Consider the following 57671-nt stretch of genomic DNA (forward strand, 5'->3'; position numbering starts at 1 on the left):
CCCAAAATGCTGCTAGCGCTAAACTCAGAGTTGGTAGCGATCGCACTATTGGCGCTTCTATAAATACTGGTACTGATACCAAAAACACTGCCGCCGCAAACACTAACCAAGTTTGTCTGTCAGAAATAGATAAAGGGAGAGACGGAGAAAAAGAGAGTGTAGATTCCAATTGCCTGATACCTTTCTGCCCAGTATCAGCTAAATCCAACTCGGTATCAATAGAAGGGGTAGAAGCGGCGTAAGACGACAGTGTATTATTAATCAAAGTTTTTAATATTTGTTACTAAACTTTATCTTATTTAAGATATCACACTTTTAAATCCCCCCCTGGGGCATTGTAATTATACTGAAATTTCTGCGATCGCTGGTGTCAACCAAAGAAAACATTCTTGTATTATGTACAAAACTCCTCTGTAGTTCCTTTTCAGGAGTGTAGGGAACATGCCCATTGGTGTCAACTTAAGCTGGAAATAGCTTATCTGTTGGCTTCCATACCCGCCCGGAAATAAATGAGTAATGAGTAATGAGTAATAAGTAATACCCATTACTCATTACTTATTACTTGTTACTTCAAAAATAAATTTTCGGGCTAATAGCTTAAGTCTACTGAAGTAGACTGGAGATTTTTGGCGATATTTAGTCATCTTCAGATGACTTTAGCTATGAGACGGGAATTTCAATTCCCGGCGGACAAGCGGTTTCACGTTAAATTGACACCAATGGACATTCCGTGCCCCTACTCGTGATGTAATGTTGTACCGCATCTGAATGGGAACCGCTATAGTCCGCTAAATATTAAAGTTTGATGAATTTCCAAAATTGCGTTGACTTATTGAGGTGGGTGTAAGAACATGGTCAGCGTCTTCGATGATGTTATTGATCGGTAAAATTGAATTTTCTAGAAGATTAGGTGCAATAAAGAGTATAGAAAGCAACATCATCAGCTAAACAATGTTCACAATGATCTCTAGAACGGGAAAAAGGTATTAATTGTATATGGAGTTGATCCAAGCTTTCATTTTGGGTATTGTTCAAGGTATTACAGAGTTTTTGCCAATCAGCAGCACTGCACATCTTCTGATTGTGACAAAGGTATTGGGTTGGAAAGAACTAGGATCTAAAGATTTTGTTGATGCAATTCAATTTGGCAGTGTCGTAGCAATTGTATTTTATTTTTGGTCGCTGATTTCTAGTATTGTCAAAGGTGGAATTGAAGCACTAAAAGATCAAGATTGGCAACGAGAAGAATGGAAAATTCTTGTAGGTATTGTAGTAGGAACAATGCCCGCCTTAATTTTCGGCTTTCTTTTAAAAGACGTTCTACCGGAGAGTGCATTAATTATTGCCATCATGTCAATCATCATGGCACTTGTACTAGCTTTGGCAGAAAAAATTGGCACTCGTAAGCGAGGTTTCGATTCATTGCAGATTCGTGATGGTATTTTAGTTGGATTAGGCCAAACACTTGCTTTGATTCCGGGCGTTTCTCGTTCTGGTTCGACGTTGACGACTGCCTTATTTTTAGGATTAGAACGCGATACAGCAGCGAAATTCTCATTTCTGTTAGGGTTTCCAACTCTTACCATTGCTACCCTCTATAAAAGCCTGAAAATCTTTAAGTTGTTTCAAGCCCATCAATTGCCAGATAACATTGTCGGGCTGTTAATTGTAGGGATTATTTCAACCTTTATTTTTTCCTACCTATCAATTGCATTTTTGATCAAATACTTACAAACCAAAAACACTTTGATTTTTGTTTGGTATAGATTAGCATTCGGTAGTTCTATCTTACTAGCGATCGCAACAGGTTGGAAAGGATAATCAATTGGTCATTGGTCATTAGTCATTGCTCGTTTGTATGCAATAGAATCTGACCTTGCTTCTTTTTAGGAGAGAGGCTTTAAATTTTAACCCCCTTCACTTATAGAGAAGGGGTTATTCTTGTTCGGTCTGTATTGAAATCAACACAGAAGCGCTATAATGCCCAATGCCCCATGCCCCATTCCCCATGAATACCATTCATCCTGCCCGAATTACCAAAGTTCTTCCAGAATCAATAGCCGCAGAGATTGGCTTTGAAGCCGGGGATGCGATCGTTGCAATCAATGGCACACGTCCCCGTGATTTAATTGATTATCAGTTCTTGTGTGCTGATGAAGTCTTGGAATTAGAAGTTTTAGACGCTGCTGGTAAAACTCATAACCTAGAAATTGAAAAAGATTACGACGAAGACTTGGGGTTAGAATTTGAAACTGCCTTATTTGATGGCTTAATTCAGTGTAATAACCGCTGTCCATTTTGCTTTATTGACCAACAACCACCAGGTAAACGTACCAGCTTGTACTTAAAAGACGACGATTACCGTTTGAGCTTTTTGTACGGCTCTTATCTTACCCTGACCAACTTACCAGAAAGAGAATGGCAGCGCATTGAACAAATGCGCTTGTCTCCGTTGTATGTTTCTGTTCATGCTACAGAACCGGAAGTGAGAATTAGACTGCTGAAAAATCCCCGTGCGGGACAAATCTTGCCACAACTCAAGTGGTTTCAAGAAAGGCGACTACAAATTCATGCTCAAGTAGTTGTTTGTCCTGGTATAAATGATGGCAAACACCTGGAACAAACTCTCAAAGATTTAGCGTCCTTTCATACTGGTGAAGTGCCTGCGGTGGCATCGGTGGCAGTTGTGCCAGTTGGGTTGACACGGTTTCGTCCTCCAGAAGATGAACTCACACCCGTAACTAGAGAAAAAGCTCAAGAAGTGATTTCTCAAGTGCAAATGCTCTCACGGCAATTTCGCCAAAAGTTCGCCTCCAGCGTTGTTTGGTTAGCCGATGAGTGGTTTTTGATTGCAGGTGAGGAATTACCCAGCGAATCTGAATATGAAGAATATCCCCAAATTGATAACGGAGTTGGTTCAATTCAATTATTTATCAAGCAATTTGCCACCGTTGCAGCAGAATTATTGCCGCCAAAAGTTTATCCTCAGAGAAAATTCACTTGGGTAGTGGGCAACGCTGTAGAAAAAGCATTTCAACCAATTTTGAAACGCTTAAATATTGTTGAAGGTTTAGAAGTCAATATGCGTGCTTTATATAGTGATTACTGGGGACAAACTATCAGTGTAACTGGGTTACTCACTGGTCATGATTTGCTTTTAAACTTAGAAGGTCAAGATTTAGGTGATGGTATTCTACTGCCGAATGTCATGTTAAAAAATGGTGAATTAGTATTTTTAGATGATATGAGTATTCAGGAATTAGCTAGCAGACTAAATACAAACATTTTTCCAGTAGCAGGAGTTGAAGATTTAATTAAAACATGTATTTTCAATTCTGCTCAGGTGTAGTTATCAAAGATCCGTTGTTCTTCGGAGGTAATTTATTGTTATGCTAGATGATAAATAAGAAGTCATGCCTAAGAAATAATCCACTGAGGAGTCAGTAGTGAAGAATCAGGAAAAGTATCACGAAAAGGCAAATCTAAAAATAAAAAAAGCCGGATTCTTCATTTTAAGTTTTAATTTTTTAATTTTAAATAGTTTTAATATTTTGCCAGTAATGGCAGCGACCGAAGAACCTGCATTGAGCGTAGTCTATGGTCAAGAAAATGCGAATCAATGGAAAGGAATAAGCGATCGCTTACAGGCAATCGGGGTGAAATATTGTGTAATTCCCCTAAATGATGTCAAGAGTAGTGCAGATTGGGGCGATCGCCGGGTATTATTTTTGCCAAACGTTGAGACATTGACACCAACCCAAGCGATCGCCCTAGAAGAATGGATGAGTAAGGGAGGGCGTTTGATTGCCAGTGGCCCTGTAGGTAGTCTGTCATCGCCAGGAGTACGACAGTTATTGCGATCGCTCTTGGGAGGTTATTGGGGATTCAGTCTCAGTGATACACAGCAGATTCAAGCCGCAAAAACCAATATTCCAGAATGGGCAAATAAAACTGGACTCTTTGGCAAAGTTCGCGGCGGCGTTGTGATTCCTAACGATATGGGTGCTGAATCTCCTGCTGTTTGGAATTCCAAAGATAATCCTGCCGCAGTCGTGACAACTGAGCGTTCCACCTTTTTGGGCTGGCGCTGGGGAACAGATGCAGCCTCAGCCGCCGATTTAGATAATGCCTGGTTAAAAGCTGCTCTCAATCACTATTTGACAGCACCAGCGCCATCAGATCGGATGAAAAAAATAGCTGAAGGTTCCCAAAACTGCTCTACGACTTTGGCGGCTGTACCCTCCGGGCAGGCAAGCAGGGGAGCAGAGGAGCAGGCAAGCAGAGGAGCAGAGGAGCAGAGGAGCAGTTTATCTCCCCCATCTCCCTTATCCCCTCCTTTGAAAACTTCCACCGCTCCTATACCTAGAGCGCTGCCTATAGTCAAACCTCCAAGTTCTCAAGAGGCTATTGATCAGTTGGAACAAGCAGTGCGTCTAGATGTTGCACCCAACTCCAATGAGCCGATTGACAACAATCAAGCGATCGCCCTCCAGCAAGAGCTAGAAAATCTGATTGGTCGGGTAGAAAGCGCTCATTTAGCTGTGTTGGCCGATGCGGCTAATGTTGGTGAAGTGATATCTGAGCAAAAGCAGACTTCTAGACATCTACGCAATTACGCCCCCCAATCTGTCAAAGAGCAGCCGACGCAATTGGCCTCAACTAAATTGGGGGGGCTAGTCATAAGTAAAGACCAAGCCTTGGCACAGGTAAGGGTAATTGCCAAAAATTTACCCCTATTGATTGCTCAAAAAAACTACGCTTTGGCTCGTCAGCAATGGCTAGTTGCTAAAACGACTTTGTGGCAGCAGTTTCCTGTTGATCGGAGATTGGCTCAACCAGAAATTCGGGCAGTTTGGTTAGATCGGGGGACGATTGTTCGTGCTGGTAACAAAGCGGGACTAGCCCAGGTTTTTGATCGCCTCGCTCAAGCCGGAATTAATACTGTCTTCTTTGAAACCGTCAATGCTGGCTATACAATTTATCCGAGCCAAGTGGCAAAAGAGCAAAACCCATTAATTCATGGGTGGAACCCACTAGAAGAAGCAGTGAAATTAGCCCATGAGCGAGACATGGAATTACACGCTTGGGTTTGGACTTTTGCTGCTGGCAATCAACATCATAATGAAATTCTCAACCTCAATCCTAATTATCCAGGGCCAGTACTGGCGGCTCATCCCGATTGGGCAAACTACGATAACCTTGGCAACATGATTCCCGTTGGGCAAACTAAGCCATTCTTCGATCCCGCTAACCCGGAAGTGCGGCAGTACTTGCTCAAACTGTTTGAGGAAATTGTCACTAAATATAACGTCGATGGACTACAGCTAGACTACATTCGCTATCCTTTCCAAGATCCATCAGCAGGTCGAACCTACGGCTATGGCAAAGCTGCAAGAGCGCAATTTCAGCAACTTACTGGTGTAGATCCAGTGACTATTTCTCCTAGCCAAGCAGACTTGTGGCAAAAGTGGACAAAATTTCGCACCGAGCAAGTTGATAGCTTTGTCGCCCAAGTATCAGAACAGTTGCGAAAAAAGCAACCGAATTTAATTTTGTCTGTTGCTGTATTTCCTTTGCCAGAACAAGAACGGATTCAGAAAATTCAACAAAACTGGGAAACTTGGGCAAGGCGGGGGGATGTAGATTTAATCGTTCCCATGACTTATGCTCTAGATACTTCCCGCTTTCAACGACTGGCCCAACCCTGGATTGCTTCTAAACAACTAGGAGCTACTTTGTTAGTACCGGGAATTCGCTTACTTTCTTTGCCAACAATCGGGGCATTCGATCAACTCCAGTTGGTAAGAGACTTGCCAGTTAGTGGTTATGCACTCTTTGCCGCAGATAATTTTAACAACGATCTCCAAAAACTTTTTAGTAGCACCCAAGGTAGGATTCAATCTACAACAACTGAACCGATTCCTCAACGCCAGCCTTTTCAAACTGCCGCCATCCGTTACACCGCCCTGCAACGTGAATGGAAATTTGTTTTTCAAAATGACCCACTACAAAGGCCTGCTCAGACAATATCAGATTTTAACAACCAGGCAGAAGTTTTACGCACTGCTTTAAATCAGCTTGCTGCTTCCCCTTCTGCTAGTAAGCTGCTAGTGGCGAAAGCCTCTCTAAGTCGCTTCCAGTCTCAATTTCGGGTATTGATGAACCAAGAAATTAAGTCAAATTCCTATCAAGTCAAAGCTTGGGAAAATCGGCTCGTAACTATAGAAAGGCTATTGCGTTACGGTGAACGACGGGTGCAGTTGCATCCTTAGTGAAGAATCAGGGGGACTGGAAAAAAAGTAGGGGTGCAGGGAGAAGAGTTTTCCCCGCGGCCTCTTTTCAATGCTCAATTTTTAACTAGCTGGATATAAGCTAGTTTGTAATTCTTAACACACCTTTTGTAGTGTTTATCTCCTAAATATTACTACTTATTTAGCGTCAAAATATTGGAAAATACTTAGATCATTGCATTGATAATATTACCCCCGAAAGTTTCTGTGAAGCACTGGCATGAATCAATTCAAAATTCAAAATGACGCTCTCTACGAGACGCTTCGCGTAGCTTGCTTCTCTATAAGAGTACGCGGACTCGCTAACGCTGCGCTAACAAAATTCAAAATTAAAGACAGCCCCACAAGGGGTGGGGTTTCAACAACCCTTGGGAAACAATGATTCTTTCTCGTCCGAACGCTACCGCGTAGCGGGACGTACCCCTACGGGGATCTTGCTACGCGGTAGCGTCTCTAAGAGTTGTACGGTTTAAAACCTCACTTCTTTTCATAAAAAATAGAAAAAACTATAGTTAAGACTAGTATTAGTTCCTTTTATGAGGTAAAGTATCGGATTTTCATTTAGAGACAATTACTCAAGTACCAATGGTTACAAGCACGCGTTATAGTACGTAAAGATACGATAAGCAAACCTACTCACCTCATTGGAGTTTCTGTGAAGGATTTGGATTTATATCGTAAGTATGATAAGAGGGTCATATAGACCAATACGCCCGTATATCACATAATCGTGTAATCGCGCTAGTAATATCGCTAATATATTAGACACTAGATTAGGAATAGCAATCACCGTAAAAAATTTGTGTAAATATCTATCAAGGTAAAATGTTTGTCACAAATATGCTGGAATTATTGACAAAATTTACCGTCATTTTTCCATTAAATAATAAAATGTAAACCGAGGTAATTATGCCCAAAATTTTAGTAATAGAAGATGAGGAAGCAGTCCGTGAAAACATTTTAGATTTACTAGAAGCTGAGGATTTTGAAACTATTGCTGCGGCTAATGGCAGAATCGGGGTACATTTGGCTATCTGTGAAGTTCCCGATTTAATTCTCTGTGATATGATGATGCCAGAAATTGACGGTTATGGCGTGCTAACAGCGTTACGCCAAGATCCATCAACGGCAACAATTCCCTTCATTTTTCTAACTGCCAAATCTGCCAAATCTGACTTCCGTCAAGGTATGGATATGGGTGCTGATGACTATATAACTAAGCCGTTCACTCGGACTGAGTTATTAAGTGCCATCATCAATAGGTTAGAAAAGCACGCCACTTTAAAAAAGTATTTGTCTCCTCAGACTGTAATTAACAACTTGTCTCCAAAAATGCAGTTGTTGGAAATTAGCTTACATCGGGCTATCAAACAACATAACTTTCAAGAATTTGAAATTTATTATCAACCAATAGTCGATATTGCTTCTGGTAAAATAGTCGCTGCTGAAAGTTTATTGCGCTGGCAAAGTCCAGAATTGGGGATGATTTACCCAACAGAATTTGTCCCGTTAGCAGAGTCTACAGGTTTAATTGTTCCTATTGGTAAATGGGTATTAAAAAGTGTATGTAAACAAATAAAAAGCTGGCGTGATGCTGGAATTAATTCATTGCTGGTTGCTGTCAATCTGTCAGCAATTGAATTTAATCAACCAGATTTTATTCATAAAATAGTCAATTTTATAGCTGTCAATGATTTAGAACCACATTACTTAGAGTTAGAACTGACTGAAAGTATGATCATGCAAGATGTAAATAGTGCGATCGCAACTATGAACAAACTGCAATCCTTGGGTGTAAAAATTGCGCTCGATGATTTTGGTACAGGCTACTCTTCTTTAATTTATCTGAAAAATTTACCTATTAACACATTGAAAATAGACCGTTATTTTATCCATAATGTTGCTAACGATTCGCAGAAGTCAGCCATTACCAAAGCATTAATTCAAATGGCTCATAATCTCAATTTAGATGTAGTTGCTGAAGGTGTAGAGACGGAATCAGAATTGGCTTTTCTGCGCCAATACAACTGTAATTATATGCAAGGTTTTCTATTCAGTCGTCCCTTACCAGCAGGAGAATTTGAAACCTTTTTGTTAACTAACAAATGCTTATATGTTTAAATGTTGGGGACTGGGGACTGGGGATTGGGGATTGGGATTGATTATTTCTCCTCCTCCCTTGCTCCCTGCTCCCTTATCGTAAATTAAAGGGTTTAAATCCCCGTCTGAAATGTCTTTAATTTTGGATTTTGTTAGCGAGTCTGCGTACTCTTATAGAGAAGCAAGCTACGCGCAGCGTCTCGTAGAGAGCGTCATTTTGAATTTTGAATTGTTAACCCTGCACCCCTGCTTATTCCCCAGTCCCCAATAATCCCCAATCCCTAATCCCCAGTAATAAAAATCAAACTTTAGACTGGGAAAATTATTAAGTCTTAAGTCTAAAGTAGAAAAGTTATGTATAGTATCTACCCCTATGAAAGTCCCTGCGCGTTTGTTGTTACCAATTTTTTTACTGACTTTGGTAGCATCATGTAACCAGACTCGCGCTTTCTCAGATAATCCTACGCCACAAACATCTGTACCTTCTACCCAACTGACACAAAATCCTACACAGCCAAAAAATATTGTCCGTACTGAAACACTTTCACCTACGCCCATCCGAATCAATCTAAAGAATTTACCAGCCCCTTTCGCAACAGGAAGTGCCTCCAAACAGCCTAAGGTTGTGCCCATTCCACAAAATCCGGTGCTGCACGTACCACGAGGCTTCACAGTAAACGTTTTTGCCGAAGGTTTAGATGCCCCACGCTGGCTAGCTTTAACTCCCAGTGGTGATGTCTTAGTAACTGAAACCGGGCAAAATCGGATTCGTTTGTTGCGTGACAGCAACGGCGATGGTATAGCCGATGTTCGAGAAACCTTTGCTAGCAGAGATAACGGACTCAATAGACCTTTTGGGATGGCTTTTACAGGTAATTCTTTTTTTCTGGGAAACACGGATGCTGTGGTGCGTTTTCCCTATACTCAAGGTCAAAACAAGATTACAGGTAAGGGAGAAAAAATTGCCGATTTGCCCGCTCAAGGTTATAACAATCATTGGACGCGCAATGTCGTTGTCTCTCCTGATGGCAATAAATTATATGTTTCAGTTGGTTCAGGAACCAATGTAGATGAAGAACCCCTACCACGGGCTTCGATACAGGTGATGAATTTGGATGGTTCCCAGCAGCAAACTTTCGCTTCCGGCTTGCGTAATCCTGTTGGTTTAGACTTTCATCCTGTAACGAAGGAACTTTATACTACTGTCAATGAACGGGATGGAATCGGTGACGACTTAGTGCCAGACTATCTGACACGCGTTAAACAGGGGGCATTTTATGGCTGGCCTTATGCTTATCTGACACCAAATAACCTCGATCCGCGCCAAAAGACGAATGATAAAAGCAAACGCCCCGATTTAGTAGCCCGTACTCAAACACCAGATGTGCTGTTCCAGGCGCACTCAGCAGCATTGGGTTTGCAGTTTTATGATGGTAAAACGTTTCCAAAAAAATACCGGAACGGTGCTTTTGCGGCTTTTCGTGGTTCCTGGAACCGCGATCGCGGCACTGGTTATAAAATTGTATTTGTTCCCTTCGATGCTAAAGGGCGATCGCTTGGCTACTACGAAGACTTTCTCACAGGATTTTTACTAAATCCTTCTGTACCAACCACTTGGGGACGACCTGTAGGTTTACTCGTATTGCCAGATGGCAGTTTACTACTAACAGAAGAAGCCAATAATCGGATTTATCGGATTCAGTATACGGGAGGTTAGGCAATTCACGCATTCAAACATTTAGAAATTTACTGATAAATACTAATACTTATCTGGTTGAGAAATTAATTATGACTCCCAATGAAAATAATACTCAGTCAAATATCAACGAATTGTCTCCACATTCAGGTACACGATACTGGGGTGAAGTAGAGGTAATCGAGGAGGGAGAAACCTATAGAATTAGTCGTGTTGAAATCAAACCCAGGCACGGCATTAAACCACAAATTCATTATCACCGCAATGAACATTGGGTTGTAGTTTCCGGTGTAGCAAAGGTGACTTGTGGCGATGCGGAAATATTACTGAATCGAAACGAATCAACTTATGTCCCCGCAGCAACCCTGCATAAAGTAGAAAATCCTGGACATATCCCGCTAATTATTCTAGAAATTCAAAATGGTGAATATTTGGGTGAGGATGATACTGAGCGCCCTTATGACTTAAATTTGGTCAAATCTGTAGCTGAAGGTTAGTAAGGGCTGGGGAGTAAGAATTTTAGATTTTAGATTTTGGATTTTGGATTAAATTTCAATCTAAAATCCAAAATCCAAAATCCAAAATTGAATTGCCCCATGCCCAATATTTAATCAAAACCACCCTTCTTGTTCCAGGGTTTCAATTAACTGCAAGCCACGGGGATCACCCACTCCTAACAGTGAGGCTTTGGCGTCTTCTCGGACTCCCAAATCTTGGTCTTCGGCAAAAGCCTGAATTAGGGCGTCGATCGCTGTGGCATAAACTACATTAGAAGGTAGTTCGCGGCACAGTTGACCAATTGCCCAAGCACTGTTACTTCGCACAGCTGCCACCGGATCTTGAACCAAGGCTTCAATTAAAGGTGGTGTTGCCCCGATCACTGCTTCATAACCCACTTCTGCCATCTGTGCTAAGGCGCTAGCAGCCCACAAACGCACTGCGGAAATGTCAGTTCTTAAGGCCTCTGCTAGGGGTGCTAAAGAACGGCGATCGCGACAGTTTCCTAAAGCCCAAACAACACCTTTACGCACATAGCCATTCCAATCGTTGTTTAGTTGAGCAATTAACGGACTCACTGCCTCTGAACTGGGGTTACGTCCGATGCCATAAGCTGCACTCACCCGCACTAAGGGACAGGTATCAGTTAACAGGCGAATCAGATGGGGGGTAGCACGCGCATCTTCAATATCACAAAAAGCACGCGCTGCTAACATTCGTTGCTGGGGCTGGGGATTTTCCAGCAAGGCTAGCATCACTTCTGGATCGGGCTTTGCCACAACTGATTCGGCAGTTAGCGGCTCTATTTTATCTAAGGGGCTTTCTAGCTCCTCCTCAATATCGAGTAGGCTTAGATCGTCTTTGTCATACATAATTTCATTTCAATCCCTTTTCAGGATTGATATATAATCCCCCGCGCCAAATAAGTTAAAACTTTATAAGTATTAGTTGCGTAATTATACACTTTCCTTCCACATCGTTGAATTTTATCTAACGATAACTTCTATAACTCAGACGCTAAAGTATGTTATCGCTATCCTTGAGTTTATTTTCTGCACTCAGGAATTTTACCATCCAGATGGATTGGGTTTGATAACCTAACTGATTGTAAAGATTCAATGCGGGTTTGTTTGATTGAAACACTTGCAGTCCAATCTGGCGATCGCCTCTTTGAATAGCCCAATTTTCCACATATCGCATCAAGGCTGTACCAATACCCCGCCGCCGATGTTCTGGTACAACGTAGAGGATAAAGATATGAGCATGGCGGTTTCCATGTACTTGATCTATGGCGTTTCCCACCCAGAGGCAGGCTACTGGGGGATGGAGGGCAGAGGGGCAGAGGGGCAGAGGGGCAGAGGAGAGAGATTCTTTATTGCTCCCTTGCTCCCCTGCTCCCCTGCTCCCCTGCTCCCCCTCCTCTTCTACCCACCACAAGGGCGTATCGCTAGAAAAGTATTGCTTAACTGTTTGCTCTAGGTGGGAAAAATCTTCATTGGGAAAGAGATCCTGGTAAGTTCGCTGCATAAATTTAAGCAGCTGCGATCGCTCCAAAAGGGAGCCACGGCGAATCATATATCCAGGTAGTAGTTGCTCAGACACTTAAATACGTTTATTGACTTAGCTGGCTAAGTTAGGTGTTGCTGGTGGTAAATCAGTGGGAATAGGTTGAGAAGTTACCTCTATCTTTTCAATTGGTGCGGGTGCTGCCATATCGGAGGGTAAAAAGATGCGGGCGCTGACTGCCACTAAGGCAAAGACAAATACTAATACTACAAGCAGTGGGGCGATGTATTGACGAAAAATAGCCATATTTTAATTGCAAAGGAAGCTACGAACTTCTATGAGAAGTTAGCTGAAGATTTGTGAAGTATTCTTGATTTATTTTAGCAATGTTATCTGCATAGGAATTGGGAAATTCAATTTTGGATTTTGGATTGAGGATTGTGGATTAAATTTCAATCTAAAATCCAAAATCTAAAATCTAAAATTCTTGCTCCTCTACTCTCGCTGGCGATCGCTCTCCAAGTCATCGAGTACTCTTTCGCAATACCAATTTTCCGGCCTTCCAGGATAAGTCTCCTTTGCCTGTTCAATTAACCGTTCGGCAGCGGCAGCGTCACCGGATAATTTAGCGATTAGCCTGTTTTTGAGATAGCTATCAGATAAACCCTCCTCTACCTGGTTTGGTATGCCTTCATTTATAGTTGATGGCCGGGACTGCTCTCTTCGCAATTGCCAAAATAAAACGTAATAAAGTGTACCAAAAATTAAAATTAGGCTGAGTGTTCCGAAAAAAGTTAGGAGGTTAAATGCTAGATATCCTAGAACTAACTGCGAGAGAACATACCCAAGTAATAAACCAGTGAGTAAGAGAATAAATGTGCCGACAGCAATAACTACTTGATTCCCCATATATCCTCTTCTTCTTCGTCAAGTCCTGGTCTGGATAATACTACCACTGGCTTTGGATTCCAAGGGGCAAAGAATGGCAATAATAGTAATCCCGGTAAAGCTGCTATTGATGTCAGTAGAAAGAATGTAGACCAGCCGGTGGCTTGTGCCCATGTACCTGCCGGAGCCGTGACAATATCTCTACTAAAAGCCTGCAAACTCGAAAGTAAGGCGTACTGTGTAGCTGAAAAGCTTTGATTACAAAGACTCATCAAAAATGCTACAAAAGCAGCAGTTTCTAAACCAGCACAGAATTGTTCTATATTAACGGCAGTTAACATTAGATAGAAGTTTTTACCTACTACTGCTAAGGCAAAGAAAGCCAAGTTGCCGACAGCCTGCATGATGGCGAATATCCAGAGCGCCCGATTAACACCAATTTTGGTCATGACTGCTCCTGCTGCCAAGGTACCAATAATAGTGGCGAAAATTCCTAGCGCACCAGGAAATGCGATGTCGGTTTGAGTGAAATGTAAACCTTTATCTAACAAAAATGGGGTGGATACATTCTTGAGTAAAGAATCTCCCAACTTGTATATCACAATGAATACCAAAATTAAAAGTCCTTGTAACCATCCCTGACGCTGGAAAAATTCAATAAAGGGTAATTTGACGGCGGCGGATAGAGTCTGAGGCGGGCGATCGCGCAGGACTGGTTCTGGTGCAAAAATAGAAATTACCAGGCCTACGAGCATCAACAGCGACATCAATAAGTAAACAGCTTGCCAAGGCATTCTGTCTGCCAAAAATAGGGTTACATAACCGGTTACTAAAATGGCAACGCGATAGCCCAATAAGTAAATAGACGCTCCAGCACCTCTTTCTTCTGCTTCCACGACATCAGTGCGGTAAGCATCAACTAAAATGTCTTGGCTGGCGCTAAAAAAGGCAACGGACACAGCAGCAATTATTAAAGGTTGTAGCCCTTGGGATGGGTGTTGTAGAGCCATGACAGCTATACTTAACAGTAATGCTACTTGTGTAATTACCAGCCAACCTCGACGCCGCCCCAAAAAAGGCGGTACAAATCTATCTAGTAAAGGCGACCAGAGAAATTTTAAAGAATAGGGTAGCTTTACTAAACTAAAAGCGGCGATCGCTGCCAAGCTGATTCCTTCTTTGGTCAACCAGGCTTGTAATGTCTGACTGGTTAAATACAAGGGCAACCCTGATGAGAAGCCAAGAAATAACAAAGCTCCCATCTTCGGGCTGCCAAAAATTCGTAGCAGCGATTTATTTACTTGCACAATCTTGAAGATTCCTTGTTATTTAATTGAATTGCAGTTATCTTGCCATAACTGCTGTCTAATTTCGTATAAGCACACAAACCTGCTAAGATTTTCTTTATTTAAGATACATAGCAGCAATGCTCTAACAGTGTGATTGTTCCTTAATTTTGCTTAATGGAATAAACCTGATGTGCCCTGATTTCTACCCGGTGTGCAGCAAGGCATTTTTCCCAACCTTCACGCGTACCAATGTCGCTTTTTTGGTTAAGCAGCCCTAATTCCTGTTCTTGCTGGGTGAGTTTAGCAAATTCTTCGTAACGAGGGTAATTGCTGGTAACAAATGTTTCTTTACGGTGCAAAATCGGTGGATTTGCTCTACTTTCGTAGTCTCGGTGAGTAATGAAGAGGGTTTTTAAATCAATACCGATGCTGGCTTTTAACGCTGGGTGGGGATCAGTGTCGAATTCAGGGTAAGACAGATAGGATATTTGCGGCTTATCAGTGTGAAATTTGATTAATGTGGCTTCATCGACACGCCCAATGGTGCGGCTAGCACAACCTTCACAAATTCGTAGTACGGGGTCAAGTGCTGCTAATGCCGAAACATGGACGTAAAGGGCACCGCGCGTGTGTTTACCAATTTTGCTTTTTTCACAAGCAGTTTTAATTACCCCAGGTTTACCTAAGCTGAAAAGCTTTTGGTCGGCTACAAGGCACGCTTCCTCGTAGCTACTAAAAAAGGCTTTGATATCGTGACGCATTTCTGGCGCTAGCTTTTGCCATGCAGGGCGTCGATCGAAGTGGGTGAGAGCGAGATAAACTTGGATATCCAGAGAACGACGGTAAGCGATCGCATCCCATTCTTCCTCGTCAGTGGCTTGTAAAACTACACCAAAGGCGCGGCGAAAGTTACCAAATTCCCTCAGTAATTCTTGTTCATTTTCCAATTCACCTTTTACGGGTAGTCTACCGCGCTTTGTAAAAAAAGCCATTAGAGGTTGCAGCTGTTCTTGATAATCTTCAAACCGCTTGATGGGGATGCGGACTCTGGGCGTAGAGGTGGTAGAAAAGAAGCGGATAGCTTTGTAACTTTCTTTTTCAGCTTCATCTCGAAAAACAAAGTAAACGCCTAGTGCGATCGGTACCGCATCGACATTTAGGACTTCATCAATATAAGTTTTGAGTTCTTCTTGTTCGTAATATTTCTGAAAAGTGTTGCGGCGTGTCACAATGCCATCATTGTAAGCAAGTTGGGTTTTGCTGGGAGCGTTAATCAGGATTTGAGCCGCGACAATTAAAACTTTCCCGGTGAGTTCCCAAGCTTGGATCAAGCTTTGACGGCGTTCCTCTGCGTCTTCAATAACGTTGAGGACATAACCCAAGTTGACAACATCGGCGGCGGTGCGTGGTACATCAGGATAGTAGTAAGGGTCCCAGCCTGCACTGGTGTAGCCTAAATTTTTGACTCGCTGGACATCACCACCGTAGCCACAACCGTAGTCAAAAAAAGTGGTGTCTGGATTGAGGATTGACCCTTCTATAGCCAATCGTACAGGGCGAGATATATCAATGCGAGCGATCGCAGCTCGATGACGCTCAATTTCTAGCGCTTCAGGCATAATACTAATTCGTAATTCGTAATTCGTAATTCGTAATTAAGACAGTTAGCAGCTAATATTCTTTCAAGGTTTAACGGCTAGTTCAATTAAATCTTCAATTTTCTTGATATTTGGATCGCCTGCTAAGTAACCAATACCGCGATGCAAATGTAAGCGGAATTGGATGGCGAGGGTTTCTTTGTCGGTGGGATAGCCGTCATTGTGACAGCGTTGCTTGAGGGCGAGGAGGAGAATATCGGACATTTCGCCACCAAAGACGCGCCAAGTCATTTCGACATTGCTATCTTGGGGAATTGGGACGGGGGAGGGTGCAGTTGATTCTGCGAGGGAACGACAAAACGCCCAACGGCATAGAATATTCCATTGGTCAATTTTGGTGCTGCGTTTAAGTTTGGTAAGTTGGTCTTTGGCTGTTTGGGAGAGTTTTATTCTTTCGATGGGGGATTCCATAATAATTCGTAATTCGTAATTCGTAATTCGTAATTCGTAATTGATTTAAACTGAGACTGTAATTTTTATTTTAGATGGGGGAAACATAGATATTAAGATTTAAAAGACAAATATGGTAACTAATAGTAGCATTACTGACCGGACAAGAAGTTTTGCGGTAAGAATTGTTAAAGCTTGTTGCTTTTTAGATGAAAAACCTGGAGTTTACCGAATTCTCTCTAAACAATTACTTCGTTCCGGGACTTCGATTGGTGCAAATGTTCGAGAAGCACAGTCTGCCCAATCTAATAGAGATTTTATCAATAAATTAGAAATTGCTTTGAAAGAAGCAAGAGAAACACAATACTGGTTGGAAATATTAATTGAATCCGAATTAGTGGATAGACAAAAATTTCAACTACTTCTCCAAGAGGCAAATGAAATTGGCAAAATTCTAGTTGCTTCTACCAAACGACTCAAAGGTAAATAATTACGAATTACGAATTACGAATTACGAATTACGAATTACCAAAAATAACCAGGTTGTATGGTTGTTTGGCGGGTAGTGGAGTCGTATTTGAGGAGATATTCGCGGGCGATCGCTTCATTTTCTCGCAGTGTTTCTACTTCTTTTTTGCCAATCTCAGTATCCGTAGATAACAAAATCACTTGATGGCTGGCGGATGGAAAGTAACGTTCAACTAAGTTACTGCGGTGAGAGGAGTCGAGCCTACCTAGTGGTGTATCGATTGCTACTGGTAGGCGGTGTCCAGAGACTTTTGCTAAACCCCAGAGGAAAGCGATCGCCAGTAGTTGTTTTTCACCTGCTGATAAACGATGTTTAGGGACAGGTTTACCATTTAAATCGTAAAGCAAAAGGCTGAAAGTCTTGGTATCAATGGTAATACGATGCACTAAGTCTGATTTATGGAGGAGATAAAGGAAGCAATTTTTAACTTCTTCCTCTAATTTATTGAGTTTTCGCAGGGTTAATTTTTCACGAAAAATCTTGAGTGTGTTTTGAACTTTCGCTGCTGACGTAATAATATGTTCGCTATTTTTATGTTTAATATTTTCTACCGTATAATCACTTAATTCTCTCTTTGATTTGGCAATAATAGTTTCTAATTCAGCTAACCGGCGGCGGATTGTTTCATAATTTGCTTTAGCTTCAACAACTTGATTTTGTGCCGTTTCTAGTGCTTGACGCAGCTTTGTATAATCTTCTGGTGCTGCTGCTGTTTGCACTTGCCTTTCTAGAGTATGAATTTCTTCTTCTTTATTTTTGAGAATAGTTAATTTCTCTTTTGCAGAAAGTTTAGAATTTTGCAAGTGATATATAAGATTATCTAGCTGACTTAAAGTTTCATCATCGGCTAATAGCCAAGGTGCTTCTGTCTGGATAGTCTTTGCATATAAACTATCTACATCTTGGATTAAAAATGATTGGATTTTATCAACTTCTCTCGGAGAAATTTCTACTTGATTTAGCCAAGTGAGTAAGCGCTGATCTCGTTCAAGTAACAAATCTTTAGAAATTTGTACCTGTTGATGGCGAAATTCTTTTTCGCCCTGTGTCTGCGCCTGAGTAAGTAAATTGGGAATTAATGCCAGAGGTAAAACATCAGCCGCCAATTCACACATTGACTGACGTACTTGTTCAATTTCCGCAGTTTTTGTATCCTGTTGTAGTTCTAGTTGATTGCGTTCGGCTGCAATCTTCCCACCTTCAGAAATGAATTTATCAAAGGCTTCTTGCTGCTTTTCTTCTAACTCTTCTACCTGATTTTTAAGAGTTTCTAATTTCTCTCCTGTTATTTGATAATCTTCTTGCTGTTGGGTTAACCTAGTTTCAATTTCCTCTAGGTTTGCTAAATCCTTACTATTACCAACTTCTTTAAGTTTACGGTTAACTAAAATATCTAAATCAACTGCTAAACGATCTGCCAATTCTAGCCCTAAAAGTCCGCGAATCGCATCTACTACAACTGGTGGTGGTGTTTCCTGTTCTGCAAGTTCTTTAACCTGTTCACCATCGAAGAGAAATAAGTTAGAAATTCCTAATGGCAGGAGATTTTCAATATATTCATCCCAGATATTAACTAAAGCATCAGGCCAGGTATCACTGTCGCCTAAAATCCCTAATGTATCTTTACCATCTTTAGGATTTTTTGTCCAACTACGCACAACACGGTATTTTATTGGCTTATCGTTTTCAATATGTTCAAAAAGTAATTCAATCCGGGTGTCTAGAACTGGATCTATTTTGTTATTAACACATTGATTGAGAAAATCGTTATAACTTAAATTACCACGGGTAGAACATTGGGCACGAGCGCCATAAAGGGCGAGACGAATGGCATCCATCAGCGTAGTTTTTCCGCCGCCATTCATCCCACCTAATAGGATGATTGGACGCGAGTTTTCTTCATCAATTTTTGGGTTAAGATTGATTACCTGTTTCCCGGTGTAGGGGCCAAAGTTTTGTAGAACGAGTTCAAGAAATATCATTGATTTTTAAGATTAACATGAGTTCGACAGCGATCGCAGAAGTAGAAAGTTTGTGATGAAAGGAATCAGATAAAATTAATTAGATGGTTTTGTCTGACGCATTGATAAAAAATATTGTCTATGAAATATAGATAATATAGGAATCCGATTTGATTTCTGAAAAAATCTAAGTATATGTAGGGTGTGTTACCACGAAGTGTAACGCACCGTATTCTGGGCTTTGGTGCGGCGCTTGGCGACAACACACCCTACGTATTCGTTCAAAAATCAAATATGAATCCTATACCATCACTAACTGTTAAGAAATGCGATTGTATCTGTCTCGGTGTTGGTAAGCGTGGCTAGATTTGCACACCTCCAGCTTGAAAAATCTGTTCTGCGGTTAAATTCAATTCTGGAAAAGTAGGAGAGACAATATGGGTATCGCCTCTAAATTGAGTAACTTGGTACTCACCATCGATTAATAGATAAATGGATATAGTAGGCAGTTTAGGATTGCCAATAAATTTCCTAGCGCCATAAGCCGCATAATCTATAATCCAATATTCGGGAATACCTATAGCTTCGTAATCAGCTAATTTTTTGTAGTAATCATCTCGCCAATTAGTACTAACAACTTCAATAACTAATGGAATAGATGTAGCTTGAGATACAGTTGATTCTTTTTTCCATAAAGGCTCATTCACTAAATTTGGTCGATTGATTATTAATATGTCTGGTGAATAAGCTGATTCACCTTCAAATGGCTTAACTAATACAGTTTTTGGAATGAAGTAAGGAAGTTTTTGTCGCCCAATTTCGATAGATATATTTAGCGCCAAAAAACCAACAACATCCTCATGATCTCCGACTGGTTGTGCCATTTCAACAATCACGCCATCATGTAATTCGTATCTCCCACCCTCAGGCCGCCAAGCTGCAAAATCTTCAAAAGTTACTAATTTGTGTATGGCTTGAATCATAGAACCTTGCTTGTTTTAAGATAACCCAACTTTCTCAAGCGTTTTTTAAGTAGTTTGGTTGACTCTCGTCTTCTATTATTCTGAGTTTTCCTTTTTAAATTTCATACTTGCCCAAGTTACCTGCTCATCACTTTCACCTTCATCGACTTCATTGATTGCTGCAACATCGCCCAAAGTCATCTGCTTCACTTTTGCAACATCACCTTGACTAACTGCTTCGCTTAATTCGCGTTTTAAACGAGCATTTTTAATCGCATCTTCTGGGGAACGGGAACTCGTATTAAAACATTTTTCTAGGGTTTCGTATATCCCTACGCGACGAGTCTTTTTGCGATACTGGCGTTCTGTATCTAACAATTTCGCCATGAGTTCCAAGTGCATCGCGTCACCTTCACAGATTTCTTCTAATACTATCCATTCATCACGACCTAGTAAGCTATAGTCAGCACCAGGACGGGGGTCTTGAAATTCTTCGCCTGTCACTTCTTGATAAATCCGGGGTAAGCTATCATCAAATTCGTGTTTTTCTTCTAGCCAAATGCGGCGAATTTCGCTCATTTCTTCGAGAGTAATTAGGGTGATGTCGCGCATATTTTCTGGCGCTGTCCGACGGGTTTTTGTTTGCGCTTCTAATAATCGTCTAAGCCAATGTTCCCGCCAATATTTAGTATAGGGGCCAGGTATTGGTACAACAGTTGTTTCCCCATCTTTATTGCGCTCAAATAGTTGGACATCTCCCCAAATTCTTCTAAAATCTCTCTTGTCCCAGTCATCTTTAATATCTAGTTCGTTACGGATATCTAATAGAGGCTGCATCCATTCTTTCTCTTCATCATTTTGGATCATCGCTTCCATCGATTTATCCTTACTAACGATTGTGCAAACCCAACAGCCAAATCGGGAATCACCACAGCTAGGAGTAGAAGTATCAACAACTAGTGGACATTCATTATCGGCTGTTGCACCTCGATACATAATAAATAAGTCTTTGTTGCTATATCCCCAAGAATTTTGCCACTGATTTAAGTAAATCCAAACTTCATCAGTACGCCAATCTTCAATAGGAAGATAAATCAATGAGTTAGGTCGGTTGGGATTAGTATTTATGTGATCGCGTACCCGCGATTCTCTATGTTTAGCCATCGTAGCAGCACGTTTCGTACTTTCAGCCTTGCGTGTACCTAAGACAAGAATTACTTCACCATTAGACCTAATAACTGCACGGATAAAGCTGTCAGATGGTTGAATTTTAAGGCGTTCAGTACACCATCTAAATCTGTTTCGCGGCGCTGGGTAGCCTTTCCCAATTAAGTTTACCCAAAAGGTATCCTTAATTGCAGGATAAAGCAAATGCGGTTCAATTGGCATTTCTTGCTCTTTAGCAGCAACTTTCATCTGTTCTAAAGAGTTACGTACCCAAATAGATACCACAGGGTTTTCTACCAGCGTATCAGTTGTAATAACATGGATTGTTTTAGTTCTCTTTTCCTGGGGGAGTGCTGCGATCGCATTCCAGATAAGCTGTAAGGTAGCAGTACTATCTTTGCCGCCCGAATAGCCCACCACCCAAGGTATCTCATCTAAACAATACAATTCTTGAATTTCAATGGTGAGAGCTTGGATGTAGTCCACTAACTCTGCTACAGTACGTACTTGCTGAACTGTCTTTTCTGGTTGTTGTGCTGTAGTCATTTCTCCTTCTCTCTGGAAACACTGGTGTAATATTCGGGCAAATAGGGCGAATTGAATAGAGCCTCTGGCACGCTGACGCGGACGCGGCTATATAGACAAAACTCATACAAGCAGGGGTAAAAAAGTTTTTAAAAACTTTACTACTAATATCCAATTTTTTGGATAATTAAACTACATAATCCTATTCTGTTTTTAAAATTTAACATGAAAGATAGCGCATCTGACCCAACGGCTGACATCGCTAGAGAGTACCTGGAACGGGAAAACAAGGAAAAACAGGTACTAGCTTTACTCCTGGAGAAGTTTTTAGGAAAAAAAGATCAGATTCTCGTGCAAAAAACCGAGATGGGTGGTACTGAGGCTTATGTTAGCTCTGTTACATTGGAATGGTTTGCAGGTCGGGTTCACTTCGCCTCTGGCTTACCTCTGTTTCAAAAAAAGTATAATTCTGAGACTGATAATGTCGAAATTGACTCAGATACTATTGATGAAATTCAGCAGCGCCCCCTTGATTGGTCACGTCAAGCACCGCTAGTCCAGTATTTAGCGGCTCGACAAAATCACAAGTTTCCGCCAGTGCTAGTAGTAATTAATCAACCGTGGGTGGATAATTCCAAAGCTGCTGAGTGGGATAGTGAAAGACGCGCCACCAAGTCTACCACCGATTTCATCCCCCTAGATAAAGACGCTAAAGTAGGTCTGCTAAATATTTCTGAGGATGATGTAACTATTTATGCACTAGATGGTCAACACCGATTAATGGGTGTACAGGGGTTGATGGAGTTAATTAAAACTCGTAAACTCCAGCGCTATAAAAAAGATAAAGGTGCTGATGACAGTTTTATTACAGTCAATGATTTGATAGAAAAGTATCAAGTAGACCTTGCTTACTTGCAAAATTTACCCAAAGAAAAAATTGGTATTGAGTTCATCTGTGCGGTAGCGACGGGGGAAACTCGCACCCAGGCGAGGCGGAGGGTGAGGTCGATTTTTGTTCATGTTAACCTGATGGCTGCACCCTTGACTAAAGGGCAACTAACACAGTTGAATGAAGATGATGGTTTTGCGATCGTTGCTAGAAAAATTGCAGTTACACATCCACTATTAGAACAACGACAAGATCGCAATCCTCGTGTTAATTGGAATAGTGCAACAGTAGCCTCCAATTCTACAGTTTTGACCACTTTGCAAGCTCTACAAGATATGTCTGAGCGATATTTGGCTCAAAAGTTCCCTCACTGGAAACCCTTGGAGAAAGGTCTAATTCCCATGCGTCCAGAGGATGAAGAACTTGAGCAGGGAATTGAGGAATTTAGAAAGCTATTTGATTCTTTAGCTAGTCTTTCTAGTTATAAGATTTTAGAACATGAGGATACACCAGCTTTGCGGCGCTTCAGCTTTGAAAAAGATGGCGGTGAAGGAAATATGCTTTTCCGTCCAGTTGCTCAAGTTGCATTAGCGCAAGCTTTGGGAATTTTGGTATTTAAAAAAGGTTTTTCCCTGTCAGATATTTTTAAGAAACTGCGGAAGTTTGACCAGCAAGGTGGTTTTAGTGGTATGGAATATCCCCAATCTCTTTGGTATGGGATTTTGTATGACCCAAATAAAAAGCGAGTGCAGGTTGCTGGACGAGATTTGGCCGCGAAGTTATTGGTTTACATTCTGGGTGGAATTCAGGAACAGATGGAACGTGCTGAACTTCGTAAGGCTTTAGCAGATGCTAGGACTGTGGAAGATAAAACTATAGGTTTTGATGGTAAGTTTGTTGAACCGAAAGCGGTAGGACTTCCACCTATCCTGTAATTATGCTTGAAATATATTTTGGCGATGCCATTGTAGCGCTTCCAGTTCTGGAAAGTGTTGCTCTGTATTTGGTAGAAGTATTGTTTCACCATCAAAATCTCTCATAGGTTTAGCATAGGGAGATGCTTCTTCCAAATCATTGCTAACTATAATTTTGTATTGCTCATCTACAGCAAACCAACCCCTATCAAATGCCCAATGATGATTTTTACAAAGAGCTATTCCATTATGAATTCTACTGTCATAGAATTGTGAAAATGGCTTGATATGTGCGCCATCAACGATGTTTTGAGTTACAGATTTAGTTACTTTCAGTCCACAAAAAGCGCACTTGTAATCATAAATATTTACAATGGCTTTCCTAAAAAAAGCATTTCTGATTACTGCTTTTCTTAATATCCATCTAGGATTAGGATCTAAATTCTTATAATCAATAGTTTTGTCTATTTCTAAGGGTACATCTTCAAAACTTTGGTTAATGTTTAAAAAACCTTCTATCGTATTACCTTCAGATGGCAGCCAAGCTGAAACAAGTGCATCAATTAATATTTGCCTAGAAATTTCATCTTGAATGAAATTAAATAGTTCATCATCCAAATGTGCATAGTCAACATCTTCCTTGAGTTTGGGAATTGTTTGCGGGCGACCACCACCATATCTAGAACTATACTGAAGATGCCAAAATTTCCCCTGATCATTTTTTAGATGAAAAAAAGGAAGGGCAAAATCACTTCCCTTAAAAATACTAGAAGCAAGTACTTCCCAATACTTATTGAAGGTATCAATCAATTCATCTGATATGGTGATACGATTATCTATTATTAAATTTTGTGTAATTAGGTCAATTATAGATAAAAGTAATATGGGTTTATTAAGAGCATCACCCTTTTTCTGAGTTTTATATACCTTAATATTAGAAAAACATTCACAATAATAAACTAAACTACGCTGATTTGCTGGCTGTTGTGCTTCACTCATTATGATGATTTATGAAAGAAATTTGCTTAAATCAAAATCCTCCTCTTGGGGGTTATCTTGAAACCTTTCAGAACTGAGAATCAATAAAATCCTTTCAGAATAATCTACTGCGCCCCGGATTTCTGATTGTAAGATTTCAAGTCCACCATTCGCATATTCTTCAAAAATATAATTACGTTTTTCGTTATTGTTTCCTTCTTCAAGAGATAAAACTTTTATATCTTGAGTTTCAGCAATTGCTATTAAATTTATTACCGTATTATATCCCCTGACTATAAACTGTTCTTGGGGTATTGGCGATGGTTCCCTTTTAGAAATCTCTCCCAAAGCCACCCGCCTTTTATGCTTTGCACCCAAAGCTGCTGCAAACACAATCACATCAGCAAAGGTTTGAAAAGGGCCTGTTCCACCATCTGAAGATGTTAAATCTTTCACCAACTCAGCCTTATCTTTAGCAACCCTGATTCTGCCAGTTTCAGCCATTGTTTTAATATATACTGTGTTGCTATTTTAACCGAAAGCTAAAAGCGATGCCTACGGCTGGCTACACATACGTACATTTTACTACATTATTTTATACTAGTATGTGGGCGATCGCTAAACAAACAAATTATCGACTAACATAGTCCATCCTGGCACTGCCGGTTCAGCTTCAGCTACCTCACCACGGCGATAAACTTGGGGTTCTTCAGGATTACTAGCACGATATACTCTAATAACTTCCTCTTTAAGTACATCTACATCCCAAACTACCAACGTACCAGCCGCAAAATAATCACGGCGTTTACTAGCCATATCTTTCTCAGCCTTATCGCCGTAATCATTTTCGCTTCTTACCTCAGCAGCAAATATAGGCGCACCATTGAGGAATCGCCCACCAGGTTTGCCAGTGTAAAATGCAGCATCAGGACTTAAAGAACGACGATTAGGAAAATTGACAATAAAACCGACATTATCAGGCAAAGCATAACCACTTTTTGTCAATCGTTCATAATCACGTAAATTAGCATAAATTTCACCACCTGCACGTCCTGGTAAAAATCCAGTTGGAGACATCAGCACCAATTTTCCATTGACAATCTCTGCTTTACAATTGTCAGGTAAGTGGTACAAATCTTCAATAGTTACTTCAATTTTAATACTCATATCTTCTCTTTGCGCCTCTGCGCCTCTGCGTGAATAATTACCCATCCCGTTCAACTGCGATAATTTCCGTATATTCAAACTCATTCGGACTTTGCTTCACCAAAGGATATTTTTCTCCACCCAACTCAATATAATCTTGTTCGCAATCAGGCTTGGATGAATAATATGTAAGCACATATTCTCTCCCAATTCTGTTTGTCATTTCTGTTTCCACTTCACCCCGCCACTGAGTCTTAGTAACTAAAACTATCAACTGATTCGCTAATTGGGGAATTGTCTTCGCAATGTGTCGCCGTGAATTCTCATCCAAACTACCGAAGGGTGAATCCATCACAATTGGGAAAGTACTACTATCAGGAATCATCATCATTTTCCGCTTCTCACTCCATTCGCGCACTTTGTCAATGATGCTGGCGATAAAGGATAAACTGAGAATCTGATTTTCACCAGTGGATGCTGCAACTGGTGCTTCTATCCCTGTGGTATTTTCTACTAATGTAAGTTCATATTTTTCACTAATTTTAGGAATGTATGGAGTTACAGAAATCTCCATAAATATCTCTTGTACTCGCTTTTCTAGTTGCAGGCGAAATTGTTGTTCTTGACGATTTCTAACTTCCGTTAACCGTTCAATTGCATCTTGAGTGGCGTTAATTCGTCGCTGTGCTAGAGTTTGCTTGTCTTCATTCAGCTTTTGCTTGGCGATTTGTTTATTTAAACCTTCAATCTCAGTTGTGAATTGAGCAATTTGCTGCTGATTTGCACCCTGTTCTCGATTCAATTCATCAATTTTACTTTCAATTTCATCTAAGCGTTTTTGCAAACTGCTAATTTCTTCATTAGCATCTTTTCGCAACCGTTCTTGAATATTGTCTAAATCGCCTTCAATTTGAGATATACTTTGCCTTAACTGATTAATTCTGGCTTGTTCTCTATCAACCTCTTCCCAAAAACCTATTGCTTGCTTATCAATTTCATCTACTTGTGCTATCATCCGAATTGCAGTTTCTTCTACCACCGAGGAACCAGCTTTATTTAACCAAGTACTCACATGAGTATGAGAATGATTACCCGCGTGTAATTCTGCACCACAAATACAGCGCTGAGAATTGAGTAAATCATTGACAAATTCCCGCGAAATTCCTGATGTTAACTCGCCGCGCTGCTTCAAATCATTGATAATTCCTCGAAACTGGGATGTAGTTTCTGACAGTAAAACTGTATAACCCCGTGCGGAAATAACTTTTTTTAGCGCTTCCTTGGTTTTTTTATATTCTTCTTGATTCGCAACTTTCTGCGATTCTAAATCCTGCCATCTTTCTTGCAATTCCTTAGCAGCACTCAATTCTCGCAAGCGGTTACTTGTCTCTTTTTTAAAAGTTTGTTGATATTCTAACTCTTCTTTAATTTCTGTTTGCCGTTTGGTAATGCGTTCACGTTCGCGTTCTAACTTTTCTTGCTGTCGTAATAGTTGTTTAGTTTCAGAATCACCAATAGCTTTTAAATCATTTTCTAGAGCTTTTTTAGCATCTCCCAAATGTCTGATAGAACGGTTGATTACTTCCACACCCAAGAAAATTTTTGTAGCTTCAGCAATTTCAGCTTTTTTATCAGAACGAACTATTTCTTCAATTCGTTCGCCGTCAAAGAAAAAATATTGATGTAAAGTAGCGGGTAAAATTTGATTAATTATATCGTCTGGTTGCTGAGTTGGTATATTCCATTTACCATCATCCGCACCAACCCACATGGTTAATTGAGTTTTACCAGCGTCAAAATCACTTTCGTTTTTATAACCCCGACAGACGCGTTTAACTCGATAGCGTTTACCTTCATGTTCCCAGCCAATCTCTACCCAACATTCTACAGCTTGACCTTTTTGAGTTTCTGCGATCGCACGCTTATTCACCAACTGCTCTATCGATGCAAATGCTGCACTAAATTTTTCATATAATACCCAAGTAAAGGCATTTAGTAAACTGGTTTTTCCAGAGCCATTATTACCATGAATAATTGTCGTGTTCTGAGCATCTCCCCCAGCCAGAATCATCTCTGGTGTCGTACCATAAAAGGAGCGAAAATTGCATAGCTTGATTGAAGTCAGCTTCATCGCACCTCCTCCTTAATAATGTCCAAAATATTATCATTTATATGGCTATTAATCTTTTTATCTAGTCTGCCTTTTTCCAGCTTCCATACCCGCTCAATAATTTGCCGTACTTCCGGCGGTGCGCTGGTAATTGGCTCCTGAACATCATCGATATTTGCCTCTTGTGACATATCGGATTTTGAAATAGACTTTTTCTATATTTTAACTTTCTCTAGTGCTGTATTTATCTCCGTAAAGCCACTCTTAGCGTTATCTTTAATTTTGAAAAAATAGTTTTTGCAAATTTATAATTTTTTTTGAAAAAACACTTTATTATTTAATCGTTCTCTGTTATTATTGATATTAATAATCTAGATAATAATGGGATGTAAGCATCTTTAAAATTTTTACTTACATCCCATTATTATCAAACTCATAATTTTATTATTTCATATTTAATGCTTCTTTTTTCAAAAGTATAAAAATTTTACAAAAGAATACAACTATATATAGCAGTCCTAAATCATTTGTAAAAATTAGATATTTCTTTCTTCCCTTTGCGCCCTTAGCGTACTTTGCGGTTCGTTTTCAAATTTTATATTTTTCACGAATCAAATAGGACTGCTATAGTTCATCATCAAATATCTAATAAACCATATCGTTTTTGTAAATCCAGTAACTTCATTCTTGCAACACCTGCGTTATCAGCCAAATCAGCAAACTCCACAAAGCGCCGTAATTCCTTTTTCAACAGATTCCGCTCAACTTCTATAGTTTCTCTATCTAAATCTGGTGGTAAAACAATCATGTCAAATATTGTCGCGCGTTCCTTAGCCGGATGAGGACGTAAAACTCGCCCCCGTCGCTGAATGAATTGGCGAGGATTACCAGAACTTGATAAAATCACCGCAGTTTGAATTGCTGGAATATCCACACCTTCATCTAAACAACGAATTGCGACTAAACCTTGCAACTCTCCACTTTCAAATTGATGGCGCAATATTTCTCTTTCTTGCAAAGTTGTTTGGGCTGTATAGGTGCTTACCTTGTAGCCTAAATCCACGCCCAAAATTTTAGCAACAGCTTTAAGTTGGCGTAGGGATGAACGTTGTCCCGCATCTTGGGAACCATCACTGCAATAAAAAAGTGTGTGAGTAGTTTCGCGGCGAGTTGCCATTAAATCCCGCAAAGCATTTAATTTATTTTCCGCCGCCCCAATTAACCTTGCTCTTTGCATCAACAACGGCTTTAAATCTTCATTGTCTTCAAAGCTTCCTGCGTCGCCATTTTCTCGATCGCGATAAAGTAGCGATCGCCCAATTCTTTTAGTTAACTTTAAATAGGCAATACTTTCGGCTTCAGTTAACTCTACCAACACCGGATAATACAGATAATGTACCAAAGCACCCTGAGCGATTGCATCCCTCAAAGTAAACTCTGGTTGGAGAACTGGGCCAAAATAATCAAATAAAGATTGCGTACCAAAATCATCAAAATACCTCTCCGGTGTGGCAGATAAAGCCAGTCTCAACCCAACACTGCGCGGTAAACTTTCCTCTAACTTGGGTGCGCCTAAATTATGCGCCTCATCCCCGATAATTAAAGTTTTGGCAGGAAAATATTTGAGTTGAGACTGAAACCCATCGCCAATTAAAGTGGAGTTCGTAGTAATCACCGTGACAAACCGTTGAGAACCAGAACGCAGATTATAAATTTCGGTGGAAAGTTGACTTTGCCAAGTGCGTAAATTCTCAAAAGCTAAAATGGGTTGCAAATTGAATTTTTCACATTCTCGCGCCCATTGGGTGACGAGATGGCGATAGGGACACACCACCACCAGAACTTGTAAATTAATCTGCTGATATAATTCACAAACGATCGCTAATGCGGTAATGGTTTTACCACTACCAGTAGCCATTTTTAGCGTCCCTCTGCCATTGTTGGTAAACCAGCTAGCGATCGCTTGGCGCTGATATTGCCGCAATTGCAGAGACGGAGGCATTCTTGGGCATCCTGGTAATGGTTGCGTGTAATAACTGCCCAAAATTTCCCTTGCAATTGGTAATTTCAAGCGGAAAGTGGGCAATTGCTGCACTGAATTTTTCGTCAGGTACATATATTAAGCACAAAGATGGTAACGAACCCTAATTAATGGGCATTGGGCATTGGGCATTGGGCATTGGTTATCCCCCATGTCTTCCTATTCCCTACTCCCTACTCCCCATTACTCAGTTGTAACCGCGCCAAACACCAATGAGTGAACCTTGCACCTGTACTTGCATAGCACTGACTTCAATGGGATTGTACTTAGGATTTGCTGGTTTAAGGGTGACGCGATCGCCTTGGCGATAAAAACGTTTTAATGTTGTACCAAATCCATCTACTCTGGCGGCGACGATAGTACCATTTTTTAAATGATTTGGTTCTGCTACTGGACGCAAAAATACCACATCGCCATCAGTAATTAAATCTTCAATCATGCTATCGCCAGCTACCCGCAAAGCGTAAGTTTGGGGAGGTAAATCGAAATTAGAAAAGTCTAAATGATCTACAGCATCAGTAAACGGTTCTATTAAACCACCAGCAGCGATCGTGCCCAAAATTGGCACACCTTGCTTCACAGGACGCAAAATCCGAATCGTTCGCGCTTGTCCTTCAGTCCATTCTATATATCCTTTAGTCCGTAAATGTTCTAAGCGACTTTGAATTGGTGCTGGTGACTTCAAATTCATCGCTTGCATCATCTGCCGAATCGAAGGCGAATGCTGGTGCGTTCTGATGTATTCTGCCAACCATTCGTAAAGTTCTTGTTGAGCTTCTGTTAGACGTTCCATAAAAAAGCGGGAAGTAATTATAAATGTCTCTAGAACATTAGTACTACAAAAAACTCCCCATAAGCAATAGAAAAATAAAAATATAAAAGGCAAAAGTAAGATTATTCTTTTTTCTTTTACCATTTTATTTTGGATTTTTTACCAACAAGTAGTCAGGAGCCAATCGCATACTCGCTATTTTGACTCCTAACTCCTAACTCCTAACTCTTTTCATTCCGCCCCTAAAAGACTTGCAAGCAAAGCTTTTTGGGCGTGCAAGCGATTTTCAGCCTGTTCCCAAACTCGTGATTGGGAACCTTCAATAACTTCTTCGGTAATTTCTTCACCGCGATGGGCTGGTAAGCAGTGTAAAACAATTGCCTCTGGTTCAGCAAGGCTCAATAGCTGCTCGGAAATTTGGTAAGGCTGGAAAATCGGCATTCGGTTATCGGCTTCTGCCTCTTGTCCCATACTTGCCCAAACATCAGTATAAAGTACAGCAGATCCCTTAGCGGCTAATTCTGGATCGTGAGTTAAAAGGACTTCAGTTTTGCTATTAGCGATCGCTCTTGCTTGTTCTACAATCCTAGAATCTGGCTCATATCCAGTAGGAGTAGCAATTCTGACATTCATCCCCACTAAAGCACAGCCCAACATCAGCGAATTAGCCACATTATTCCCATCACCCACGTAGGTTAAAGTTAACCCAGCAAGAGTGCCAAAGCTTTCTTGAATCGTCAATAAATCCGCTAATACCTGACAGGGATGTTCTGCATCAGTCAGCGCATTAATCACTGGAATCTTGGCATATTCAGCAAAAGTTTCCAAATCTTGCTGGGCAAATGTGCGAATTGCCAAAATATCCAAATATCGATCTAACACCCGCGCCGTATCCTGCAAGGGTTCCCCGCGACTAACTTGAGTGACATTGGGGTTGAGATCGATTACCTGTCCACCTAATTGATACATCGCCACGGTAAAACTTACCCGTGTGCGAGTTGAAGCTTTGGAGAACAACAACCCCAAAACTTTATTACTCTGCAACCTCAGCTGTTGTGATTTAAGTTGAGTTGCCAATTCTAGAAGTTCTTGAAGTTCCATTGGACTAATGTCCACCAGACTTAATAAATCTCGTCCGAGCAGTGCTGCCATGCTTATGATCTGTAAAAAATAATTATATATTTCTGTTCCTTTATTCAGCTGTGTAAAGAAAAAACAGTTTTGGAACTGACCAGATATTTTTGCGTCCAGTCTGAAGAAGGAGATAATTTTTTAGCAATTACAGCTAGACAAATAAATTGATTATGGTACAATTAGAAATTGTGGTTGCTAATTAGAAGTAATCGCCAAGCTTGCCAGCATAGCACAGTGGTAGTGCATCCGACTTGTAATCGGAAGGTCGCGAGTTCAAATCCCGCTGCTGGCTTTGATGACTGTACATGAAAGGGAGTAGGGAGTAGGGAGTGGGGAGTGGGGAAACTAAGAAAGCTTTTCATCGGGCGGGGTTTCAACAACCCTTGGGATACAAGGATTTTTTCTCTGACGAGACGCTGTTCGCGTTCGCGCCACTTGCACGCGTTAGCGTGTAGCGGGACGTACCCCTACGGGGATCTTGCTACGCGGTAGCGTCTCTAAGAGTTGTACGGCTTTAAACCTCAATTTCGGGGCTAATTTCTTCCCCTACTCCCTACTCCCTACTCTCTACTCCCGCCCCGAATGGTTTGTAAAAATTCCCTTAATACAGGTGTGATATTTTCTTGCCGCCACACTATAGCCGTTTCTACTAATGGTGTTTTCTCCTCCAGAGTGCGATAAACTACGCCAGCCCTCTGAAGATTTTGCAATGAAGACGGCGCGATCGCAATTCCCATTCCCCCTGATACCAATCCGATAATCGTCTGCATCTGAATCGCTTCTTGAGTCACTTTTGGGCTGAAATTTCCTTGCTGGCAAAGGCTTACGATTTGGTCGTAAAGTCCGGGGCCCAAATGGCGAGGGAACATGATAAAGTTTTCGTTTACTAGCGATCGCACTGAAATCTTTTCTTGTTCAGCTAAAGGATGAGTTTCTAACATAGCCACAATTAGAGCATCCTGCTGAATGCACTCTTGATTGAGTGTGTTGTCTTCTAAAGGTGGATGGGCAAAACCTACATGAATGCGGCTATCCTGTAGCGCTTGTTCCTGCTGAGTTGTGGTTAATTCTTGCAATACCAACTCTACTTCTGGAAACTGTTCTCGAAACCGCCGCAAAATTATTGGAAGCAAATCATAAGTTACCAAACTGGTAAACCCGATTCGTAGTAGTCCCTTTTCACCTCTTCCTATTTTTTGGGTTAGCTCAATTGCTTTTTCCAGTTGAGCCAAAAGTTGATAAGCCTCTTGCAAAAAAACTTGTCCAGCTTCCGTTAACTGCACCTGTCGCTTGGTTTTGCGCTGAAACAGTTCTACCCCCAACTGCGCCTCTAGTTGCTGAATTTGCTGGCTTAAAGGTGGTTGAGCAATATGCAGTCGCTCGGCGGCTCTACTAAAGTGCAGTTCTTCAGCGACAGCAATAAAGTAGCGCAGGTGTCGCAATTCCATTTTTTTTGATACTTTATAAGTTTCAATTCTCTATAAATATATATTGGACATCTCAAAAATACCTACATATCATACTTATACAGATATCGTAGGGAGTCAAAGCGATGCCGGAAAAGTATACTCCAGGCTATTCGAGCAATGCGACGAAATTTATGGCAAATCGAAGCGTAGATACTCATGCGGCGTTTTTTACGCCTTATTTACGTCCAGGGATGAAATTGCTAGATTGTGGTTGTGGCCCTGGTGCGATCGCTTTAGGTTTAGCAGGAGTTATTGCCCCTGGTACGCTTACGGGTATCGATCGCGAAGCTTCTCAAATCCGCATCGCTGCTGAAAGTGCTTTCAAGCAAGGTGTCAGTAATACTAATTTTCTGGAGGGAAATATATATGCTTTACCCTTTCCAGATAACTCATTTGACGCAATCTTTTCTCATGCGCTGTTTGAGCATCTTCAAGAACCTGTGCAGGCGTTGCGCGAACTATGGCGAGTTTTGAAACCGGGGGGAATTGTTGGGCTTCGTAGTCCTGACTGGGGCGGGTTTTTGATTGCACCGTCTACACCAGAACTGGAAAAAGCATTTTCTTATTACAAGTGGCTCCAGCAGCAGAATTCTGGTAATCCTAACGTGGGTAGAGAGTTACGCGCTCTGCTGCGCCAAAGTAGGTTTACTAATATCAAAGCTTCGGCTTCTTATCAATGTTATGAGCCACTGAGTGAAGCTACAGAATATTTGGCGCTACTAATTGAGGCTTCTGCCAAGGAAGATCGAGCTGTAGAGAAAGGTTGGACTGATGAGATATCGCTTACAGCAATGAGTAATGGTTTGCGGGAATGGAGTCAGCACCCAGATGGATTTTTTGCCCAAGCTTGGTGTGAAGTTGTGGGACAAAAGGGTTAGAAGTGAAACGCAGAGGGGCGCAAAGTTGAACGCAAAGTAGCGCAGAGGTTTTAGAGAATTTGTGACAAAAATTTGCGTGTTCTTTCTTCTTTGGGGTTGTTGAAAAATGCGTCAGGGGTGGCTGACTCGACGAGGGAACCGCTATCCATGAGAATAACCCGGTCGGCGACTTCACGGGCGAATCCAACTTCGTGGGTGACGACTACCATTGTCATTCCATCACGGGCTAGACCTCGCATTACATCCAAAACTTCTCGTACCATTTCTGGATCTAAGGCTGAGGTGGGTTCGTCAAATAGCATAATTTTGGGTTGCATAGCTAAAGCACGTGCGATCGCAACTCGTTGCTGTTGTCCACCAGACAACTGTCCTGGATATTTTTGCGCCTGTTCTAAAATTCCTACTCTTTCTAGTAGTTGCATTGCCAATTCTTCGGCCTTTGCCTTTGGCGATCGCCGTACCCAAATTGGCGCTAAAGAGATATTTTGCAGTACTGTCAGATGAGGAAATAAATTAAATTGCTGAAATACCATTCCCACCTCTTTTCGAATGGTTTCAATATTTCGCAAGTCATGACTGAGAGTAATCCCATCAATTTCAATTCTTCCCTGTTGGTATTCTTCTAAAGCATTAAATGTGCGGATAAAGGTAGATTTACCGGAACCAGATGGCCCCATCAGCACTACGACTTCTCCACGATTGACTGTCAAGCTGACACCCTGAAGAGCATGGAATTTTCCATACCACTTGTGAACATCTTCCGCAATAATTATTGACGCTTGTTTTGTTGTCACAGATTTGCACCTCCGAATTTTTTAGTAAATTAGCGATGTCTCGCTACAATCTTATGAAATGAATATCAAATAATTGCTAATTTTAGATAGTAATAATAATTTGTTGTCATACTGAACCCTAATTAATAATAACTCTAATTAATCAGATTTTACAGTGCGATCGCCTATCTAAAATTTTGCTGGTGAAGAATATCACCACATGACAAAACTACTCATAAATATTTTTTTGCTACAAGTACTATGAAGATATATTATGAGTTCAAATAAGTTTTTTATAGCCCATAGATGCGCCGAGATTCAATTTTCTACAAACTCTTTCAACAATCCCCAAGCTTATTATTTGAATTGTTGACAAATCCTCCAGCTAATGCTGATAATTATCGCTTTGATTCCGTAGCTGTCAAGGAACCCAAATTTGAAATTGATGGTGTGTTTCTTCCACCTGATAGTGCTGATTGCGGGGTTGTATATTTCAGCGAAGTTCAATTTCAAAAGGATGAAATGCTCTACGAGAGGCTATTTGCCGAGTCGTTATTGTATTTCTATCGCAACCGCATGAGATACAGTGATTGGCAAGCGGTAGTAATCTACCCATCCCGCAGTATCGAGCAAAGTAATAGTTATCCCTACCGCGCATTCCTTAATAGCGAACAATTGTATCGCGTTTACTTGGACGAGTTAGGAGATATTCGCGAATTACCTTTGGGTTTAGCACTCATGGTACTGACTACGATAGAAGAAAATGCAGCACCAGCAGAAGCTAGGTATTTGCTAACTAGAACATATCAAGAAGTGCCCCAAGTATCAAGTCGCGCCATAATAGAATTGATAACGACCATAATGGTGTACAAATTTGAACAATTAAGCCGAGCCGAGGTGGAAATCATGTTAGGGATAACTTTACAGCAAACGCGAGTTTATCGAGAAATTAAAGAAGAAGGACGACAGGAAGGAGAACAGGAAGCAACTGTTAAATTGATTTTTCGACAGTTAACTAAGCGTCTTGGGCAAGAACTGTCTGAAGAAATGCAAGCAACGATTTCTCATTTACCCTTAACAGTACTTGAGAATCTAAGTATTGCTCTGTTGGATTTTAGCAGCTTGGCGGATTTACAAGCTTGGTTAGATGCACAATAAATTACACAACTGAGCAAACAAGGCAAAATTTAAAGATTAAAAGGAGTCAGAATACTAGAACCATTCTAAATTCTGGCTCTTATTTTTTCTGGGATAATTTATTTTTTAAAATCTTTGAACTACTGACTTAACTGTTTTTCTAATCGCCGAGAAGCTAACGACATTGAATAACAAAATACCCAATAAATAAATCCAATAAACAGATAAACTTCTGCATAGCGGCCGAGAAACTGTGGTTGTGCCAATATTGAACGGGCAATACCTGTAAGTTCCACCAATCCCACTAAAGATAAGAGTGAAGTGTCTTTAAATAAGCCAATAAATTGACCAACGATCGCAGGTATAACACTACGTAATGCTTGAGGTAGGACAATTAATATCACTACCAAAGGTGTATTTAAACCTAGTGCTTTCGCAGCTTCAATTTGCCCACGAGGAATTGATTGGAGTCCACCACGCACGTTTTCTGCCATATATGCGGCACTAAATAGTACTAGTCCAGCAATTGCTCTTAATACCCGATCTAAACGCACATCTGCTGATAAAAATAAGGGAAGCATTACCTGAGCTAAGAACAAAATTCCAATCAGTGGTACTCCCCTAATAATTTCAATATACAGGATAGAAAACCAACGGACTACAGGCAAATTGCTTGTGCGCCCTAAAGCGAGTAAAACCCCAATGGGAAAGGAAAGTACAATACTCACTGCTGCCATTAGTAGGGTAAGTAGTAAACCGTTCCACAAATTTGTAGGTACACGCTGCAATCCAAACCCACCACCAATTAGCCATAAAATTATCGGGAAAGACAATAACCATAATAGGGAAAGCCAAGGACTTAATATCTTAGTAAACTTTCCTCCAACCCAAAAACCTGCAAATACTAAAACTGCAATTAACAATAACCAAAGGCGGGATGTAAAATCCAGTGGTAAAACAACTAACAAAATGCTAATGATGAAAGTAAACAAAGCAATTCCACGCTTTGTTAACTGTTGTTTACTAAAAAATACACCGCCAGTTATAGCGCCTAAAGTCGAGGCGATCGCTAGCACAATCCAAGTTCGCCAATATAGCGTTTGTGGAAATCTGCCAACTAAAAATAAACGTAAATTAACCTGAATTATCGCCCATTGTGCTTGAGTAGTTGCCCAAGTTAGAATTCCTCGCACTACCCAAAACAGAAACACTAAACAGAGAACAGTTAACAAGCTGTTGTACCAAGTACTGAACAGGTTTTTACGCAACCACAACAATTTTAGATTTTGGATTTTGGATTTTGGATTACTTGTCATCTTAATTATTTATTCTCCCTCCATAGCTCTGCTAGACCAATTAAAAAAAAGATTGCGACAGATTAAAAGCAAAAAGCAATTACCACTAAATTTTTCTCTACGAGACGCTACGCTAACAAAATCTAAAATCTAAAATCTAAAATTGTATTATCTCTCTTTAATTTGCACGCTGCGATTAAATAAATTCATCACTACAGAGATAGTCAAACTCAGGGTGAGATAGGTGAGCATAATCAGTAATATCACTTCTACGGCTTTCCCTGTTTGGTTAAAAGTGGTGGAGGCGACAAAATAAATATCGGGGTAGCCGATCGCGATCGCTAAACTGGTATTTTTGGTCAAATTAAGATATTGACTCGTTAACGGTGGAATGATTACCCGCAAAGCTTGGGGAAAAATTACCAACCGCATTACTAACCCTGGTTTTAATCCTAGCGATCGCGCTGCTTCCCATTGTCCCTTCGGTACTGATTGAATCCCACCTCGCACAATTTCCGCAATAAACGCACCTGTGTAGAAAGTTAATCCCAACAGCAAAGTCGAAAACTCTGGTGATAGGGTAAACCAAGGAAGTTGTAAGCCATTTTGACTAATACCAATAAAACCCCAAAGAGATATCTTATTTTCTGTTTTGGGAAAACTGAGAAACACAGCAAAGTACCAAAACAGCAATTGCAGCAGTAAAGGCGTATTGCGGAAAACCTCTACATAAACCATCGTGATATTCCGCACCAGCCAGTTGTCAGAAAGTCTGGCAATCCCAGCACTTACCCCGACAATGGTTGTGAGAAAAATCCCTGCGATCGCCACCCGCAAGGAGTTAATTAACCCCACCCACAAAGCACGACTGTAGGTGTCAGTAGGTTTGTAGCTAATCAGCGTCTCGCCAATATCAAAAGATGCTTGTTGCTTAAGAAAATCAAATCCAAACGGAATACCCAATTGCCGCAAATTGCGCTTAAGATTACTCCACAGTATTACTACTACAACTACTGCTAAAAATACAGCAACTAATTGCAAAGTAATCCTCCAAAAACGGACATCACGCCATATAGACGGTTTTAAATTAGTCATTAGTCATTAGTCATTAGTCATTTATTATTTCTCCCCCTGCCTCCCCTGCCTCCCCTGCCTCCCCTGCTCCCTGCTCCCTGCCCCCTGCCTCCCCTGCCCCCTGCCCTTCTACCGGAACGGCGGAGAATAAAGCAGTCCGCCTTTGTTCCAGAGTTGATTTTGACCACGAGCTAGATTCAGTTTTGTCTTGGGGCCGAGGTTGCGATCGTAAATTTCGGCGTAGTTACCAACGTGCTTAATTATTCTGGCTGCGAAGTCGTTAGTTAAGCCGAGTCCTTCGCCAAGGTTGCCTTCGGTTCCTAAAAAGCGCTTAATATCTGGATCGGTACTAGTAGCGAACTGACCTATATTCTGGGAAGTAATGCCCAATTCTTCGGCTTTTATTAGAGAATAAACCACCCACTTAACAGCATCACTCCACTTAGCATCCCCTTTGGCAACTGCTGGTGCAAGGGGTTCTGAAGAGATCACTTCATTGAGAATCACGTTATCTTCTGGTTTGGGTAAAATTGTACCCCGCGAAACTAATGCTGAACGATCAGCTGTAATCCCGTCGCAACGACCTTCGGTATAAGTAGCAAAGGTAACGTTAACGTCTTCAAAGACAACGGGTTTGTAAGTGATGCCCCTTTTCCGCATTTGGTCTGCTAAGTTCTGTTCGGTAGTAGTTCCAGTTTGAACGCAGATGGCTTTATTCTTGAGGTCTGCCAGGGACTTAATGTTACTACTTTTGCGAACCATGATGGCTTGTCCGTCGTAAAAGACCACAGGTGCAAATTCTAGACCTACTGTGGTTGCGCGACTAAGTGTCCAGGTAGTATTGCGGCTGAGAATGTCTACTTCGCCAGTTTGCAAAGCTGTAAACCGCTCTTTGGAATTGAGATTGCGAAATTCTACTGCATCTGGCTTATCAAACAAAGCTGCGGCGATCGCTCGACAAACATCTACATCGATGCCACTGTATTTACCATCGGTTCCCACAAAGCTAAACCCTGGCACTTCACCACTGACACCGCAAGTTAACTGACCACGGCTTTTAATGTTATTCCAGCGATTTTGATTTACTGGTGCAGCTGGAGTACTGCCTGGAGTGCCAGGTGTACTTGCTGTTTGTCCTGAATCTCCATCACAAGCCGCGATCGCAAAAACTAAAGGTGCGATCGCAAAAACTAAAGCTGATTTACGCATGAACTTCATAAATTACTAGATCGAAGAATTGTATTGCTCACTACAATCATTTCGTGAAAACAATTTGTTGCTTGTAATATAAAACTGTACCAGCCTATGTGCTATGTTTATTCACTTTTAAAAGCGGCAATTAAAGTTTTTACTTATATATTCAAAAGCCTCAAATGCTATGGGTAAATTATGTCAACTTGGCTTCAGCTTTCCAGTTTGATTAAAAATCATGTCATCATACTCGATCTAACAATACACTCATTAAACCTAGAAGAGAATATTAAAACTTAAGTGAGTTAGTGCTATATCCTTCACTGGCTAAGATTTGAAAAATAGTGATTATCGCTTCTTTAAGAATGAGCAAAATTCCTTCAAAAAATATCATTCACAGCGCCGAACGATCATCTATTTTTCTTATCTTTGCAATGCCCAACACTCAGGGATTGGGGACTAGGGACTAGTGACTGGGATATTTTTGCTAATGCCCAATCCCCAGTACCCAATCCCCTTGCACACTTCTAGGCAATCAGAAGTATCCACACCAACCCAAACAACTACCCCTAGCAGGTTAAACTAGGTCTGGTAACAACTGCTCCACGTTCCTTATGAGGCTTTTATGGGAGCTAACCTCGAACAGATTGCCAACTATTTAGACAACCTTGGTTGGGACTACCGTTTTGATGATGAAGAAGACCGAATTATAACAGGTGTGGAGGCTGATAACCTAGAAGATTTCCTAATAGTTGTCCAGTTGGATGAAGAGGGAAAATTTTTTCGGGTATTTGCCCCTCAAGTTCTGGCAGGAATCCAAGACCATCCTCACAAGGGAGTTATCCTACAGACGATGCTTGCCATTTCTTGGGAAACCAAAATGTTGCAATGGGAATATGACCCATCTGATGGCGAAATCCGTGCCATTATTGAGTTTCCTCTAGAAGACTCGATTCTCACAGAAAAGCAATTTCATCGTTGTCTGAGTGGGTTAATTCAGATTGTGGATGGCATAGCGATACCTCGCCTGAAAGAAGTGATGGCAACAGGTCTTGATCCGGGGAATATAGAACTTGGGGAAAGACTGTTACTCAGTATCCAAGAAGAAGCCCCAGGATTGTTAGATTTACTAGAAAAAGCAATGGAAGCGCGAAAAAAGCGAGGAAGTTTTCCTAGTGAGTGAGACGGATCATCACTTAAATAGCTATACTCCAAAGTGATACCCTCACTATATACATGAAATTTTCTGGGGCTGGATATTATGACATCCTACGCAACCTCCTCTGCCAAAGCGGAAATGAGTGAACTACGGCGGTTGAAAGGCTTATTACCGCCAGAATTGCAAAGCTGGGTTACGGTTGAAGGCACAACTGAAGTCAATCCACCCCTGGTTCGCTGCGAAGAAATTGGTAAAGACCAGGTAGAAATTCAAATTGACTTGGTGAAATGGGATGCCCTCGCAATGGATCAGCGTAATCTGCTGTTCTGGCATGAAGTTGCTCGCGTTCAAAATGACACAATTCCCAAAGATGGTTGGGAAATGGCAGCACTAGCCATCGGTTTAGGTGGTGCTGTAGGCGAATTGTGGGTACAAGATGGATTGCTGCTGGTGTTAGCTTTGTCGCTTTGTGGTGTGTCAGGCTGGCGACTGTACCAAAAGAATAATGGGGAAAAACAACTAAGAGAATTGCTCAATGCTGATGAGAAAGCGATCGCATTGGCAACTCGTTTTGGTTATAGCCTCCCCAATGCCTACAAGAGTCTTGGTAGCGCCTTAAAAACCCTGATTGACAATACTCCTAGTAAGCGCCAACGGTCAAGATACGAAGCAAGACTCTCTGCCCTCAAACGCAGTGCTAATAAGGCAAAAGCTAAATCTAAAACTCCAGATGAGGACTCACTGTAAAAACAAATCAACCTGAGTTCGATGAACCTCTTCCCTACCTGTTAAAATCTATCCCTCTCCGATTCGGAGAGGGACGGTTTTACGCAGTAAAAGCAGGGAGAGGTCTTTTGATTGAGCTAATTAGATTGCCTGTAACAGCCTCACCAAATCTTACTTTTTTCTTGACTACATCTTTATCAAAATCAAATTTTACAACTGGTTCAGCATTTTATGCGTCTGGGGGATCACACGCACATGCTTGATAAACCCCTTCATCAAAGCTTGCCAGGTCAAAACTTGATCGCTGGAAGGCGCTAGTACAGGGATTGAGGAAAATTGTTCTGACACTGCCAAAGGCGTAACAGGTTGTAAAAATACTGAGATATCTGGACTAACCTCTGCCACCAACGAAGCTGAACGTTCCAACTCGGCGGGATCTGTGTTTTGAGACACAATTATCTTGACAAAAACATTTAAATATGAGTCATAACATAACTGGAGAGATTTACTATGTTCTTGCCAATGACTTTCGCCGCTAACACTGGGCAATTTGAAATCCATCCCTACGGAGTCTAAGTAGGGGAGAATCATTGCTAGTTGTTCTGGGCGATGTCCGCCAGTTTCCAAGTATATAGGTAAGCCAGTTATGGCTCGCACTTGGGGTAGAAACTGCGTTAAAAACGGGGCATGAAGAAGTGGTTCGCCTCCAGTTAAGCTAATGCTATCGTGTAGACAAGGTAGATTTTGCTGTTCCACCCATTCGAGTAATATGGGTAATGGGACAGGGTTAGAGTGGATTTCAAAGTCGCGCAATCCAGGCGATCGCTCTATCCGACAAGTATCAGGTGCATTCCAAGTGTGGGCGCTATCACAAAACTGACAACGCAAATCACACAAAGCAAAACGAATAAATATTTGACGTGTCCCTACATTCAGTCCTTCCCCTTGAATGGCAGAAAAGACCTCAATCAGGCGTGCGGTAGGTGTAACCGTATTTTTAGCAATCATAAAATGAGAGCAACGCGATCGCGCTGCGTCGGCACAACAGCAAGGATATTTTTTGGCTTCTTGTTCTATTGTGAATCGTCGCTAGCGATCTCCAATCTCAGCCCCGGTAAATAGCAATTAGTCCTGATTACTACTGATTCCGATATTTAGGTTAGGTAATTTTGTAGGACAAAATAATGTTTGGCAGATTACATTATACTTGACACTCCCTGCTCTAAAGAGACAGAGATTCTTAAGAGATTTTCACCCTTAACGGCGCTGCCAAAGCGCTCCTACCCAGTCCGAACCGAAGTTCATCCAGGCTACTTTTAAGATGCTTGACCAGAATATTGCTAGCCCCATTGCAATCAGCGTTGACCAACCATCCATGAGCGGTACGGTACAAGCCGCGCTTGATACGTTTGCCGCTAAACGTATATTTGGCTGGGTTGTCAGCGTTCCAGACAGGCACAGTGTCACCATCCAGAAACGAGGCAATGCTTGTGTAAGATTCCTCCTGTTGCGCCACTGCAATCCCGTAACGCTCACAGAGGCTTTGCAGCTTGCGATTCAGCGTGTATATCGGGATTTGGGTAAAGTTTTGATTGTTGCGTTTGCCCAAATTGACCCTTTGCTTGAGGTCAGGGTTGTAACCCACAACAATTTTGCTAATGCGGTTGTCTCGGCACCAATTGACAATGTACCGAGCCGCTTTATTCAGGTAGTCGTTAACCCTGTGGTTACGGTTATCAAGGAGCGCAGCTTGGCGATGTGTCAAAGATTTGATGTAATGCCTGTCCTTTTCAGACTGCAAACGAGCATTCTCCTTGTTGTACCACTGGTTGAGCGACTTCAACCTTCTGCCGTCGATGATGAACGACTTGTCCGTGCTGCTGACACAGGTAGCCAGGTTCTCCAAACCAAAGTCAATGCCAAGCATAGCTCCAGTCTGTTCAACCTGCGGTTCTGGCGCGGCCTCATAGACATAAGACACATCAAAGAATCGCGCACCCAGTTTGGGCAGGATGCGAATCTCTTTAATCGTTCTGCCTCTAAGCATCTCTGGAATCTCAAAGCTCACCTCGCCATGCTCACGTCGAAAGGCGCGAGAGGAAGGCACGGTAAACAGCCAGTTTTTCTTGGGCAGTCGCGTTGTCAAATCACGCTCTCTGACTGGAATAACCAGCAGGAAATGCCCGTCTTTGGGCAAGTAATGCGGCATGCTGACCTGAGCGGTGTATTCTCCCCGTTGTTTCATCTGAAGCAACTTGAAGAACGAACCGAACGAACGGTCAACAATTTTCAGGGTTTGCTGGGCAATATCAGTTGCAAGCATTCCATAGTTTTCATTACCCTTGGCATGGTGGTAATTGCCCTCATAGCGCAGATAGCGACGCTCTTGAAAGAAGTACTGACGCACGTTATACAGCCCCACATTGAACATATTTTTGTTCAAATGGCAAAGCTGTTTCAGGATGTCAGACTCTGCTGGACTCAAATCGAGCCGATTGGTTTGAGTCAAAAGCATAATGGCTGCCGCTACATAGCAACCATTATAGCGGCAAGGCGGTTTTAACCGCTTGTTCGTTTTTCCGCTCCGCTCTAAACAGACGGAGTTCCCAAACGTATCAGTTATTTCTTATGGCAACGAAAGTGCAGAGCTTCATGACTAGCCAACCGACAGAGGTCGATTTTCCAGTTAATTCCCTAAACGACACCGCTATAGTGCAGGTGCCGACGCGGTTAAGCGTACTGGAGGCTTTAGGCTTTAAGCAAACCTGCCAAGGCTTAATCCAGACCAATTCACATCCCAAGCACATCATCATTGACTTTCACCAAACTACTTTTATGGATAGTAGTGGTTTAGGTGCCCTGGTCAGTAATTTTAAATCCGCTCAGGCAAAAGAGATTACATTAACACTGCGGAATGTAACACCTCAGGTAATGGCAGTCCTAAAACTCACGGGATTGGATCAAGTTTTTCCCCTTGAATCTGTGGCTGATGGGTCGCTAAGAGAACCAGAAGACTTAGTACATAATCGGAAGACAACTCCCCGAAAAGTAGAGCCGTTACCTGCTACTCACCCTTCTGTGGCATCTTGGATGAAACGGTTCTTAGATATTATCGGGTCAATAGTCGGTTTATTAATTACAGGAGTTTTGTTTATTCCCATTGCGATCGCTATTCAAATTAACGATCCTGGTCCCATTTTCTTTAGTCAAACCCGTTGTGGCTGGATGGGAAAGCGGTTTGAGATTTGGAAATTCCGCTCTATGTGTGTGGATGCAGAAGCGAAGAAATCCCAAGTTAAAAACCAAGTGCAAGGTGCTTTTTTCAAGAATGCGAATGACCCCAGAATTACCAAGGTAGGGCGCTTTTTACGGCGTACTAGTCTTGATGAACTACCGCAATTTTGGAACGTCTTCAAAGGAGAAATGAGTTTAGTAGGCACTCGACCACCGACACCCGATGAAGTGGAACGTTATGAAGTACCGGAGTGGCAACGTTTAGATGTGAAACCCGGTATGACTGGCGAATGGCAAGTCAATGGACGGTCTACAGTCCGTAGTTTTGAAGATGTAATTCGTCTGGATTTACAGTATCAAAAGAATTGGAGTTTGGTGTACGATTTAAAGCTAATTCTCAAAACTATAGCTATTCTATTTAATAGAAACAGTGGTGCTGTTTAGCTAATTACCCTTATTCACAATTTTTTGGTAATTTCCAATTCTCACAATATTCTTAAATACACCCAAGTCTAAAATAGTCTTAGGTAAACTTTAGGTTCATTTACGGCACTACCCAAGTGTCAGCCAATTTTGGATTTTAGATTTTAGATTTTAGATTGCAATACGGTTAAGTTAAGCATTTCTTTCTTTGTGTTCTTCTCTAACGAAACGCTGCGCGTAGCTTGCTTCTCCGTAGGAGTATGCGGTAGCCTGCAGCAAGCCTCTCCGCGTCTACGTTCAAAAAATTGACTTTGACAACAAGTTAAAATTTTGGATTTTGAATCATTCAATCCAAAATCCAAAATCTAAAATCTAAAATTTGCTAATCCTCTGTATGAGATTATCCCATTGCCTTCTGAACACCAACTACTTCAACTTGTTGCACTTCTGGCAACAAACGCTTCACGCCTTGCTTAACAAATCCCTGCAAAAAACCAATCTGCTGATTTTGCTGAAACACCTTTTGCAAAGTTTGCCGCAAATTCTCCAAATTCAAACCAGTCCCAGAATCGATCGCTATTTCCTGCTGTTGGAAATATTCAACTAAACTTAACCCTGCGACTCTAGTCAGATAAGCTGCACTGACTCCCTGAACTACGCCACCAGCAACAAAGGTAACGGCATTACTTTTCAGAACAGTACTAATCGCCTTTGTCGAAAGTTCAACTAAACCCAATTTCAGCATCAAACTTCCCATTGTTCCAGCTACAGTTTGTGCTTGTTCTAGGGAAAACTTCTGCTGATAGATGTTACCCAAATCCATTACCATTTGAGCATTAATTGCCGCAGTCGCCAAAATATCAAGGGCTGGGACTGGGTTAGCAAAGGCAGCCGCCGCAGCTATCCATTGATATTGTTCAATAACTGGGGTGGCGCGATCGCGTCTGGTTCCATTCAGCCAGTTTTTCGCCTCAGCTTTCAACAACCCGCCTTTCCTCATGGTAGTTAGCCAAACTAGGCGTTGTCTTTGCTGTACCAAGACTTCATCCAACTGCTGAGTTAACCGCTGGATATCTGCTGCTGGTTGTTCCATCCACTCTTGCACAGCACCATCAGCCTCATGCTTTCGGACTTTGATAGCAATAGGAGAGGCCGCAGTTGCAACTACATTCCCCTGCATTCGCTGTTTTAATGACAGCAAGATGCTGGCGCTTTCATCGGCTAAATACTGGTCTTGTTTGTTGAAAACCAGGATTGTGGGCTGATTTGCTGCTTTTAGCTGCTGTAAGGTTTGAAATTCTGAGTCTGTCAAATCACCGGTTGTCAGGAACAGAACAAAATCTGATTTTGCTACTTCTGTCAAAATAGCTGCATCTGAATTTTCACCCACTTCTCTAAATAAAGGTGCTGTCTCTTGTAAAGACACGAAATTTCGTGTCTCGACATTTTGCTTTAGCACTTGAATTAAAGTGCTTTTACCCACTGACTTACCGCCAGTCACAGCAACTTTAATTTCTTGTCTGTCTAATTCCAACAATAGTTGGTTAACTTGTTCTCGCAGTGTTTGTAACGCCGGATGGTTTTCTGATTCTTGTGCCAGTTGGTTAATTACAGTTTCAGTTTTAGCGATCGCACTTTCCACAGTCGCCCGATCCACAACCATACCATTTAGCGGCTCCAAACTGTCTTTCGAGCGATTTTGCTGGAATAACCACAAACCACCGCCTACAGCTAAAGCACTCAACAAACCAAACTCACCCACCTGCACTATCGAATCGTGCCAACTGTCCAACATCCACAAAGAAAAGGACAGTCCCAATCCTCCCACTAAAATTGGTCGCTGCAACTTCACAACCATGATTCTCCGCGCCTTTTAGATGGCTATTTCTTCCAGAATAGATTAAAAACCTGCTTCTGGGAATTTAACAGGCGATCGAACACAACTTTCTTTACCTACAGATGCTTGTAAAATTAACTCCCAAGCCTCACTATGATCAGTAGTCCAAGCTAATTCAACATAAAATGCTACAACTCTACGCAAATCTTTACTAAGCTAACATTGAGTTATCCTAAGAGTCTAAGATTTACAGGATAAATAAATATGAATACAAAACTAGTTGAATGTATAGCGCAGATTATTTTATCCTTATCTGAAGAAGAACGCGAACTTTTAGAAACAAAAATTACTGCCGCAGCGCCATCTTTAAAAGTTCCTCAGTCAATTCAGAAAGATATATTAGACTTAGAGAATCGCTTAAAAATATTTGAAGCACAATATGATATGTCATCAAGCAGTTTTTACCAGCAATTTAAAGCTGGTAAATTAGGAGATGCAATGGACTTTTTTGAGTGGAGTGTATTCTATGAAATATGGGATAATACACAAAAACAATTAGCATCCACTCAGAGTTAATTTTCTGATGGAACTCCAGGATTATATTAGCAAGGTGAAAACAAAACTGAATGAAAGTTCAGTAGTTTATGCAGCTGTAATTGTTGATGAAAGAACTTTACTTAATCGGGGTTACTTTCGTGCCAGCTTGGGCTACTGTGATTATTTCTGTCATAGCTATAATTACTACACGCGTGTAGACTAATTCTAATTTTAAGACTAAGTAGCTGACAATTGGCATAAAACAAAACCCTGCAATCTTTACTGATCGTAGGGTTTTGTTTTATATTTTATTTGGTGGCGGGAAGTGGATTTGAACCACTGACCTTCGGGTTATGAGCCCGACGAGCTACCAGGCTGCTCTATCCCGCGTTGCTCTTGACTTATTTATAGTAACCTATAGTCAAGAGTTTGGCAACTACAAAAACGATAATTCTCCAATTACTTCTAAACGCTTGTATTTTCCTAAGGTGACAAACTTTTCTGAGAGGCTTTCGGCGGCGCTGGGAGTAATCCAACCCATTTGCTGGAGTAAGTGAATCGCCACGGCGTATTTTGCGCGTTTTGCCCCATCCATGACTTTGATTGCCAAGCCCAAGCCCTCACCGAGTCTACCAATGCACTGCACTCCTTCGGAACCAGTTTTACTGACCAGTTCCCCAGGAGTTAAGCGCATCAGTTCCGTATCAAATTCTCCATCTCCTGCTACCATCGCGGGGTGATGAGTCATCGCACGGACAATCCGCTCCATATCCAAATTGGTACTAGAGGCTAGCAGTGCATATAAAGATGCCATGTGACCGAGTTGCATCAGATAAGTTGGTACGCCACAGTCATCATGAGCGCTGATAAATTCCGCTGCTGGCATTCGCAGTAACTCTGCTACTTTGCCCAAAATCAATTGCTGGATTGGGTGCTTGCGTTCCAAATAGTTATTCAAGGGCCAATGGCGTTGCTGACAAACGGCCAACATTCCTGCATGTTTTCCAGAGCAATTGTATTCTAAAGCACTCCGCTTACCTTCAGGAATTGGACACTGGAGTACAGTCGGGTCAAGATCCGCCCGCCAAAGGATGTTAAATACCTGTCGGACTTGATCGATTCTTCCTTTATGGGAACTTGTGATAATTGCTAAGTCGCGATCGCTGAGTTGATAGCGTTCCAGTGTACCTGTGGTGGTGACAGCAAGTGCCTGAAATGGTTTGAGGGCTGAACGGATAAACGCAGCAGTTTCAGAATTTCCAGCAACGGTGAGAACCCGTCCTCGTTCGTCGCAGACAACAGCTTGGACTATATGCCTGGATTCAATAATACCTTCTCGCAGCAACCGGACTTCCAGTGCTGCGGCTTGAGTTCGTTTTCCCATTGTCATGGGTTTATATTTATCACCTTTTTTAATTAATTAGTCATTAGTCCTTTGTCCTTTGTCCTTTGTCATAAGTCATTTGTTTATTCACTAATGACTAATGACTAATGACGAATGACCAATGACTAATGACTTTTTAAAACAAATGCCAACCTATAGTACCAATAACGTACATTCCCGCCAAGCCAGCAAAGGTAAATTGTAACCGTCGCAGAATGGGTTTGATTTCGTATGCAACAATTAAGCGATCGCGGTTGAGAACTTCCTGTGGTTTAGTCCAAGTTTGGCCGTCGTACCAGCCTGACTCTTCATAAAATACTGTGGGACTGCAAAGGCGATCGCACACGTAGAACCAACCTAAGTACAACCTTACCAGTATTAGTACTAACCCGACACTCGCTCCGGCTGCACCACAGAGAATAAAATGTGCAATATACTTGTGAGGGGGAAAACTTGCCGCAGCTATGGGCCCTGCGAATAACCAAGATAAACCCCAAATCCAAAAGAGTTTCGTGATATACTCGCGCCAATCTAGAGTACTATCACGAAACAGCCAGGAAGTTTTTAACTCTTCGTATTCATTGAGCGGTTGTTGGTCTGTAGGAACTGGGCAATTAGAAACCGAAGACCTAATCATGTTGGCTTACCCTCACCCTCGTCTGATTCTGGAAGGGAAATACGTTCTGCATGAATCCAGAACGCTTCTAAATTATAAAACTCCCGTTCCTTGGGCATCATAATGTGAACGATCACATCACCGTAATCTTGTAGTACCCAACTCCCCTCGACTTTTCCTTCTGTCCTTAAAGGACGGCGTTGCAACTCAGTTTCGACTTTTCCTTCAATTGCTTGAGCGATCGCCCTGACCTGTACCCTTGAATAACCAGTCATCATCACAAAGTAATCAGCCAGGTAAGATACCTCTGCTACTTTGAGCAATAATATCTCACCTGCTTTACGATCTGATGCTGCAACCGCGATCGTTGCAGCTAATTCTCTGCTTGCCTCTTCGGTTTGGCCGTGGCTTATTACCGCACTCTTCGTCAGTGGGACAGATTGCAATGGGAAATTTCCTTGGAAATAATCAGTCATTAAACCTCAGGTGCTTTCTTCCTTTTGAAACAATTGTTGACATTTACTTACAAACAACAAACAATTGATCTGACAAATGTGTCAATAGGTTTTTTTGAATACTAACAAAAAAACAGGTGTCTATGGGGCTAGTACCGCAAGGCGGAATTCAAAATTCAAAATTCAAAATTCAAAATTAATACAGTGTAAGCGTTTCATTGATTTTGAATGGCTGTTTGGATTTCGACATCCGCAACTGCTGATTGCCGATGGTTATTGTGCAGCGATAAATCAACCAATAGCTTTCCAGCAATAATTGACAGCGAAAATAATCGCAGATTCATCAAACAGCATAATATGTGATGTCAGGCTAGTAATTCGCAGGTAACGCTAAATCTAGGCTTTAGACTTAGACTGCCTGCTAAAAACTACGAGCCAATACAGCATACTCATAACTGAATCTACCAAAAGTACGAGTAGTATACGGAAAAATTAGTATTAAAAAATACTAAAAAGTCTCCATATATGGATAACAAATTGGTTTACTCACGGATTGAATGAAGTGAAGCCGTGGGATTTTTAGTTTAACAATACACCTAAAAACCTGCTTATCTATTGCTGTATGTTTCCTAATGAAATTAGCTACCCTCAAAATCTCCTGCTACCTAGATTTGAGGGCATAATTGCAATTGCTACAGATGCAATGTAACTTTGCTGCAAAGCTTAAACTTCTTGTTTCGTAACTATGCCTGTAGACTGAATTGCTCGACGATTTGCCATCAATGAGTAACATAAGGACTCATACTGATTTAAAGCTTGCTCAAAAGAATATTGCTCAACAGCATATTGGCGACTTTTGTAACCCAGAGTTTTGACTTTTTCGGGATTTTGGTACAAATCTAAAATTGCGATCGCTAAAGCTTGGGGATCTTCTGGAGGAACGATAACTCCGCCGCCACTTTGCCTGATGGCTCTTGCTGCCGTACCATTGTCAGGGACAGAAGCAACTAAGGCCCCTCCACTGGCAAGTAACACTTGAATTTTTGATGGCATATTGAAGGATACAACATTTTTCTTTTGCACCACCAAGCCAACATCGGCAGCTGCTAACATTTGTGGCAAATCTTTGCGGGGTTGAAATGGCAATAGCAAAACATTATCTGCGCCGCAGTCTAGACATTCCTGTTGCAATCGCTGTAAACCTTTGGCCTCGCCAACGATGACAAAGACAATATCTGGGATATGGCGCAATACAGAAGCAGCTTTGACGACGCTTTCTAAACCTTGGGTGAGGGCAATATTACCAGAATAAAGTACTACAAATTTGCCATTCAGATTATGGGCTGTGCGGAAAGGGTTATCTTCTTTAGGCAAAGGGCGAATAAAATTTACATCAACCCAGTTGGGGATTTGCACAATTTTGTCAGCTTCTACACCCTTAGCTCGTAAATTCTCCACAAACCCATCGGCAATAACGCTAATTTTACTGGCAGTGTGGTAGGCAAATTTTTCTAATAATGTAAACAACTGGATGAGTAATTTATTTTTAAGTAGACCGACGTGGACGGCTGCTTCTGGTAATATATCTTGTAGATTTAAAATCACAGGACAAGCACGTAACCATCCTAAAAGAGCAACTGGTACACAACTTGGCAATGATGGTGATGTTGAGAGGATCACATCTGGACGCCAACCGATGAGGGCGGGTAGAAAACTAGTGACAACGAAACTAGCATCTAATAACACCCGATCTAATAGGTTGGGTTGTGGACGAATCCAAACGTAACTGCGTTGAATTTGAACGCCATTTTTGTATTCGTTGACATACCACTTGCCCCGATACTCTTGGTAAATCTGACGTTCGGGGTAGTTAGGCATAGCAGTTACTACGCGCACTTCATGTCCACGCTTCACTAGTCCCTCTGCTAATTCAGTCATCAGTGGGGCAATACCAATTGGTTCTGGATAGTAGTTGTAGGAGTAAATTAAAATCCGCATAAAAAATTAGTCCGAAGTACCCCGGTTTTTATTTAATGACAAAATATTTGTCCGAAACATTATTTGGAGCTTGGTAACTCCTATATTTAATTGTGACTTCAGACTCTTTTTCTGTCAGGGATTTTCCTTAAAGATTGAGTAAACTTCAATATGAGATACTTAGAGAAAGTGTGAATTTTTTTTACTATTTAAGCAGTCTTCCAATTGTTCGTTTTTGATTGTTACTTACGTAGAAACCCTAAGTATATTAGGGTTTGCCGACCCTTAAGACCAAATTGGGATAGTTAGTATTAATTTCCTCTGGAAGAAAGGATATAACCAATTTTATTAATATTTGATATTAATGAATACTGTTTTATCATACTAGTAATTTTATGAGCGATCGCCCTTGTATTTTCTCTTTTTTTGCTGGCTCAGGTTTCCTAGATTTAGGTTTTGAAACTAGCGGTTTTAATATTGTTTATGTCAATGAAATCTTCGCCCCATTCATCGCCGCCTATCGCCATTCACGGGAAGTTCTGAAAATGCGATCGCCTAAATATGGATATCATCACGGTGAAGCCGCCGATGTAACAAATCTTATTACTGGAAAAGCAGCACAACGCCTTCAAGAATTAGTCAACGACTGCCGCAAATCTCATCATATAATTGGTTTCATCGGCGGGCCTCCCTGTCCTGATTTTTCTATTGGTGGAAAAAATAGAGGACGTTTAGGAGACAATGGCAAGCTTTCCGCTTCTTACGTTGAATTAATTTGCCGCAATCTTCCTGATTTTTTTTTATTTGAGAATGTTAAGGGTTTATGGAAAACGGCAAAACACCGTTTATTTTTTGAATCGCTCAAGCAACAATTACAAGCAGCAGGCTATATATTAACAGAGCGGTTAATTAATGCTATTGAATACGGCGTACCCCAGAATAGAGACAGAATTATCCTAATTGGTTTCAAAAATAGTTTTCTTCAGGAAATGAAAATCGCATTTGATAAAAAATTACTTTCTGAAGAAACTTTCCCTTGGAATAATTCTATTTTATATCCTCAAGAAAATGTTTTTGCTTACCCTTGGCGTAAGTGTGAACCATTCAAAGAAAATTCTCTAACACCTTGTCCTGATGGCATACCTGAAGAACTGACAGTTGAATACTGGTTTAGAAAAAATAACGTTCTGAATCACCCCAATGCTGAACACTATTTTCAACCAAGGGCAGGTATGACAAAATTTGCTGCTGTTCAAGAAGGAGATAATTCCAGGAAATCTTTCAAACGTCTGCATAGATGGCGTTACTCTCCAACAGCTTGCTATGGAAATAATGAAGTACATTTACATCCTTACAAAGTCCGGCGGATTTCTGTAGCAGAAGCTTTAGCTATCCAATCTTTGCCTGCAAACTTTATACTTCCAGAGAATATGTCGCTCACAAATATGTTTAAAACTATTGGTAATGGTGTCCCATATTTAGCATCAAAGGCATTAGCTCAAACTATTATTAACTTCTTAGAAACCAGTGTGAAAAATACTGTTGGCATTCATAATATTACTACCACTTAACGTCAACTTAAATACTTACAGTAATTCTGGGATATCTGTAAAGCTGATATTCAAGACAATTCAGCAGCTTGTTTTCAGGATAAACTCGTAATAAATGTGGTTTAATATATATATAAGAAATGTTTTAATTTTTTATAAAGTTTAATAATCAATCACTGGCAGAAGACACGATGGCAGCAGACTATCCAAATATTGATATTGCGCCATTTATCGATCACTCCCTGTTAACGCCAACAGCTACTCCAGAGCAGGTTGAGCAATGGTGTGAAGAAGCATATAGATTCAACTTCGCGGCGGTTTGTCTGTTTCCCGCTAATGTCAAGCAAGCAGTCGAACTCCTCCACGGTAAAAACCCGAAAGTTTGTACGGTGATCGGTTTTCCTTCTGGTGCAACGACTTCAGCAGTGAAACTGTATGAAGCTCAAGAAGCGGCGGATAGTGGGGCCACTGAGTTGGATGTGGTAATGAACTTGGGTTGGTTGAAAGCTGGCAAAACTGAAGAAGTCCACCGGGAGATTGCCGAAATTTGCGAAGAGACTGGGCAAACGGTCAAGGTAATTTTGGAAACTAACCTGTTGACGGATGTGGAGAAAAAAATAGCTGCTGAAATAGCTATGGAGGCGGGAGCGGCATTCTTAAAAACTAGTACTGGTTGGAATGGTGGTGCAACTGTGGCAGATGTACGACTTTTGCAGGAATTGGCAAAAGAAAGGGTGGGAATTAAGGCTTCGGGTGGTATCCACACAATCAATCAAGCCCTAGACTTAATCGTAGCTGGTGCTACTAGATTAGGCACATCTCGCGGTATGGATTTGCTCCGCCAGCGCGATAACCTGGGAAAGGGTGAATAGTCATTTGTCCTTTGTCATTTGTCCTACCCTGCGGGAAGCCGCAGAAGCGTCTATGTCATTTGTCCTAATCTAATGACCCTTGACCAATGACTAATGACTAAATAACTACTAATGACTAGTGACTAATGACTAATGAGTAGAACCTACAAAGCAACTGGTATTAATCTTAAAACCCAGGCGCTAGGAGAATCGGATAAAATAGTGACGATTTTGACACGGGAATTCGGTCTAATTCGGGCTGTGGCTCCAGGGGCACGTAAGCACAACTCCAGCCTGGGTGGTAGGAGTGGGATGTTTGTTGTGAATGAACTATTGATTGCTAAAGGGCGATCGCTTGATAAAATTACTCAAGCACAGACTTTAAAAACTTATCCTGGTTTAGCTAAAAATTTGGGAAAACTGGCCGCCAGTCAATATTTAGCAGAAATAGTTCTGTGTGAAGCTTTGAGCGAACAACCCCAAGAAGAACTTTATGATTTGTTCAATGAACATCTTCATCGCTTGGAGATGGTGTCTAGTGCAAATCCATCTGGTGTTTTAGCTCATCTGGCTCATGGTGTATTTCATCTTTTAGCCTTAGCAGGACTAACGCCACAAGTGCAAATCTGTTGCCTATCTCAGCACCCCCTCAAGCCAGACTTTACAGATCCCAACTGGCAGGTAGGATTTAGTATCCCCGCAGGTGGAACTGTTTCCTTAGAAGTTAGGGAACGTTTACGAAAAGAGGGGCAGAGGGAGATTAATAACAAATTCCCCATGCCCAATGCCCCTTACCCCTTATCCCCAGAGGGGGCCCCACCATCCCCAATGCCCAATACCCAAACAGTTGTTGTGCATCGGCAAGAAATACCTGTGATTTCTTGCCGTTTGGGTGCTATAGAACTGGCTTTGCTTCAACATCTGTCACAACCAGAGATAATGCAAATTGATGGTGCTAAAGATCATCACTGGTTATCTGTTGAGCAGACTTTGCGCCAGTATGTTCAGTATCAATTAGGTCGCCCTATTCGCTCTGCTACCTTGATCGACTCTTATTTTGCTGCCAACCATGATGCAACCGTCTGATTTGGATAAAAAAATCCTGCCTTTGTCACCAAGCCTCGTCAAAAAACAGAATAGGGTATCAGATCCAACAGTCAGGAATCACTTGAGTGCTGTTTCTAAGTGTACACCTAGTCAAATAAATGGCCAAGAAATGTCCCCAAAAGACGTTTCTAAAAACGATCAAAGTTGGACAGCAGAAATCCCAAAAACTGATGTCCCAAGTCAGTCAGAAACACAATCTGAGGACAAATTAACCACAGCTGAGGTAGATAATAACGGCACTCGTAATGGGCATAATTTGCCAGCAGCCACGATCGCAGAAAAAGAACCACCGAAATTAGATGGATCTGGTTCAGGTGGAGAAGCTATTGCAGGGAATGTAAAACAGCAGGGATTTTTACCTGTATTAAAAAACCCTAATTTTCTCGCTCTTTGGGGTGGTCAAGTTTTTTCCCAGCTGGCAGATAAAGTTTATTTGGTGCTGATGATTGCCTTAATTAATACTCAGTTTCAAGGAAGCAATCAGAGTATTAGTGGTTGGGTGTCAGTCTTGATGATGGCTTTTACGATTCCAGCCGTATTGTTTGGTTCCGTTGCTGGCGTGTTTGTCGATCGCTGGTCGAAAAAGGCTGTGCTAGTAGCAACGAATATTTGGCGCGGCATCCTGGTTTTGTCAATTCCCTTCCTGCTGTGGTTGACTCATGATTGGAAACCCATAGGAGTAATGCCAGTGGGTTTTGTAATCATTTTGGGTGTGACTTTTTTAGTTTCGACTTTGACCCAGTTTTTTGCCCCAGCAGAACAGGCGGCAATTCCCTTAGTAGTAGAAGAACAACATTTACTCTCGGCAAATTCGCTTTACACAACAACGATGATGGCATCGGTGATTGTTGGGTTTGCCGTTGGAGAACCCTTGTTAGCGATCGCAGATGGACTTTGGCTGCAAATTGGCGGTAGTGGTAGTTTAGGCAAAGAACTTTTAGTAGGTGGCAGTTATGCGATCGCGGGACTAATTTTGTTCCTCCTGGCAACTAAGGAAAAACACCACCACCCCGATACAGAATTCCCTCACGTATTCTCTGATTTGCGGGACGGTTTTGCCTATCTCAAAGCAAATCATGGCGTCCGCAATGCTTTGCTTCAACTGATTATCTTGTTTTCTGTCTTTGCAGCATTAACTGTTCTAGCCGTTCGCATGGCAGAAATAATTCCTAACATGAAAGCCTCCCAGTTTGGCTTTTTACTAGCAGCTGGCGGTGTTGGGATCGCGGCAGGAGCAACAATTCTCGGTCAATTTGGTCAACGCTTCTCTTACACCCAGCTAAGTCTGTATGGTTCTATGGGTATGGCAGCATCCCTGATTGGTCTATCAGTATTTACAACTCAACTGTGGCTAGTCTTGTTACTGGTAGCGCTCTTAGGTATCTTCGGGGCGCTAGTGGGAATCCCGATGCAAACCGCAATCCAAACAGAAACACCTCCAGAAATGCGTGGTAAAGTTTTTGGCTTGCAGAACAATGTAATTAATATTGCCCTCTCCTTACCTTTAGCATTAGCTGGTGTCGCAGAAACCTTTCTGGGATTACAGGTAGTTTTTTTGGGATTAGCTGCGATCGTCTTTTCAGGAGGTATATTAACCTGGTATAACTCACACAAGTAGTTATCGGATAACAGGAGTTATTATTCATTACCTTGAAGTAATTAATATTTACTTAAAGCTTTTGCGTTCATGGTAAACTGTGGTAGTGAAAATTTATCGCATACTTGCCGGATATGAATCTGACATTAGTCAGAATAAGTTGTTTCAATATCAGAAATTAACAACTTATAAGTAAAATAAATAAAGCCATAAATCCACTGGTTTAATCAGCTTAAAATAAGCTTTTTAAACTGGTAGAAAGTTGTGGAAATTTTTAATAAATAAGAAAACCTGCAAGTATAGCTAGATAAAAGATAAATCACAAAGGACACAAAATTAATAGCTCAAACCTGCTTTTATTACAGCTAAATAAAGAATGCGTATAGCCTGGATTGGAAAAAAATCACCCTTTTGCGGCAATGTCACCTACAGTCGAGAAATTACAAATGCCTTGCTAGATAGGGGACATCAAGTTAGCTTTCTTCACTTCGCCCAGGAAGAGTCTGAACCTGATAATTGGCCAAATCTTCGAGAGGTTTCCCTGCCTTTCATTTACAAGTCCCAGGTTTACACAATTCCTACTTTTAAAGCTACCAAAGTTTTAACAGATTCACTACGGGAAATCAAACCAGATGTAGTCCATGCTTCCTTGACGTTATCTCCTCTAGACTTTTTTCTACCGGAAATCTGTGAAGAACTGAGGTTGCCCCTAATTGCCACTTTTCATACACCCTTTGCTGGCAAGGGGGCAAAGCTTGTATCGGGAACACAACTTTTGGCTTATCAGCTCTACGCGCCTTTTTTGGTTAACTACGATCGCGTGATTGTATTTTCTCAAATTCAGCGAGAATTATTGGCAGGGATGGGCGTAAGGGAAGAAAATATTGCTGTAATTCCCAATGGTGTTGATACCGCTAAGTATTCTCCAGGACTTTCTCAAATCAAAGCAGAATTTAAA

Annotated in this window: 53 protein-coding genes and 2 tRNA genes (2 of these 55 cut by a window edge); 21 read left to right on the forward strand and 34 right to left on the reverse strand. The window is 41.4% G+C overall.

Annotated features, from left to right (window positions below; all coding sequences use genetic code 11):
- Positions 1–265: the 5' portion of a DUF3120 domain-containing protein gene (locus tag V7K76_RS07440; protein ID WP_334778418.1), read on the reverse strand. The gene continues 515 nt to the left of window position 1, outside the view; only the first 265 of its 780 coding nucleotides appear in the window; it begins with the start codon at positions 263–265; the stop codon falls past the left edge of the window.
- A gap of 731 nt (positions 266–996) precedes the next feature.
- Here V7K76_RS07440 and V7K76_RS07445 point away from each other — a divergent pair.
- The 6 genes from V7K76_RS07445 (at position 997) to V7K76_RS07470 (ending at position 10583) form a co-directional block, all read left to right on the forward strand.
- Positions 997–1821 (forward strand): undecaprenyl-diphosphate phosphatase, encoded by an 825-nt coding sequence (locus tag V7K76_RS07445; protein ID WP_334778419.1) that lies wholly within the window; start codon positions 997–999, stop codon positions 1819–1821.
- 187 nt (positions 1822–2008) lie between these two features.
- A complete protein-coding gene (locus V7K76_RS07450) occupies positions 2009–3349 on the forward strand; it encodes a TIGR03279 family radical SAM protein (protein ID WP_334778496.1) in 1341 nt (446 codons plus the stop codon).
- Between the two features lie 97 nt (positions 3350–3446).
- Positions 3447–6272, forward strand: coding sequence for a glycoside hydrolase family 10 protein (locus V7K76_RS07455; RefSeq protein WP_334778420.1), 2826 nt, complete (start codon positions 3447–3449; stop codon positions 6270–6272).
- A gap of 927 nt (positions 6273–7199) precedes the next feature.
- On the forward strand, positions 7200–8411 hold the full coding sequence (locus V7K76_RS07460; protein ID WP_334778421.1) for an EAL domain-containing response regulator: 1212 nt from the start codon (positions 7200–7202) through the stop codon (positions 8409–8411).
- 352 nt (positions 8412–8763) lie between these two features.
- Complete coding sequence (locus V7K76_RS07465; RefSeq protein ID WP_334778422.1) at positions 8764–10107, forward strand: PQQ-dependent sugar dehydrogenase; 1344 nt, start codon at positions 8764–8766, stop codon at positions 10105–10107.
- A gap of 71 nt (positions 10108–10178) precedes the next feature.
- Positions 10179–10583, forward strand: coding sequence for a phosphomannose isomerase type II C-terminal cupin domain (locus tag V7K76_RS07470; protein WP_334778423.1), 405 nt, complete (start codon positions 10179–10181; stop codon positions 10581–10583).
- Between the two features lie 114 nt (positions 10584–10697).
- On the opposite strand, the gene V7K76_RS07475 is transcribed toward V7K76_RS07470, so the two are convergent.
- The 7 genes from V7K76_RS07475 to dndE form a co-directional block, all read right to left on the reverse strand.
- Positions 10698–11456, reverse strand: coding sequence for a HEAT repeat domain-containing protein (locus tag V7K76_RS07475; RefSeq protein ID WP_334778424.1), 759 nt, complete (start codon positions 11454–11456; stop codon positions 10698–10700).
- A gap of 145 nt (positions 11457–11601) precedes the next feature.
- Positions 11602–12159, reverse strand: coding sequence for a GNAT family N-acetyltransferase (locus V7K76_RS07480; RefSeq protein ID WP_334778497.1), 558 nt, complete (start codon positions 12157–12159; stop codon positions 11602–11604).
- 45 nt (positions 12160–12204) lie between these two features.
- Positions 12205–12396 (reverse strand): hypothetical protein, encoded by a 192-nt coding sequence (locus V7K76_RS07485; RefSeq protein WP_334778425.1) that lies wholly within the window; start codon positions 12394–12396, stop codon positions 12205–12207.
- A gap of 189 nt (positions 12397–12585) precedes the next feature.
- Entirely contained in the window at positions 12586–12999 is a 414-nt protein-coding gene (locus tag V7K76_RS07490) for an ABC transporter permease (RefSeq protein ID WP_334778426.1), read from the reverse strand.
- Positions 12984–14285, reverse strand: a complete 1302-nt coding sequence (locus tag V7K76_RS07495) for an AmpG family muropeptide MFS transporter (RefSeq protein WP_334778427.1) — start codon at positions 14283–14285, stop codon at positions 12984–12986. Before V7K76_RS07495 ends, V7K76_RS07490 begins: the two co-directional genes overlap by 16 nt.
- A gap of 143 nt (positions 14286–14428) precedes the next feature.
- Positions 14429–15886, reverse strand: coding sequence for a DNA phosphorothioation-associated putative methyltransferase (locus V7K76_RS07500; protein ID WP_334778428.1), 1458 nt, complete (start codon positions 15884–15886; stop codon positions 14429–14431).
- A 63-nt stretch (positions 15887–15949) separates the two neighbouring features.
- On the reverse strand, positions 15950–16336 hold the full coding sequence (gene dndE, locus V7K76_RS07505) for a DNA sulfur modification protein DndE (protein WP_334778429.1): 387 nt from the start codon (positions 16334–16336) through the stop codon (positions 15950–15952).
- Between the two features lie 112 nt (positions 16337–16448).
- On the opposite strand from dndE, the gene V7K76_RS07510 reads away from it, so the two are divergent.
- On the forward strand, positions 16449–16805 hold the full coding sequence (locus tag V7K76_RS07510; protein WP_334778430.1) for a four helix bundle protein: 357 nt from the start codon (positions 16449–16451) through the stop codon (positions 16803–16805).
- Between the two features lie 35 nt (positions 16806–16840).
- Here V7K76_RS07510 and dndD read toward each other — a convergent pair whose 3' ends face one another.
- The 3 genes from dndD to dndC all read right to left on the reverse strand — a co-directional run bounded on the left by dndD (position 16841) and on the right by dndC (position 21480).
- Positions 16841–18826: a DNA sulfur modification protein DndD gene (dndD, locus tag V7K76_RS07515; protein ID WP_334778431.1), complete on the reverse strand. Its 1986-nt coding sequence runs from the start codon at positions 18824–18826 to the stop codon at positions 16841–16843.
- Positions 18827–19167: 341 nt separating this feature from the next.
- Complete coding sequence (locus V7K76_RS07520) at positions 19168–19788, reverse strand: Uma2 family endonuclease (protein ID WP_334778432.1); 621 nt, start codon at positions 19786–19788, stop codon at positions 19168–19170.
- Positions 19789–19863: 75 nt separating this feature from the next.
- Entirely contained in the window at positions 19864–21480 is a 1617-nt protein-coding gene (gene dndC / locus V7K76_RS07525; protein WP_334778433.1) for a DNA phosphorothioation system sulfurtransferase DndC, read from the reverse strand.
- Between the two features lie 204 nt (positions 21481–21684).
- Between dndC and V7K76_RS07530 the strand changes: the two genes are divergently transcribed.
- Positions 21685–23283: a DGQHR domain-containing protein gene (locus tag V7K76_RS07530; RefSeq protein ID WP_334778434.1), complete on the forward strand. Its 1599-nt coding sequence runs from the start codon at positions 21685–21687 to the stop codon at positions 23281–23283.
- On the opposite strand, the gene V7K76_RS07535 is transcribed toward V7K76_RS07530, so the two are convergent.
- From V7K76_RS07535 to argF, 8 genes are all read right to left on the reverse strand, one after another.
- Positions 23284–24261: an HNH endonuclease gene (locus tag V7K76_RS07535; protein ID WP_334778435.1), complete on the reverse strand. Its 978-nt coding sequence runs from the start codon at positions 24259–24261 to the stop codon at positions 23284–23286.
- 9 nt (positions 24262–24270) lie between these two features.
- Positions 24271–24744: a DNA phosphorothioation-associated protein 4 gene (locus V7K76_RS07540; protein ID WP_334778436.1), complete on the reverse strand. Its 474-nt coding sequence runs from the start codon at positions 24742–24744 to the stop codon at positions 24271–24273.
- A gap of 114 nt (positions 24745–24858) precedes the next feature.
- On the reverse strand, positions 24859–25407 hold the full coding sequence (locus tag V7K76_RS07545; protein ID WP_334778437.1) for a Uma2 family endonuclease: 549 nt from the start codon (positions 25405–25407) through the stop codon (positions 24859–24861).
- A gap of 37 nt (positions 25408–25444) precedes the next feature.
- A complete protein-coding gene (locus V7K76_RS07550) occupies positions 25445–27517 on the reverse strand; it encodes an AAA family ATPase (RefSeq protein WP_334778438.1) in 2073 nt (690 codons plus the stop codon).
- Positions 27514–27687: a hypothetical protein gene (locus V7K76_RS07555; RefSeq protein ID WP_180277607.1), complete on the reverse strand. Its 174-nt coding sequence runs from the start codon at positions 27685–27687 to the stop codon at positions 27514–27516. The genes V7K76_RS07550 and V7K76_RS07555 overlap by 4 nt, the downstream gene beginning before the upstream one ends.
- Positions 27688–28133: 446 nt before the next feature.
- Positions 28134–29612: a DNA phosphorothioation system restriction enzyme gene (locus V7K76_RS07560; RefSeq protein WP_334778439.1), complete on the reverse strand. Its 1479-nt coding sequence runs from the start codon at positions 29610–29612 to the stop codon at positions 28134–28136.
- Between the two features lie 112 nt (positions 29613–29724).
- Positions 29725–30330: a transcriptional repressor LexA gene (gene lexA / locus V7K76_RS07565; protein WP_012410809.1), complete on the reverse strand. Its 606-nt coding sequence runs from the start codon at positions 30328–30330 to the stop codon at positions 29725–29727.
- 210 nt (positions 30331–30540) lie between these two features.
- Positions 30541–31461 (reverse strand): ornithine carbamoyltransferase, encoded by a 921-nt coding sequence (argF, locus tag V7K76_RS07570; RefSeq protein ID WP_334778440.1) that lies wholly within the window; start codon positions 31459–31461, stop codon positions 30541–30543.
- Between the two features lie 202 nt (positions 31462–31663).
- Here argF and V7K76_RS07575 point away from each other — a divergent pair.
- Positions 31664–31735: transfer RNA gene (locus tag V7K76_RS07575), tRNA-Thr, on the forward strand.
- A gap of 268 nt (positions 31736–32003) precedes the next feature.
- On the opposite strand, the gene V7K76_RS07580 is transcribed toward V7K76_RS07575, so the two are convergent.
- Positions 32004–32891 carry a LysR family transcriptional regulator gene (locus V7K76_RS07580; protein WP_334778441.1) on the reverse strand — a complete coding sequence of 296 codons (888 nt, stop codon included), beginning with the start codon at positions 32889–32891 and terminating at the stop codon, positions 32004–32006.
- Positions 32892–33043: 152 nt separating this feature from the next.
- Between V7K76_RS07580 and V7K76_RS07585 the strand changes: the two genes are divergently transcribed.
- Positions 33044–33790: a methyltransferase domain-containing protein gene (locus V7K76_RS07585; RefSeq protein ID WP_334778442.1), complete on the forward strand. Its 747-nt coding sequence runs from the start codon at positions 33044–33046 to the stop codon at positions 33788–33790.
- Positions 33791–33840: 50 nt separating this feature from the next.
- On the opposite strand, the gene V7K76_RS07590 is transcribed toward V7K76_RS07585, so the two are convergent.
- The gene (locus V7K76_RS07590; RefSeq protein ID WP_334778443.1) at positions 33841–34584 is read right to left on the reverse strand and encodes an amino acid ABC transporter ATP-binding protein; all 744 of its coding nucleotides are present in this window, start codon (positions 34582–34584) and stop codon (positions 33841–33843) included.
- A 285-nt stretch (positions 34585–34869) separates the two neighbouring features.
- Here V7K76_RS07590 and V7K76_RS07595 point away from each other — a divergent pair, with 285 nt between their 5' ends.
- Positions 34870–35721, forward strand: coding sequence for an Rpn family recombination-promoting nuclease/putative transposase (locus V7K76_RS07595; RefSeq protein ID WP_334778444.1), 852 nt, complete (start codon positions 34870–34872; stop codon positions 35719–35721).
- A gap of 119 nt (positions 35722–35840) precedes the next feature.
- Here V7K76_RS07595 and V7K76_RS07600 read toward each other — a convergent pair whose 3' ends face one another.
- The 3 genes from V7K76_RS07600 to V7K76_RS07610 form a co-directional block, all read right to left on the reverse strand.
- Positions 35841–37016, reverse strand: a complete 1176-nt coding sequence (locus tag V7K76_RS07600) for an amino acid ABC transporter permease (RefSeq protein WP_335029739.1) — start codon at positions 37014–37016, stop codon at positions 35841–35843.
- A 147-nt stretch (positions 37017–37163) separates the two neighbouring features.
- On the reverse strand, positions 37164–38090 hold the full coding sequence (locus tag V7K76_RS07605; protein ID WP_335029740.1) for an amino acid ABC transporter permease: 927 nt from the start codon (positions 38088–38090) through the stop codon (positions 37164–37166).
- 108 nt (positions 38091–38198) lie between these two features.
- Positions 38199–39278 (reverse strand): amino acid ABC transporter substrate-binding protein, encoded by a 1080-nt coding sequence (locus tag V7K76_RS07610; protein WP_334778498.1) that lies wholly within the window; start codon positions 39276–39278, stop codon positions 38199–38201.
- A 607-nt stretch (positions 39279–39885) separates the two neighbouring features.
- On the opposite strand from V7K76_RS07610, the gene V7K76_RS07615 reads away from it, so the two are divergent.
- Both V7K76_RS07615 and V7K76_RS07620 read left to right on the forward strand, forming a co-directional pair.
- Positions 39886–40443, forward strand: a complete 558-nt coding sequence (locus V7K76_RS07615; protein WP_334778447.1) for a hypothetical protein — start codon at positions 39886–39888, stop codon at positions 40441–40443.
- Positions 40444–40521: 78 nt separating this feature from the next.
- Positions 40522–41166 carry a DUF3318 domain-containing protein gene (locus V7K76_RS07620; RefSeq protein WP_179066624.1) on the forward strand — a complete coding sequence of 215 codons (645 nt, stop codon included), beginning with the start codon at positions 40522–40524 and terminating at the stop codon, positions 41164–41166.
- Positions 41167–41355: 189 nt separating this feature from the next.
- Here V7K76_RS07620 and V7K76_RS07625 read toward each other — a convergent pair whose 3' ends face one another.
- A complete protein-coding gene (locus tag V7K76_RS07625; protein ID WP_334778448.1) occupies positions 41356–42153 on the reverse strand; it encodes a 7-carboxy-7-deazaguanine synthase QueE in 798 nt (265 codons plus the stop codon).
- 232 nt (positions 42154–42385) lie between these two features.
- The gene (locus V7K76_RS07630; RefSeq protein WP_334778449.1) at positions 42386–43660 is read right to left on the reverse strand and encodes an RNA-guided endonuclease InsQ/TnpB family protein; all 1275 of its coding nucleotides are present in this window, start codon (positions 43658–43660) and stop codon (positions 42386–42388) included.
- A 113-nt stretch (positions 43661–43773) separates the two neighbouring features.
- On the opposite strand from V7K76_RS07630, the gene V7K76_RS07635 reads away from it, so the two are divergent.
- Positions 43774–44823 carry an anti-sigma factor antagonist gene (locus V7K76_RS07635; protein ID WP_334778450.1) on the forward strand — a complete coding sequence of 350 codons (1050 nt, stop codon included), beginning with the start codon at positions 43774–43776 and terminating at the stop codon, positions 44821–44823.
- Positions 44824–45202: 379 nt separating this feature from the next.
- Here V7K76_RS07635 and V7K76_RS07640 read toward each other — a convergent pair whose 3' ends face one another.
- Both V7K76_RS07640 and V7K76_RS07645 read right to left on the reverse strand, forming a co-directional pair.
- Positions 45203–46660 carry a YcjF family protein gene (locus V7K76_RS07640; protein WP_334778451.1) on the reverse strand — a complete coding sequence of 486 codons (1458 nt, stop codon included), beginning with the start codon at positions 46658–46660 and terminating at the stop codon, positions 45203–45205.
- Between the two features lie 42 nt (positions 46661–46702).
- Positions 46703–46843, reverse strand: coding sequence for a hypothetical protein (locus V7K76_RS07645; protein ID WP_334778452.1), 141 nt, complete (start codon positions 46841–46843; stop codon positions 46703–46705).
- 60 nt (positions 46844–46903) lie between these two features.
- Between V7K76_RS07645 and V7K76_RS07650 the strand changes: the two genes are divergently transcribed.
- Entirely contained in the window at positions 46904–47215 is a 312-nt protein-coding gene (locus tag V7K76_RS07650; RefSeq protein WP_334778453.1) for a hypothetical protein, read from the forward strand.
- Positions 47216–47222: 7 nt separating this feature from the next.
- On the forward strand, positions 47223–47399 hold the full coding sequence (locus V7K76_RS07655; protein WP_334778454.1) for a hypothetical protein: 177 nt from the start codon (positions 47223–47225) through the stop codon (positions 47397–47399).
- Between the two features lie 90 nt (positions 47400–47489).
- Here V7K76_RS07655 and V7K76_RS07660 read toward each other — a convergent pair.
- The 6 genes from V7K76_RS07660 to V7K76_RS07685 form a co-directional block, all read right to left on the reverse strand.
- A tRNA-Met gene (locus tag V7K76_RS07660) sits at positions 47490–47566 on the reverse strand.
- A 46-nt stretch (positions 47567–47612) separates the two neighbouring features.
- Positions 47613–48566: an asparaginase gene (locus tag V7K76_RS07665; protein WP_334778455.1), complete on the reverse strand. Its 954-nt coding sequence runs from the start codon at positions 48564–48566 to the stop codon at positions 47613–47615.
- A 130-nt stretch (positions 48567–48696) separates the two neighbouring features.
- On the reverse strand, positions 48697–49197 hold the full coding sequence (locus V7K76_RS07670; protein WP_334778456.1) for a CGLD27 family protein: 501 nt from the start codon (positions 49195–49197) through the stop codon (positions 48697–48699).
- Entirely contained in the window at positions 49194–49652 is a 459-nt protein-coding gene (rsfS, locus tag V7K76_RS07675) for a ribosome silencing factor (RefSeq protein ID WP_334768650.1), read from the reverse strand. Before rsfS ends, V7K76_RS07670 begins: the two co-directional genes overlap by 4 nt.
- 194 nt (positions 49653–49846) lie before the next feature.
- Complete coding sequence (locus tag V7K76_RS07680; RefSeq protein ID WP_334778457.1) at positions 49847–49975, reverse strand: hypothetical protein; 129 nt, start codon at positions 49973–49975, stop codon at positions 49847–49849.
- 379 nt (positions 49976–50354) lie between these two features.
- On the reverse strand, positions 50355–51629 hold the full coding sequence (locus V7K76_RS07685; protein WP_334778458.1) for a glycosyltransferase family 4 protein: 1275 nt from the start codon (positions 51627–51629) through the stop codon (positions 50355–50357).
- A 374-nt stretch (positions 51630–52003) separates the two neighbouring features.
- Here V7K76_RS07685 and V7K76_RS07690 point away from each other — a divergent pair, with 374 nt between their 5' ends.
- The 5 genes from V7K76_RS07690 to V7K76_RS07710 form a co-directional block, all read left to right on the forward strand.
- Positions 52004–53179 (forward strand): DNA cytosine methyltransferase, encoded by a 1176-nt coding sequence (locus V7K76_RS07690; RefSeq protein WP_334778459.1) that lies wholly within the window; start codon positions 52004–52006, stop codon positions 53177–53179.
- A gap of 170 nt (positions 53180–53349) precedes the next feature.
- Positions 53350–54030 (forward strand): deoxyribose-phosphate aldolase, encoded by a 681-nt coding sequence (gene deoC / locus V7K76_RS07695; protein WP_334778460.1) that lies wholly within the window; start codon positions 53350–53352, stop codon positions 54028–54030.
- A gap of 132 nt (positions 54031–54162) precedes the next feature.
- Positions 54163–55095 carry a DNA repair protein RecO gene (recO, locus tag V7K76_RS07700; RefSeq protein WP_334778461.1) on the forward strand — a complete coding sequence of 311 codons (933 nt, stop codon included), beginning with the start codon at positions 54163–54165 and terminating at the stop codon, positions 55093–55095.
- Positions 55082–56734: an MFS transporter gene (locus tag V7K76_RS07705; RefSeq protein WP_334778499.1), complete on the forward strand. Its 1653-nt coding sequence runs from the start codon at positions 55082–55084 to the stop codon at positions 56732–56734. Before recO ends, V7K76_RS07705 begins: the two co-directional genes overlap by 14 nt.
- A 355-nt stretch (positions 56735–57089) precedes the next feature.
- Positions 57090–57671, forward strand: partial view of a glycosyltransferase family 4 protein gene (locus tag V7K76_RS07710; protein ID WP_334778462.1) — the 5' portion only. Its footprint extends 567 nt past the window's final position; 582 of the gene's 1149 nt are visible here — the first part of the coding sequence; the start codon lies at positions 57090–57092; its stop codon lies off the right edge, out of view.

This window comes from Nostoc sp., from assembly GCF_036917975.1.
Taxonomy (GTDB): domain Bacteria; phylum Cyanobacteriota; class Cyanobacteriia; order Cyanobacteriales; family Nostocaceae; genus Nostoc.

What these genes read in the sequence shown, in the direction of transcription:
- V7K76_RS07445 (WP_334778419.1), top strand. Translation starts at nt 997, where the DNA reads ATGGAGTTGATCCAAGCTTTCATTTTGGGTATTGTTCAAGGTATTACA.
- V7K76_RS07450 (WP_334778496.1), top strand. Translation starts at nt 2,009, where the DNA reads ATGAATACCATTCATCCTGCCCGAATTACCAAAGTTCTTCCAGAATCA.
- V7K76_RS07460 (WP_334778421.1), top strand. Translation starts at nt 7,200, where the DNA reads ATGCCCAAAATTTTAGTAATAGAAGATGAGGAAGCAGTCCGTGAAAAC.
- V7K76_RS07465 (WP_334778422.1), top strand. Translation starts at nt 8,764, where the DNA reads ATGAAAGTCCCTGCGCGTTTGTTGTTACCAATTTTTTTACTGACTTTG.
- V7K76_RS07470 (WP_334778423.1), top strand. Translation starts at nt 10,179, where the DNA reads ATGACTCCCAATGAAAATAATACTCAGTCAAATATCAACGAATTGTCT.
- V7K76_RS07475 (WP_334778424.1), bottom strand. Translation starts at nt 11,456, where the DNA reads ATGTATGACAAAGACGATCTAAGCCTACTCGATATTGAGGAGGAGCTA.
- V7K76_RS07480 (WP_334778497.1), bottom strand. Translation starts at nt 12,159, where the DNA reads ATGATTCGCCGTGGCTCCCTTTTGGAGCGATCGCAGCTGCTTAAATTT.
- V7K76_RS07485 (WP_334778425.1), bottom strand. Translation starts at nt 12,396, where the DNA reads ATGGCTATTTTTCGTCAATACATCGCCCCACTGCTTGTAGTATTAGTA.
- V7K76_RS07490 (WP_334778426.1), bottom strand. Translation starts at nt 12,999, where the DNA reads ATGGGGAATCAAGTAGTTATTGCTGTCGGCACATTTATTCTCTTACTC.
- V7K76_RS07500 (WP_334778428.1), bottom strand. Translation starts at nt 15,886, where the DNA reads ATGCCTGAAGCGCTAGAAATTGAGCGTCATCGAGCTGCGATCGCTCGC.
- dndE (WP_334778429.1), bottom strand. Translation starts at nt 16,336, where the DNA reads ATGGAATCCCCCATCGAAAGAATAAAACTCTCCCAAACAGCCAAAGAC.
- V7K76_RS07510 (WP_334778430.1), top strand. Translation starts at nt 16,449, where the DNA reads ATGGTAACTAATAGTAGCATTACTGACCGGACAAGAAGTTTTGCGGTA.
- dndD (WP_334778431.1), bottom strand. Translation starts at nt 18,826, where the DNA reads ATGATATTTCTTGAACTCGTTCTACAAAACTTTGGCCCCTACACCGGG.
- V7K76_RS07520 (WP_334778432.1), bottom strand. Translation starts at nt 19,788, where the DNA reads ATGATTCAAGCCATACACAAATTAGTAACTTTTGAAGATTTTGCAGCT.
- dndC (WP_334778433.1), bottom strand. Translation starts at nt 21,480, where the DNA reads ATGACTACAGCACAACAACCAGAAAAGACAGTTCAGCAAGTACGTACT.
- V7K76_RS07530 (WP_334778434.1), top strand. Translation starts at nt 21,685, where the DNA reads ATGAAAGATAGCGCATCTGACCCAACGGCTGACATCGCTAGAGAGTAC.
- V7K76_RS07535 (WP_334778435.1), bottom strand. Translation starts at nt 24,261, where the DNA reads ATGAGTGAAGCACAACAGCCAGCAAATCAGCGTAGTTTAGTTTATTAT.
- V7K76_RS07540 (WP_334778436.1), bottom strand. Translation starts at nt 24,744, where the DNA reads ATGGCTGAAACTGGCAGAATCAGGGTTGCTAAAGATAAGGCTGAGTTG.
- V7K76_RS07545 (WP_334778437.1), bottom strand. Translation starts at nt 25,407, where the DNA reads ATGAGTATTAAAATTGAAGTAACTATTGAAGATTTGTACCACTTACCT.
- V7K76_RS07550 (WP_334778438.1), bottom strand. Translation starts at nt 27,517, where the DNA reads ATGAAGCTGACTTCAATCAAGCTATGCAATTTTCGCTCCTTTTATGGT.
- V7K76_RS07555 (WP_180277607.1), bottom strand. Translation starts at nt 27,687, where the DNA reads ATGTCACAAGAGGCAAATATCGATGATGTTCAGGAGCCAATTACCAGC.
- V7K76_RS07560 (WP_334778439.1), bottom strand. Translation starts at nt 29,612, where the DNA reads ATGTACCTGACGAAAAATTCAGTGCAGCAATTGCCCACTTTCCGCTTG.
- lexA (WP_012410809.1), bottom strand. Translation starts at nt 30,330, where the DNA reads ATGGAACGTCTAACAGAAGCTCAACAAGAACTTTACGAATGGTTGGCA.
- argF (WP_334778440.1), bottom strand. Translation starts at nt 31,461, where the DNA reads ATGGCAGCACTGCTCGGACGAGATTTATTAAGTCTGGTGGACATTAGT.
- V7K76_RS07580 (WP_334778441.1), bottom strand. Translation starts at nt 32,891, where the DNA reads ATGGAATTGCGACACCTGCGCTACTTTATTGCTGTCGCTGAAGAACTG.
- V7K76_RS07585 (WP_334778442.1), top strand. Translation starts at nt 33,044, where the DNA reads ATGGCAAATCGAAGCGTAGATACTCATGCGGCGTTTTTTACGCCTTAT.
- V7K76_RS07595 (WP_334778444.1), top strand. Translation starts at nt 34,870, where the DNA reads ATGCGCCGAGATTCAATTTTCTACAAACTCTTTCAACAATCCCCAAGC.
- V7K76_RS07600 (WP_335029739.1), bottom strand. Translation starts at nt 37,016, where the DNA reads ATGACAAGTAATCCAAAATCCAAAATCCAAAATCTAAAATTGTTGTGG.
- V7K76_RS07605 (WP_335029740.1), bottom strand. Translation starts at nt 38,090, where the DNA reads ATGACTAATTTAAAACCGTCTATATGGCGTGATGTCCGTTTTTGGAGG.
- V7K76_RS07610 (WP_334778498.1), bottom strand. Translation starts at nt 39,278, where the DNA reads ATGCGTAAATCAGCTTTAGTTTTTGCGATCGCACCTTTAGTTTTTGCG.
- V7K76_RS07615 (WP_334778447.1), top strand. Translation starts at nt 39,886, where the DNA reads ATGGGAGCTAACCTCGAACAGATTGCCAACTATTTAGACAACCTTGGT.
- V7K76_RS07620 (WP_179066624.1), top strand. Translation starts at nt 40,522, where the DNA reads ATGACATCCTACGCAACCTCCTCTGCCAAAGCGGAAATGAGTGAACTA.
- V7K76_RS07625 (WP_334778448.1), bottom strand. Translation starts at nt 42,153, where the DNA reads ATGATTGCTAAAAATACGGTTACACCTACCGCACGCCTGATTGAGGTC.
- V7K76_RS07630 (WP_334778449.1), bottom strand. Translation starts at nt 43,660, where the DNA reads ATGCTTTTGACTCAAACCAATCGGCTCGATTTGAGTCCAGCAGAGTCT.
- V7K76_RS07635 (WP_334778450.1), top strand. Translation starts at nt 43,774, where the DNA reads ATGGCAACGAAAGTGCAGAGCTTCATGACTAGCCAACCGACAGAGGTC.
- V7K76_RS07640 (WP_334778451.1), bottom strand. Translation starts at nt 46,660, where the DNA reads ATGGTTGTGAAGTTGCAGCGACCAATTTTAGTGGGAGGATTGGGACTG.
- V7K76_RS07650 (WP_334778453.1), top strand. Translation starts at nt 46,904, where the DNA reads ATGAATACAAAACTAGTTGAATGTATAGCGCAGATTATTTTATCCTTA.
- V7K76_RS07655 (WP_334778454.1), top strand. Translation starts at nt 47,223, where the DNA reads ATGGAACTCCAGGATTATATTAGCAAGGTGAAAACAAAACTGAATGAA.
- V7K76_RS07665 (WP_334778455.1), bottom strand. Translation starts at nt 48,566, where the DNA reads ATGACAATGGGAAAACGAACTCAAGCCGCAGCACTGGAAGTCCGGTTG.
- V7K76_RS07670 (WP_334778456.1), bottom strand. Translation starts at nt 49,197, where the DNA reads ATGATTAGGTCTTCGGTTTCTAATTGCCCAGTTCCTACAGACCAACAA.
- rsfS (WP_334768650.1), bottom strand. Translation starts at nt 49,652, where the DNA reads ATGACTGATTATTTCCAAGGAAATTTCCCATTGCAATCTGTCCCACTG.
- V7K76_RS07680 (WP_334778457.1), bottom strand. Translation starts at nt 49,975, where the DNA reads ATGAATCTGCGATTATTTTCGCTGTCAATTATTGCTGGAAAGCTATTG.
- V7K76_RS07685 (WP_334778458.1), bottom strand. Translation starts at nt 51,629, where the DNA reads ATGCGGATTTTAATTTACTCCTACAACTACTATCCAGAACCAATTGGT.
- V7K76_RS07690 (WP_334778459.1), top strand. Translation starts at nt 52,004, where the DNA reads ATGAGCGATCGCCCTTGTATTTTCTCTTTTTTTGCTGGCTCAGGTTTC.
- deoC (WP_334778460.1), top strand. Translation starts at nt 53,350, where the DNA reads ATGGCAGCAGACTATCCAAATATTGATATTGCGCCATTTATCGATCAC.
- recO (WP_334778461.1), top strand. Translation starts at nt 54,163, where the DNA reads ATGAGTAGAACCTACAAAGCAACTGGTATTAATCTTAAAACCCAGGCG.
- V7K76_RS07705 (WP_334778499.1), top strand. Translation starts at nt 55,082, where the DNA reads ATGCAACCGTCTGATTTGGATAAAAAAATCCTGCCTTTGTCACCAAGC.